Origin of the sequence: Salinicoccus siamensis (assembly GCF_042429615.1) — a bacterium.
Classification (GTDB): Bacteria; Bacillota; Bacilli; order Staphylococcales; family Salinicoccaceae; genus Salinicoccus; species Salinicoccus siamensis.
On the sequence record NZ_JBHMAH010000004.1, the window covers coordinates 320,361 to 376,379 of the forward strand.

The 56,019-nt window shown below is 46.0% G+C and carries 64 protein-coding genes and 1 riboswitch (1 of these 65 cut by a window edge); of the genes, 17 read left to right on the forward strand and 47 right to left on the reverse strand.

The window, feature by feature from the left end; all coding sequences use genetic code 11:
- Positions 1-15: 15 nt before the first annotated feature.
- The 11 genes from gcvPB to comGA form a co-directional block, all read right to left on the reverse strand.
- The gene (gene gcvPB, locus ACFFLE_RS02330) at positions 16-1,497 is read right to left on the reverse strand and encodes an aminomethyl-transferring glycine dehydrogenase subunit GcvPB (RefSeq protein ID WP_380569629.1); all 1,482 of its coding nucleotides are present in this window, start codon (positions 1,495-1,497) and stop codon (positions 16-18) included.
- Positions 1,490-2,833: an aminomethyl-transferring glycine dehydrogenase subunit GcvPA gene (gene gcvPA, locus ACFFLE_RS02335; protein WP_380569558.1), complete on the reverse strand. Its 1,344-nt coding sequence runs from the start codon at positions 2,831-2,833 to the stop codon at positions 1,490-1,492. Before gcvPA ends, gcvPB begins: the two co-directional genes overlap by 8 nt.
- 20 nt (positions 2,834-2,853) lie before the next feature.
- Positions 2,854-3,939, reverse strand: a complete 1,086-nt coding sequence (gene gcvT / locus ACFFLE_RS02340) for a glycine cleavage system aminomethyltransferase GcvT (RefSeq protein ID WP_380569630.1) — start codon at positions 3,937-3,939, stop codon at positions 2,854-2,856.
- A 74-nt stretch (positions 3,940-4,013) separates the two neighbouring features.
- Positions 4,014-4,102: riboswitch (glycine riboswitch) on the reverse strand.
- Positions 4,103-4,192: 90 nt separating this feature from the next.
- Complete coding sequence (locus tag ACFFLE_RS02345; RefSeq protein WP_380569559.1) at positions 4,193-4,669, reverse strand: shikimate kinase; 477 nt, start codon at positions 4,667-4,669, stop codon at positions 4,193-4,195.
- A 4-nt stretch (positions 4,670-4,673) separates the two neighbouring features.
- The gene (locus ACFFLE_RS02350; protein ID WP_344702836.1) at positions 4,674-4,850 is read right to left on the reverse strand and encodes a hypothetical protein; all 177 of its coding nucleotides are present in this window, start codon (positions 4,848-4,850) and stop codon (positions 4,674-4,676) included.
- On the reverse strand, positions 4,822-5,259 hold the full coding sequence (locus ACFFLE_RS02355) for a competence type IV pilus minor pilin ComGF (protein WP_380569560.1): 438 nt from the start codon (positions 5,257-5,259) through the stop codon (positions 4,822-4,824). The genes ACFFLE_RS02350 and ACFFLE_RS02355 overlap by 29 nt, the downstream gene beginning before the upstream one ends.
- Positions 5,219-5,491 (reverse strand): hypothetical protein, encoded by a 273-nt coding sequence (locus tag ACFFLE_RS02360; protein ID WP_380569561.1) that lies wholly within the window; start codon positions 5,489-5,491, stop codon positions 5,219-5,221. The genes ACFFLE_RS02355 and ACFFLE_RS02360 overlap by 41 nt, the downstream gene beginning before the upstream one ends.
- Positions 5,481-5,912: a competence type IV pilus minor pilin ComGD gene (gene comGD, locus ACFFLE_RS02365; protein ID WP_380569631.1), complete on the reverse strand. Its 432-nt coding sequence runs from the start codon at positions 5,910-5,912 to the stop codon at positions 5,481-5,483. Before comGD ends, ACFFLE_RS02360 begins: the two co-directional genes overlap by 11 nt.
- Positions 5,887-6,216: a competence type IV pilus major pilin ComGC gene (gene comGC / locus ACFFLE_RS02370; protein ID WP_380569562.1), complete on the reverse strand. Its 330-nt coding sequence runs from the start codon at positions 6,214-6,216 to the stop codon at positions 5,887-5,889. The genes comGD and comGC overlap by 26 nt, the downstream gene beginning before the upstream one ends.
- Positions 6,217-6,226: 10 nt before the next feature.
- Complete coding sequence (comGB, locus tag ACFFLE_RS02375) at positions 6,227-7,279, reverse strand: competence type IV pilus assembly protein ComGB (protein WP_380569563.1); 1,053 nt, start codon at positions 7,277-7,279, stop codon at positions 6,227-6,229.
- Positions 7,245-8,237 (reverse strand): competence type IV pilus ATPase ComGA, encoded by a 993-nt coding sequence (comGA, locus tag ACFFLE_RS02380; protein ID WP_380569564.1) that lies wholly within the window; start codon positions 8,235-8,237, stop codon positions 7,245-7,247. The genes comGB and comGA overlap by 35 nt, the downstream gene beginning before the upstream one ends.
- Before the next feature lie 215 nt (positions 8,238-8,452).
- On the opposite strand from comGA, the gene ACFFLE_RS02385 reads away from it, so the two are divergent.
- On the forward strand, positions 8,453-8,692 hold the full coding sequence (locus ACFFLE_RS02385; protein ID WP_344702823.1) for a DUF2626 family protein: 240 nt from the start codon (positions 8,453-8,455) through the stop codon (positions 8,690-8,692).
- Positions 8,693-8,739: 47 nt separating this feature from the next.
- Here ACFFLE_RS02385 and ACFFLE_RS02390 read toward each other — a convergent pair whose 3' ends face one another.
- Complete coding sequence (locus ACFFLE_RS02390) at positions 8,740-9,363, reverse strand: MBL fold metallo-hydrolase (RefSeq protein WP_380569565.1); 624 nt, start codon at positions 9,361-9,363, stop codon at positions 8,740-8,742.
- 90 nt (positions 9,364-9,453) lie between these two features.
- Here ACFFLE_RS02390 and ACFFLE_RS02395 point away from each other — a divergent pair, with 90 nt between their 5' ends.
- Complete coding sequence (locus ACFFLE_RS02395; protein ID WP_380569566.1) at positions 9,454-9,693, forward strand: DUF2759 domain-containing protein; 240 nt, start codon at positions 9,454-9,456, stop codon at positions 9,691-9,693.
- 53 nt (positions 9,694-9,746) lie between these two features.
- Here the strand turns inward: ACFFLE_RS02395 and argH are convergent, their stop codons facing one another.
- Together argH and ACFFLE_RS02405 are read right to left on the reverse strand one after the other, a co-directional pair.
- Positions 9,747-11,123, reverse strand: a complete 1,377-nt coding sequence (argH, locus tag ACFFLE_RS02400; RefSeq protein WP_380569567.1) for an argininosuccinate lyase — start codon at positions 11,121-11,123, stop codon at positions 9,747-9,749.
- Entirely contained in the window at positions 11,116-12,321 is a 1,206-nt protein-coding gene (locus ACFFLE_RS02405; protein WP_380569568.1) for an argininosuccinate synthase, read from the reverse strand. Before ACFFLE_RS02405 ends, argH begins: the two co-directional genes overlap by 8 nt.
- A 155-nt stretch (positions 12,322-12,476) precedes the next feature.
- On the opposite strand from ACFFLE_RS02405, the gene ACFFLE_RS02410 reads away from it, so the two are divergent.
- The gene (locus ACFFLE_RS02410) at positions 12,477-13,205 is read left to right on the forward strand and encodes an SDR family NAD(P)-dependent oxidoreductase (RefSeq protein WP_380569569.1); all 729 of its coding nucleotides are present in this window, start codon (positions 12,477-12,479) and stop codon (positions 13,203-13,205) included.
- A gap of 27 nt (positions 13,206-13,232) precedes the next feature.
- On the opposite strand, the gene ACFFLE_RS02415 is transcribed toward ACFFLE_RS02410, so the two are convergent.
- The 6 genes from ACFFLE_RS02415 to ACFFLE_RS02440 form a co-directional block, all read right to left on the reverse strand.
- On the reverse strand, positions 13,233-14,192 hold the full coding sequence (locus tag ACFFLE_RS02415) for an ROK family glucokinase (RefSeq protein ID WP_380569570.1): 960 nt from the start codon (positions 14,190-14,192) through the stop codon (positions 13,233-13,235).
- Positions 14,193-14,194: 2 nt separating this feature from the next.
- On the reverse strand, positions 14,195-14,383 hold the full coding sequence (locus ACFFLE_RS02420) for a YqgQ family protein (RefSeq protein WP_380569571.1): 189 nt from the start codon (positions 14,381-14,383) through the stop codon (positions 14,195-14,197).
- Positions 14,376-15,812, reverse strand: a complete 1,437-nt coding sequence (locus ACFFLE_RS02425) for a rhomboid family intramembrane serine protease (protein ID WP_380569572.1) — start codon at positions 15,810-15,812, stop codon at positions 14,376-14,378. The genes ACFFLE_RS02420 and ACFFLE_RS02425 overlap by 8 nt, the downstream gene beginning before the upstream one ends.
- Positions 15,781-16,353 carry a 5-formyltetrahydrofolate cyclo-ligase gene (locus ACFFLE_RS02430; protein ID WP_380569573.1) on the reverse strand — a complete coding sequence of 191 codons (573 nt, stop codon included), beginning with the start codon at positions 16,351-16,353 and terminating at the stop codon, positions 15,781-15,783. Before ACFFLE_RS02430 ends, ACFFLE_RS02425 begins: the two co-directional genes overlap by 32 nt.
- A 147-nt stretch (positions 16,354-16,500) precedes the next feature.
- Positions 16,501-18,687 (reverse strand): peptidoglycan D,D-transpeptidase FtsI family protein, encoded by a 2,187-nt coding sequence (locus ACFFLE_RS02435; RefSeq protein ID WP_380569574.1) that lies wholly within the window; start codon positions 18,685-18,687, stop codon positions 16,501-16,503.
- Positions 18,688-18,804: 117 nt separating this feature from the next.
- Positions 18,805-19,407: a superoxide dismutase gene (locus tag ACFFLE_RS02440; protein WP_380569575.1), complete on the reverse strand. Its 603-nt coding sequence runs from the start codon at positions 19,405-19,407 to the stop codon at positions 18,805-18,807.
- A gap of 155 nt (positions 19,408-19,562) precedes the next feature.
- Here ACFFLE_RS02440 and ACFFLE_RS02445 point away from each other — a divergent pair, with 155 nt between their 5' ends.
- The 4 genes from ACFFLE_RS02445 to ACFFLE_RS02460 all read left to right on the forward strand — a co-directional run bounded on the left by ACFFLE_RS02445 (position 19,563) and on the right by ACFFLE_RS02460 (position 23,117).
- Entirely contained in the window at positions 19,563-20,291 is a 729-nt protein-coding gene (locus tag ACFFLE_RS02445) for a DUF1189 family protein (protein WP_380569576.1), read from the forward strand.
- An 89-nt stretch (positions 20,292-20,380) separates the two neighbouring features.
- On the forward strand, positions 20,381-21,496 hold the full coding sequence (gene ispG, locus ACFFLE_RS02450; protein ID WP_380569577.1) for a flavodoxin-dependent (E)-4-hydroxy-3-methylbut-2-enyl-diphosphate synthase: 1,116 nt from the start codon (positions 20,381-20,383) through the stop codon (positions 21,494-21,496).
- Positions 21,497-21,579: 83 nt separating this feature from the next.
- A complete protein-coding gene (locus ACFFLE_RS02455; protein WP_115883934.1) occupies positions 21,580-22,311 on the forward strand; it encodes a helix-turn-helix domain-containing protein in 732 nt (243 codons plus the stop codon).
- Positions 22,312-22,325: 14 nt separating this feature from the next.
- On the forward strand, positions 22,326-23,117 hold the full coding sequence (locus tag ACFFLE_RS02460; RefSeq protein ID WP_380569632.1) for an IS3 family transposase: 792 nt from the start codon (positions 22,326-22,328) through the stop codon (positions 23,115-23,117).
- Positions 23,118-23,235: 118 nt separating this feature from the next.
- Here the strand turns inward: ACFFLE_RS02460 and ACFFLE_RS02465 are convergent, their stop codons facing one another.
- From ACFFLE_RS02465 to ACFFLE_RS02485, 5 genes are all read right to left on the reverse strand, one after another.
- Positions 23,236-23,664: a Fur family transcriptional regulator gene (locus ACFFLE_RS02465; protein WP_380569578.1), complete on the reverse strand. Its 429-nt coding sequence runs from the start codon at positions 23,662-23,664 to the stop codon at positions 23,236-23,238.
- A complete protein-coding gene (locus tag ACFFLE_RS02470) occupies positions 23,639-24,490 on the reverse strand; it encodes a metal ABC transporter permease (protein ID WP_380569579.1) in 852 nt (283 codons plus the stop codon). Before ACFFLE_RS02470 ends, ACFFLE_RS02465 begins: the two co-directional genes overlap by 26 nt.
- The gene (locus ACFFLE_RS02475) at positions 24,487-25,269 is read right to left on the reverse strand and encodes a metal ABC transporter ATP-binding protein (protein WP_380569580.1); all 783 of its coding nucleotides are present in this window, start codon (positions 25,267-25,269) and stop codon (positions 24,487-24,489) included. Before ACFFLE_RS02475 ends, ACFFLE_RS02470 begins: the two co-directional genes overlap by 4 nt.
- A 112-nt stretch (positions 25,270-25,381) precedes the next feature.
- The gene (locus ACFFLE_RS02480) at positions 25,382-26,293 is read right to left on the reverse strand and encodes a deoxyribonuclease IV (protein WP_380569581.1); all 912 of its coding nucleotides are present in this window, start codon (positions 26,291-26,293) and stop codon (positions 25,382-25,384) included.
- A 17-nt stretch (positions 26,294-26,310) separates the two neighbouring features.
- Entirely contained in the window at positions 26,311-27,624 is a 1,314-nt protein-coding gene (locus tag ACFFLE_RS02485) for a DEAD/DEAH box helicase (protein WP_380569582.1), read from the reverse strand.
- A 139-nt stretch (positions 27,625-27,763) separates the two neighbouring features.
- On the opposite strand from ACFFLE_RS02485, the gene ACFFLE_RS02490 reads away from it, so the two are divergent.
- Complete coding sequence (locus ACFFLE_RS02490; protein WP_380569583.1) at positions 27,764-28,726, forward strand: 4-hydroxy-3-methylbut-2-enyl diphosphate reductase; 963 nt, start codon at positions 27,764-27,766, stop codon at positions 28,724-28,726.
- A gap of 29 nt (positions 28,727-28,755) precedes the next feature.
- On the opposite strand, the gene ACFFLE_RS02495 is transcribed toward ACFFLE_RS02490, so the two are convergent.
- The 7 genes from ACFFLE_RS02495 to ccpN all read right to left on the reverse strand — a co-directional run bounded on the left by ACFFLE_RS02495 (position 28,756) and on the right by ccpN (position 35,415).
- On the reverse strand, positions 28,756-29,832 hold the full coding sequence (locus ACFFLE_RS02495; protein WP_380569584.1) for a Nif3-like dinuclear metal center hexameric protein: 1,077 nt from the start codon (positions 29,830-29,832) through the stop codon (positions 28,756-28,758).
- Positions 29,829-30,503: a tRNA (adenine(22)-N(1))-methyltransferase gene (locus ACFFLE_RS02500; protein ID WP_380569585.1), complete on the reverse strand. Its 675-nt coding sequence runs from the start codon at positions 30,501-30,503 to the stop codon at positions 29,829-29,831. The genes ACFFLE_RS02495 and ACFFLE_RS02500 overlap by 4 nt, the downstream gene beginning before the upstream one ends.
- A gap of 57 nt (positions 30,504-30,560) precedes the next feature.
- Positions 30,561-30,959, reverse strand: a complete 399-nt coding sequence (locus ACFFLE_RS02505; RefSeq protein ID WP_380569586.1) for a c-type cytochrome — start codon at positions 30,957-30,959, stop codon at positions 30,561-30,563.
- A gap of 112 nt (positions 30,960-31,071) precedes the next feature.
- Positions 31,072-32,181: an RNA polymerase sigma factor RpoD gene (gene rpoD / locus ACFFLE_RS02510; protein WP_344702133.1), complete on the reverse strand. Its 1,110-nt coding sequence runs from the start codon at positions 32,179-32,181 to the stop codon at positions 31,072-31,074.
- Positions 32,182-32,209: 28 nt separating this feature from the next.
- Entirely contained in the window at positions 32,210-33,955 is a 1,746-nt protein-coding gene (gene dnaG, locus ACFFLE_RS02515; RefSeq protein ID WP_380569587.1) for a DNA primase, read from the reverse strand.
- A gap of 5 nt (positions 33,956-33,960) precedes the next feature.
- A complete protein-coding gene (locus ACFFLE_RS02520) occupies positions 33,961-34,785 on the reverse strand; it encodes a pyruvate, water dikinase regulatory protein (protein WP_380569588.1) in 825 nt (274 codons plus the stop codon).
- Positions 34,786-34,797: 12 nt separating this feature from the next.
- Positions 34,798-35,415, reverse strand: a complete 618-nt coding sequence (gene ccpN / locus ACFFLE_RS02525; protein ID WP_380569589.1) for a transcriptional regulator CcpN — start codon at positions 35,413-35,415, stop codon at positions 34,798-34,800.
- Positions 35,416-35,716: 301 nt separating this feature from the next.
- Here ccpN and ACFFLE_RS02530 point away from each other — a divergent pair, with 301 nt between their 5' ends.
- The gene (locus tag ACFFLE_RS02530; protein ID WP_344702124.1) at positions 35,717-37,093 is read left to right on the forward strand and encodes a glycine--tRNA ligase; all 1,377 of its coding nucleotides are present in this window, start codon (positions 35,717-35,719) and stop codon (positions 37,091-37,093) included.
- Positions 37,094-37,194: 101 nt separating this feature from the next.
- Here the strand turns inward: ACFFLE_RS02530 and nadX are convergent, their stop codons facing one another.
- The 12 genes from nadX to ACFFLE_RS02590 all read right to left on the reverse strand — a co-directional run bounded on the left by nadX (position 37,195) and on the right by ACFFLE_RS02590 (position 46,219).
- Complete coding sequence (gene nadX / locus ACFFLE_RS02535) at positions 37,195-37,971, reverse strand: aspartate dehydrogenase (protein ID WP_380569590.1); 777 nt, start codon at positions 37,969-37,971, stop codon at positions 37,195-37,197.
- Between the two features lie 191 nt (positions 37,972-38,162).
- Positions 38,163-38,906, reverse strand: a complete 744-nt coding sequence (gene recO, locus ACFFLE_RS02540) for a DNA repair protein RecO (protein ID WP_380569591.1) — start codon at positions 38,904-38,906, stop codon at positions 38,163-38,165.
- 6 nt (positions 38,907-38,912) lie between these two features.
- Entirely contained in the window at positions 38,913-39,818 is a 906-nt protein-coding gene (gene era, locus ACFFLE_RS02545) for a GTPase Era (protein WP_344702118.1), read from the reverse strand.
- Entirely contained in the window at positions 39,815-40,225 is a 411-nt protein-coding gene (gene cdd / locus ACFFLE_RS02550; RefSeq protein ID WP_380569592.1) for a cytidine deaminase, read from the reverse strand. Before cdd ends, era begins: the two co-directional genes overlap by 4 nt.
- Before the next feature lie 16 nt (positions 40,226-40,241).
- Entirely contained in the window at positions 40,242-40,586 is a 345-nt protein-coding gene (locus ACFFLE_RS02555) for a diacylglycerol kinase family protein (RefSeq protein ID WP_380569593.1), read from the reverse strand.
- A gap of 1 nt (position 40,587) precedes the next feature.
- Positions 40,588-41,052 (reverse strand): rRNA maturation RNase YbeY, encoded by a 465-nt coding sequence (ybeY, locus tag ACFFLE_RS02560; protein ID WP_380569594.1) that lies wholly within the window; start codon positions 41,050-41,052, stop codon positions 40,588-40,590.
- Between the two features lie 5 nt (positions 41,053-41,057).
- Complete coding sequence (locus ACFFLE_RS02565) at positions 41,058-42,002, reverse strand: PhoH family protein (RefSeq protein ID WP_380569595.1); 945 nt, start codon at positions 42,000-42,002, stop codon at positions 41,058-41,060.
- Positions 42,003-42,217: 215 nt separating this feature from the next.
- Entirely contained in the window at positions 42,218-42,565 is a 348-nt protein-coding gene (locus ACFFLE_RS02570; RefSeq protein ID WP_380569596.1) for a carboxymuconolactone decarboxylase family protein, read from the reverse strand.
- A 51-nt stretch (positions 42,566-42,616) separates the two neighbouring features.
- Positions 42,617-43,018 carry a cytidine deaminase family protein gene (locus tag ACFFLE_RS02575; protein ID WP_380569597.1) on the reverse strand — a complete coding sequence of 134 codons (402 nt, stop codon included), beginning with the start codon at positions 43,016-43,018 and terminating at the stop codon, positions 42,617-42,619.
- Between the two features lie 217 nt (positions 43,019-43,235).
- A complete protein-coding gene (locus ACFFLE_RS02580; RefSeq protein ID WP_380569598.1) occupies positions 43,236-43,565 on the reverse strand; it encodes a TIGR04104 family putative zinc finger protein in 330 nt (109 codons plus the stop codon).
- 113 nt (positions 43,566-43,678) lie between these two features.
- Complete coding sequence (locus ACFFLE_RS02585) at positions 43,679-45,859, reverse strand: DNA topoisomerase III (protein WP_380569599.1); 2,181 nt, start codon at positions 45,857-45,859, stop codon at positions 43,679-43,681.
- Between the two features lie 78 nt (positions 45,860-45,937).
- Positions 45,938-46,219 (reverse strand): GNAT family N-acetyltransferase, encoded by a 282-nt coding sequence (locus tag ACFFLE_RS02590; protein WP_380569600.1) that lies wholly within the window; start codon positions 46,217-46,219, stop codon positions 45,938-45,940.
- A 168-nt stretch (positions 46,220-46,387) separates the two neighbouring features.
- Here ACFFLE_RS02590 and ACFFLE_RS02595 point away from each other — a divergent pair, with 168 nt between their 5' ends.
- Positions 46,388-46,876, forward strand: a complete 489-nt coding sequence (locus ACFFLE_RS02595) for a small multi-drug export protein (protein WP_380569601.1) — start codon at positions 46,388-46,390, stop codon at positions 46,874-46,876.
- Between the two features lie 93 nt (positions 46,877-46,969).
- On the opposite strand, the gene fdhA is transcribed toward ACFFLE_RS02595, so the two are convergent.
- Positions 46,970-48,178, reverse strand: a complete 1,209-nt coding sequence (fdhA, locus tag ACFFLE_RS02600) for a formaldehyde dehydrogenase, glutathione-independent (protein WP_380569602.1) — start codon at positions 48,176-48,178, stop codon at positions 46,970-46,972.
- 303 nt (positions 48,179-48,481) lie between these two features.
- Here fdhA and ACFFLE_RS02605 point away from each other — a divergent pair, with 303 nt between their 5' ends.
- The 3 genes from ACFFLE_RS02605 to ACFFLE_RS02615 all read left to right on the forward strand — a co-directional run bounded on the left by ACFFLE_RS02605 (position 48,482) and on the right by ACFFLE_RS02615 (position 50,156).
- A complete protein-coding gene (locus ACFFLE_RS02605; RefSeq protein WP_380569603.1) occupies positions 48,482-48,841 on the forward strand; it encodes a Lin0512 family protein in 360 nt (119 codons plus the stop codon).
- A gap of 63 nt (positions 48,842-48,904) precedes the next feature.
- Complete coding sequence (locus ACFFLE_RS02610; protein ID WP_380569604.1) at positions 48,905-49,102, forward strand: hypothetical protein; 198 nt, start codon at positions 48,905-48,907, stop codon at positions 49,100-49,102.
- Positions 49,095-50,156 carry an amidohydrolase family protein gene (locus ACFFLE_RS02615; protein WP_380569605.1) on the forward strand — a complete coding sequence of 354 codons (1,062 nt, stop codon included), beginning with the start codon at positions 49,095-49,097 and terminating at the stop codon, positions 50,154-50,156. The genes ACFFLE_RS02610 and ACFFLE_RS02615 overlap by 8 nt, the downstream gene beginning before the upstream one ends.
- A gap of 96 nt (positions 50,157-50,252) precedes the next feature.
- On the opposite strand, the gene ACFFLE_RS02620 is transcribed toward ACFFLE_RS02615, so the two are convergent.
- Together ACFFLE_RS02620 and ACFFLE_RS02625 are read right to left on the reverse strand one after the other, a co-directional pair.
- Positions 50,253-51,215, reverse strand: coding sequence for an ABC transporter permease (locus ACFFLE_RS02620; protein WP_380569606.1), 963 nt, complete (start codon positions 51,213-51,215; stop codon positions 50,253-50,255).
- Positions 51,208-52,125 carry an ABC transporter ATP-binding protein gene (locus tag ACFFLE_RS02625; protein ID WP_380569607.1) on the reverse strand — a complete coding sequence of 306 codons (918 nt, stop codon included), beginning with the start codon at positions 52,123-52,125 and terminating at the stop codon, positions 51,208-51,210. Before ACFFLE_RS02625 ends, ACFFLE_RS02620 begins: the two co-directional genes overlap by 8 nt.
- A 170-nt stretch (positions 52,126-52,295) precedes the next feature.
- Between ACFFLE_RS02625 and ACFFLE_RS02630 the strand changes: the two genes are divergently transcribed.
- The 4 genes from ACFFLE_RS02630 to ACFFLE_RS02645 form a co-directional block, all read left to right on the forward strand.
- Entirely contained in the window at positions 52,296-52,799 is a 504-nt protein-coding gene (locus ACFFLE_RS02630) for a ferritin (protein WP_380569608.1), read from the forward strand.
- A gap of 241 nt (positions 52,800-53,040) precedes the next feature.
- Entirely contained in the window at positions 53,041-54,531 is a 1,491-nt protein-coding gene (locus ACFFLE_RS02635) for a phytoene desaturase family protein (protein WP_380569609.1), read from the forward strand.
- An 88-nt stretch (positions 54,532-54,619) separates the two neighbouring features.
- Positions 54,620-55,093: a glycosyl-4,4'-diaponeurosporenoate acyltransferase CrtO family protein gene (locus ACFFLE_RS02640; protein ID WP_380569610.1), complete on the forward strand. Its 474-nt coding sequence runs from the start codon at positions 54,620-54,622 to the stop codon at positions 55,091-55,093.
- A gap of 102 nt (positions 55,094-55,195) precedes the next feature.
- Positions 55,196-56,019, forward strand: partial view of a phytoene desaturase family protein gene (locus tag ACFFLE_RS02645; protein ID WP_380569611.1) — the 5' portion only. It continues 676 nt past the right edge of the window; 824 of the gene's 1,500 nt are visible here — the first part of the coding sequence; its start codon is at positions 55,196-55,198; its stop codon lies off the right edge, out of view.

Sequence of the window (56,019 nt, forward strand, 5' to 3'; positions counted from 1 at the left end):
GCCGGGGCCATTATTTTATTTCTCTTCTACAATGTCATCACGTTGGAACCTCAGTACTGGTTTTCTGGCAGCCTGAGTCTCATCCAAGCGACCGACCACAGTAGTATGAGGGGCTTCAAGGACGATATCTGGATTTTCCTCAGCTTCTTTGGAGATACCGATCAAGGTGTCTACAAATCCATCCAGTGTTTCCTTGGACTCTGTCTCTGTCGGTTCTATCATCATGCACTCTTCAACGTTGAGTGGGAAGTAGATCGTCGGCGGATGATATCCGAAATCAAGCAGACGTTTTGCCATATCGAGTGTACGCACTCCCATTTTCTTCTGCCTGGAACCGCTTATGACAAATTCATGTTTACAATGTTGCTTGTAAGGAAGTTCGAATGTACCTTCAAGCCTTCTCATCATATAGTTGGCATTAAGGACCGCAATTTCCGATACTTCCTTGAGACCGTCCGGCCCCATGGTGCGAATATACGTATATGCCCGCAGGAATATGCCGAAGTTACCGAAAAATGGTTTTACGCGTCCGATGCTCTTAGGTACATCCTGCTCGACTTTGTAGGACTCATCTTCATTCTTGACGACGAGCGGTTTAGGAAGATACTTCGCCAATTCTGATTTGACTCCGATTGGTCCTGAGCCAGGGCCACCACCGCCATGCGGACCTGTAAATGTTTTGTGCAGGTTCAAGTGGACCGCATCGAAGCCCATATCCCCAGGGCGTACTTTTGCCATGATGGCATTCAAGTTGGCGCCATCATAGTAAAGTTTACCGCCCGCCTCATGGACGATATCACGCATTTCCAGAATATCCTCTTCAAACAGTCCAAGGGTATTCGGGTTCGTGAGCATTATTGCAGCTGTATCATCGCCTACCAGACTCTTCAGGTGCTCGATGTCAACGAGCCCTTTGTCATTGGATTTTACAGTCACTGCTTCAAACCCTGCTACTACCGCACTTGCCGGGTTTGTTCCGTGAGCCGAGTCCGGCACGATCACTTTAGTACGGTTGAAGTCTCCATTGTCTTCATGGAAGGCTTTGATCATCATCAATGCCGTCCATTCGCCCTGCGCACCAGCAGCAGGCTGCAATGTGATTTCATCCATTCCAGTAATCTCTTTGAGGTGCTCCTGCATATCGTAGACGATTTCAAGGGAACCTTGTATCGTTTTGTCGCTCTGGAGTGGATGGCTGAGTGCAAAACCTGGCATCCTGGCAACTTTTTCGTTGATTTTCGGATTATATTTCATGGTACAGGAACCAAGCGGATAAAATCCGGAGTCGACGCCGTAGTTCTTATTGGATAGTTCAGTATAGTGACGCATCAGGTCAAGTTCACTGATTTCTGGCAACTCGGCCTTTGTCTTCCGGACGAATTTATCGTCTATAATCGTACTGATATCCACCTTTTCCACTTCCAGATCCGGAAGCGAATAGGCAAAGCGATCTTCTATGCTTCTTTCAAAAATCAAAGGACTGGATCCCTTAAGCATTGTATTCACCCAACCTTTCGATAAATCCATCTATTTCTTCCTTAGTGCGCAATTCTGTAACAGCTACGAGCATATAGCCAGCAAAATCAGCGTCCACCTTCTCCAGGTTATAACCGCCGATATAGCCGTATTCAAGTAGTTCATCATTGATTTCGTCGACATCTTTTGAGAGTTTTACTGCAAACTCATTGAAAGACTGGCCATCCAGGATTGTAAATCCAGCAGACTTCAGCTTATTCTTCATATAGTGGGTCTTTTGGATATTCTGTTCAGCCATTTCTAATGCACCGTTTTTACCCAAGGCGCTCATCGCAACCGAAGATGCGAGCGCGTTCAGTGCCTGGTTGGAACAGATGTTGCTTGTTGCCTTATCCCGCCTTATATGCTGTTCACGGGCTTGAAGCGTGAGTACGAATCCACGGTTGCCTTCGTCATCCTGAGTTTGCCCAATGAGGCGTCCTGGCATTTTACGCATCAGTTTTTTAGTGGCTGCAAAATAACCACAGTGCGGGCCGCCGAATTGTGCCGGTATGCCGAATACTTGTGTGTCACCAGTGACGATGTCCGCGCCAAACTCACCTGGAGGTGTAAGAAGGCTCAGTGCAAGCGGATTACTGTTTACGACGAACAATGCCTTATGCTTGTGGGCGATCTCCTCCATCGCTTCCAGGTCTTCAATGGAACCGAGGAAGTTCGGATATTGCACCATCACCGCTGCCGTATCTTCATCAGACGCTTCAGCGAGTTTTTCAAGATCGGTATAGGACCCATTGAGATCAACTTCCACTACTTCGATGTTTTGGCCTTTACAGTAAGTTTTAAGCACTTCAATCGCCTGATAGTGAACACCCTTCGATACGACTACTTTCTTTTTCTTTGTCTGGCCGGCAGCCATTGTTGCGGCCTCAGCAAAGGCAGTTGGTCCATCGTACATAGAAGAGTTTGCCACGTCCATGCCGGTGAGTTCTGCAATCAAGGTCTGGAATTCAAAGATCGCCTGCAGTTCCCCTTGGGAGATTTCTGGCTGATAAGGTGTATAGGCAGTATAGAATTCCGAACGCGAGATGACATGATCCACCACTGTCGGGATATAATGGTCGTAGACGCCTGCACCCAGGAATGATGTGTGGGTTTCTGTAGTAATGTTCTTTTTGGAGACGTTTGTGAGCTCCCTCAAAAGCGAAGTCTCACTCTTCTTTTCTTTGATGTTCAATTCACCTTTGAACCGGACACTCTCAGGGATGTCTTCAAACAATTCGGAAATATCTTTTATGCCAATCGTTTCGAGCATTGCATTCTTATCTTTTTCAGTTAATGGCAAATAGCGGTGACTCACTTGATACACTCCTTCTGTTTTTAATTTTTATGGAACGGGGGTTTCACGAATTTAGCCGGCACATCTTTGCTGCGGACTTTGACGTTGAACGTCTTGTCGAGTTCAAAGAAGTCAGTATCCACAAGAGCAAAGCCGATGGATTTTTTGGTAACTGGAGATTGCGTTCCACTCGTTACATATCCCACCTTGTTTCCTTCTTCATCCGTCACCTCATAGTCGGTTCTCGCAATTCCCCTCTCAAGCAGTTCAAAACCGGCGAGCCTTCTTGGAGCCCCTTGATCTTTTTGTTGCTTGAGCACTTCTTTTCCAATGAAGTCCTCTTTGTCGGTTTTCACGGCAAAGCCTGCTTTAGCTTCAATCGGTGAAATATCCTCAGTGAGGTCTTGACCATGAAGTGGCAATCCTGCCTCCAGTCTGAGGGTATCCCTAGACCCGAGTCCACATTCGGTAACGCCTTCATCGACGAAAAGTTTCCAGAGTTTCTCCGTATCTGAGCTGTCGCAGTATATCTCGAAGCCATCCTCTCCTGTGTAGCCACTTTGTGAAAGGATTACATTACAGCCACCGATCTCAACATCCTTTTTAAAACGGAACATCTTCATTTCGCTGATATCTTCATCGGTATGCTTCTGCACGATTTCACGTGCATCAGGCCCCTGGATGGCGATCTGTCCATAGTCGGAAGTGACATTTTTGACAGTCGCATCATATCCTTTTATGGAGGTCAGCCATTCATAATCTTTATCAGTATTTCCGGCATTGACTACCAGAAGATATTTCTCATCTTCCAATTTATAGATGACGAGGTCGTCTATGACGCCACCTGACTCGTTGCATAGCATGGTGTACTGGGCTTTTGTGTCGGTAAGTTTTTCGACATTGTTCGTCAGTGCATAATTGAGGAAAGCTTCAGACTCCTTTCCCTCTACAAGAATCTCGCCCATGTGGCTCACCTCGAAAAGGCCTGCACTCTCCCTTACTGCCTTATGTTCTTCTTTTATACTGCTGAATTGGACCGGCAGAGCCCAACCCGAAAAGTCGATGACTTTTGCCCCGGCCTCCTTATAATAGTTATACAGCGGCGTCTTTTTAAGTTCAGACATGATATTTCTATTCCTCCTTTGGATAATAAAAAAACAGGACAGCCAATAGCTGCCCTGTTGATATGCCTTCAGGAATGCGTCCCAATGCTGTTCTTTTGCCTGAGAGATTCACCTTTACGGTTTGCTCCTTCGGCGACGATAACTCGTTCTCTCGAGCATTGTTCATTCGCAAATTTTTAATTGTCTTTACGACTACATTATAACCCCAATTTTTAGAAAATAGCAAGCGCTTTAATTCATTGTCTAGGAAAGTGCATTAAAGGCTCTGCATTATCTGATCGACGATGGTTTTTGGGGTTGAAGTGGCATCGACCTCAATTGTTGAAGTGCTGCGGTATAGATCAAGACGTTCTTCGTATAGTTTCTTCACCGATTCCTTATCTTTTACTAAAGGTCTGTTCATATCCTCACGGATCCTATTATAAAGCGTTGGAAAATCTGCATGAAGATAGATGATCGGCTGATCCATCTCCATAAGAAGCCTTCTTGAGGCTGCATAGGTTACCACGCCTCCGCCTGTCGCAAGAATGTGCTGGTTAGGCAGTGCTTTTAGGACATCATATTCACGTAGCCTGAAACCTGTCTCACCTTCAGCTGCAAATATTTCGGGGATGGCCATCCCTGAGGATTTTACGATTTCTTCATCAAGGTCGAGGATTTCCCTCCCCATATGTGCACCAAGCAATTTTGCGATCGTAGTCTTCCCACTCCCCATAAAACCTATAAGGATCATATCCTCACCCCAGTATATCTTGTATCCGCGTATTATAGATTTCGATGAAATTGGATTGTATTTCAATGATCATCATGAAGCGGTTATGATAATGATAGTACACGCCTGCCATATATATCAATACAATATACATCGAGAAGCTGAAGAAACCTTCATTTGATAAATGTAATCTGTTCTTCATTTTCCATTCCCTTTCCGAGAAATGAGAGAATGACGGACTCATCCGTCTCTTCAACTTTAAATTCGGTGACATTGAACATTACCGTAACGTAACCTTTGTCCCCCACTGTCTTAATGATTCTCGAGCCATGTCTTCTATAGCGTACTTTATTTGTCTTATCCATAAAAACAATGGATTCCTGGCTCGGCTCATAATCAGTGGCTGTACTATCCTTATATGACTGGCTGATATCGATTATGAAAAAATCATGTTCGAACTCCATTTCCTCTTCTTCATAATTGAATAGCGCGAGTAATGAAGGCAATAGAGCCATTATAAAAGCAGCGATGCCTAAGCTGACAAGTACTTCCAGGTAAGTGAATCCTGAATCATTTTTTGATTTTGATGCATTCTCCGCTCGCTTTGCCACATATTCTACCTCCTTCGACAACCCAGTTCTCGGTCTGACTGATGAAAGCCTCCCGATCATCGTAGGAGAGTAATTCAATGTACAACGTCCGATGTAATTCCAGTTGGATCTGCGCTTCTTCGGCTGCAGTTTGAATTGTAGTGACTGCCGGCACCAGAGTGACGGCAATGATGCTGAGGCACAGCATCGCAAGCAGTCCATCAATCAGCATGAACCCTTTTTCATTCGACACGGAACCGCCCCCTCTCAATCTGGAAAATGAATCTTACAGAAGAATCCGGACAGTCTAAACTTATGGTGCCGAACTTGTTCGCATCACCATCTGGCTTAAAGATGATGCGCTCGAGCCCGCCTGAATTGAGCTGGCACCGCTCAGGTATATAGGAGTTAAGTATATTGCCATCCCGGCTACGTAGATGAAAAGTATTGCCGGCACGGTCGATATCGACAATATTATAAGATTTTGAAGCCATCGCCTCCGTCTGGGCGTTATAGAAGAAATGGCTTATCCGTTCTATGTCCCCTTGTGTCCCGCCTGCTTCGTAATCAGGTATACTGACTACGCCAATAAGCAATATGACGCTGACGATGAATAATGTCAGCATCATTTCAAGAAGCGTAAAACCATCATGGCGTGCGTGCTGCTTTGCCATTGGTGACAACAATGGTGTCTCCATTCGCACATGTAACTTGATCGTCGGTCAAATACTCAGGTACGAGTGCATTGATTGAAGCAGGCGGCGCGCCCTCGTTCAATGTATAGGATTCCACTTGACTCTGGACCATTCTTACTTGCGCTTCACACCCTGTGTCCTGGACGTTTGCACTTTGGGCCGCTATGTTTGGAATGATCAGTATGATCAGCACTGATATGACCAATAGCACCAACAGCATTTCAATCAGAGTAAATCCTTCTTCACCGTTTGCCTTCATTTTATCTTTAAAATGTTTTCTCATCTGTTTCCTCCTAGTTTATCGCAGACATCATCTGGAATATCGGTAATATTATAATCAGATATAAACAGATGATGAGGACTCCGAGTATTGCGAAGATTACGGGTTGTATCTTCTTAGTTATATTTTCCACATACATGATAAGACGTTCCAACGTGTATTCGCTGAACATGATGAGTTCCTTGCCGACGCTGCTGTTCTGTTCGCCGTGACTGACGAACACAGACAATTTGGCATCAAGCAAATCTACCTCTCCCAAGACAAGTGACAGGCTTTCACCATTCATCAAGCCGTCCTTTATGGACTCTGACATATATCTTAGATAGCCATTTATTTCCTGATGAATGAAAAGGTCAAGAATCTCTTTCACTTCAAGTCCATTATTCAGAAAATAGCCGAACTCCCGTGAAAACCTATATGTCTGATAGCCGGTAAAAAAATAATTCACTAAAGGTATCTTGGTAAATATACGAGATTTCAATGCCACGTCCTTGATGGAAAAGATAGCTGATATAACGGTACAAGCCACAACTCCGGTTATAAAGCACAGCAGGAGTGCTATAGGCAACACATCAAGCGCTTTGATGAGCAGTGCCACAATCCCTTCGGATTGTGTGCCCATAGCACTGTAAAGGCTTTTGAATTGGGGGATGACTGTAAAATTGAGGGTTAATAGGAGTCCTACAAAGATCGTTATCAGCAACAAAGGATACTGCAACGCCTTAAGCAGTTTCGAACGCGTATTCCTCACGTATTCGATATACCTTGCAGATTCCCGCAACGTCTCCAATACTTTCCCATGTATTTCAGAAAATGCAATTTGGATAATGACTGAATTGCCATACCCCATATCCTTAAGTAATTTTCCAAGACTTTTGCCTTCTCGTACGGCCTCTATCATCTGCAGTCGATCTTTTGGTTTCAGCACATCATATTGTTCCAACAGAAAAAGCAGTGACTGCTGCATGGTAAAGCCTGTTTCAAGCAAATCAGCGAGTTTGATCAGAAAGTGGGCATCATATTTCCCGAGTTTATTTGAATTTATCCTCGTAAAACCTAAACTCATCCGCATTCAGTCCCCCTTCATCAAGCATATGGATCAGACGGTCGTGCAGTGTCCCATAAACAACGGAACCGGTCTTCAAAAACTCTTGTATCTCTGAGTTCCCAAGCGTTTCATAAATGATATAAGATCCTTTTTGAGTATGGATGAGACGCTGGTTTATGATTAATGAGATACTTTGTATCATCTCTTCATCATAGAGTCCAAAATCTTTAAGGCGACTGAGTGCGGCTACAGCAGATTTGCTGTGGAATGTACTGAATACAAGGTGTCCCGATAAACTTGCTCTAAGTAGGTTGGACGCTATATTTGCATCCCTTATCTCCCCGAACATTATGACATCCGGATCACACCTCAACACACCTTTTAGCAGAGGCTCGTAGTCGATTTGGGCTTTTTCATTGATCTCAACCTGTACAATTCCTTCCTGCTCATATTCAATCGGGTCTTCAATGCTGATTATTTGCCGTTCCCCTCTTGCTGCGACATCCCTGACCAACCGATACATCAGTGTCGATTTCCCGGAACCGGTGGGCCCGGTAAACAGAATCAGACCTTGCTGCCGGTTGATGTAGTCCTGGAAGAAATCATATTCAGAAGTGGTGCTGAATAATTCATTCGACGCCTTATCTTCCATCAGGTTGAGGATCCGTATGACGACCACTTCGTCCATAAGTGAGACTGGCAGTGTACTGACCCTTAAGTTGACGACTTCTTCATCAATCAGAATTGCGGTGCGGCCACTCTGAGGGACACGATGTTCGTTGATGTCGAGATCTGCAATGAATTTCAGATAGTTGATGGCTCGCCTATAGACTTCAATGTCGATCACTTCGAGCAGCTGCATCTTTCCTAGGCAACGGATCCTCACATGCGCCTTTTCACCTTCAGATGTCAAGTGGACATCCGTGGCCTCCTCAAGTATTGCATCTTTTAAAATCGTTTCTATAAGCTTTTTCATTCTTCACCTCCACCTTATATATGGGGAAAAGTGAAGGAATTGATCTTTTCTGAAATAAATTGATGAATTTCTCCTTATTGGCACAGTTTTTGTTGTATAATAGGGAATAATGGAAATGGATTCCAAACCATTTGATTTATTTAGTATTTACTTTAATATCTTCTTTATTTATAATTGACTATGATATGTAAAGTAAGGATGAAAGGACTGTTCTTATGGATAAAGTATTCAAGACACTCGGCTTTTGGACTGGTGTATTTGCAATCCTCTTCTATGTCGGTGACATGATGGCGATGACATTGCTGTTTCTCGCGCAAACCGGATTCTTCATTCTCCTCGGTTACATGAAATTGACAGAAAGGATGTACATGTACGTTTTTGCTGCATACCTCGTCCTTTTCTTTGTAGGTTTTACGTACTTCACTACATTTTTACTCGAGCCGAGATTTGGTTGATCATGTTTAAAAGGACCGTACAGATTGAAATCTGTACGGTCCTTTTTCTATTTCCTCACAAAAGGATTTGTCTTCTTTTCATACCCGATGGTGGTTTCCGGGCCGTGCCCTGGGTATACAACGATCTCATCATCGAGCATATACATCTTGTTGCGGATGCTGTCGATCAATGTGCTATGGTCTGCTTGATATAGATCTGTCCTTCCTATCCCACCGTTGAACAGAACATCACCTGAAACGATGAAGTCGTTAAAAAGATAACTCAAGCTTCCAGGTGAATGGCCCGGTGTATAAAGGACCTCGAACTCAAATTTGCCAATCGAGTGGCGACCCTCTTCTAGGGGTGCGGGTTGTATATCGGCTGTTATAATGGGCAAGCCCATGTCCGTATACTTAGCCGACCCATTCTTTGCCGGGTCGGCAAGCCATTCAAGCTCTGGGCGCCCCATCCAGGTTTTAGCATCATAATAATCGGCGATATCTTCTAGTGCTCCGATATGATCGAAATGGGCATGGGTCAGCAAGATCCCTTTGACGGTCAGATCCGAACCGATAGCCTCCCTGATCTTTTCAGGCTCTCCAGATGGGTCGACGATCAGTACATCTTCTCCTTCACACAGCAGATAGCAATTCGTTTCCAATGGCCCAAGGGGTAAAGTTCTTATTTCCATAAATGATCCTCCTTAAAATCTCCTCGACAAAGTACATTTTTAATTATACAATATATATGAGAATAAAGAGATTATGGGAGGTTGAGCATCATGCCATTCATTGATACGGGTAAGCTTTTTGAAATTGGCGGCGTGTCGATCCATATCGGGATCAACACTTTTTCCCTGCTGATGCTGATGATTTCAATCGTCGGTGTTTGGGGATTGGTGGCGGCAGTCAAAAATAAAAATCTGTTGGCGGTACTTTTCAGTCTAGCAACAGTTGCCACTTTTGGTTTCTTCGCAATCGCGACTATATTTACATACGGTTATCCAGACCTCGGACACTAGGCTGGACCGTTTATATAAAAAAGGCAAATCCTCTAGAGGATTTGCCTTTTTTGTCATTTCAGTAGTTTTTCGGCACGTTTCATCTGTTCGATTACTGCCTCTGTGCCGGTGCCACCCCGGCTGTTCCTTCTGTCAACTGATGTGCGGGTGGAGAGTTGATCATAGATGTCGTCCTCTATTGAACGGTGATGTTGCCTGAATTCCTCTAGGCTAAGATTTTTGAGATACTTGCCGGAATGGATGCACTTTAAAACAAGTTTCCCTACCACTTCATGGGCCTTTCTGAAAGACACTCCCTTCTGCACCAGATAATCAGCCAGTTCTGTAGCATTTGAAAAATCTTCTGATACCGTCTCCTCCAGCACTTCTTCATTTATGGACAGAGTCTCCAACATGCCGTTCATTATCTCGAGGGACCCCAAAACAGTTGTCACCGCATCGAATATTCCTTCTTTATCTTCCTGGAGGTCTTTATTATAGGTTAAGGGGAGACCTTTGACCAACATCAACATGCCCATCAGGGCACCGGTCGTCCGTCCGCTTTTTCCGCGGATCAGTTCTGCCATGTCAGGATTTTTCTTTTGCGGCATCATGGAGCTCCCGGTAGTGAATTGGTCGGATAGCTGAATGAAATTCGCTTCTTCGCTCATCCAGAAGATGATTTCTTCTGATAACCTCGACAGATGCATCATCACGAGGCTGATATTTGAAAGGGTTTCAATAATATAGTCACGATCACTTACGGCATCCATACTGTTTTGGTATATATCGGAAAAGCCAAGGAGATCGGCGGACATCTCGCGATCAATATCGAATGTCGTGCCGCTGATCGCCCCAGCTCCAAGAGGCGATAGATCGATGCGCTTCAATGATTCGCTGAAGCGCTCCCCATCCCTTTGCAACATCCAGAAATACGCCATGATATGATGCGAAAAGAGGACTGGCTGTGCCCTCTGAAGATGGGTGTAGCCAGGCATGATGACATGAATGTTTTCCTCGGCAAGCGTGAGTATGGTTTTTTTTAGACTATTGATGCTTTCTATAATATGTTCTACTTGTTCTTTGATGTATAGATGCATATCTGTCGCCACCTGATCATTACGGCTTCTCCCTGTGTGCAGTTTGCCGCCTACTTCCCCGATTTTATTGATCAGTGCGCGTTCGACATTCATATGGATGTCTTCGTGCTGTACGGACAGTTCCATCCGCCCCGCATTGAAGTCCTCCAGCACCGCCTTTAATCCGGAGATGATCTGTTCTGCTTCAACTTCGCTTAAAATCCCCTTCTTCTCCAGCATGGTTGCATGTGCAATACTACCTTCTATATCTTTCTCGATGAGTATCTTGTCAAAATGGATGGAAGCATTGAATGCTTCCACATAGTCGAGTGGCTCGCCTTGAAATCTTCCGCCCCATGCCTTTTTAGTCATAAAGCTTCACACCGTTATCAAGCATCGCCTTTACTTTGGTCGGCAATCCAAAAATTTCAATGAATCCTACAGAAGCATCCTGATTGAAAGCATCTTCATTGGTATAGGTTGCAAGTTTTTCATCATACAAGCTGTTGTCGGAACGCCTACCGGTGACCGTCACATTGCCTTTGTACAATTCAAGGCGCACTTCTCCGTTAACTGGCTGCTGCATATCCTTCAGCATTTTCCTAAGCGAATCGGATAGAGGGGAGAACCATAGTCCGTTATAGATTTGTTCAGTGAACTTTTGTTCGATGAATGGTTTGAAATGCGCGATGTCTTTTGTCAATGTGATCGTTTCAAGATCATGTTTTGCTGTAAGAATTACTTTCGCGCCCGGTGTTTCATAAACTTCACGCGACTTGATGCCGACTAGCCTGTTTTCGACGTGGTCTATCCTCCCGATTCCGTGGACTCCGGCAATCTCATTCAATTTAATGATCAGTTCATCCAGTTCATAGAACACACCATTGAGGGCTTTTGGCAGTCCATTTTCAAAATGCAACACAAGTTCTTCCGTTTCGTCAGGGGCTTCTTTGATGTTTCTGGTCAGAGCATATGCATCTTCCGGTGGCTTGGCCCACGGATCTTCAAGTACACCGCATTCATTGCTCCTGCCCCACAGATTCTGGTCTATCGAATAAGGTGAGTCTAGGTTGACCGGAATCGGGATATTCTTTTCTTTTGCATAATCGATTTCCTCTTCCCTACTCCATGTCCATTCACGTACTGGTGCAAGGACCTTAAGTGCAGGATCAAGGCTTTTGATGGCCACTTCAAAGCGGACTTGATCGTTGCCCTTGCCTGTACAGCCATGGGCGACATAGTCTGCATTGGATTGATGTGCGACTTCCACAAGTTTCTTGGAGATTAAAGGACGACTCAATGCAGATACTAACGGATACTTTCCTTCATACATAGAATTTGCATAAATTGCATAAGAAACGAAGTCGTCTGCAAACTCTTTTGTAGTATCGATCACATATGATTCAATTGCTCCCATATCCAATGCTTTTTGTTGGACCTTATCTAAGTCTTTTCCTTCTCCAACATCTAGGCACAGCGCCACAACATCGTATCCCTTATCTATAAACCACTGGATTGTCACACTTGTATCCAAACCGCCTGAATAGGCCAACACTACTTTTTCATTCATCTTCATACATCTCCTCACCATTAGAATAATTTAAATAATATCATTATAAACATTCGTAATCAAGTATATTTATTCATATATCTGCATTTCAGCATTTTACAAATATTTCAGTTGACTCTATAATCATCAGTAACTGAATAAAAGGAGCGTTTACTATGAGATATGTATTTATAACCGGAACAAGCCGTGGCCTCGGTCATGCAATGCTTGACATCTTCAGGGAAGATCGGATCATCAGCATCTCCCGTTCCAAGGTCGAAACGGATGTAGAGCTTTATAAAGAATTTCATGTAGATTTCCTGGATGAACAGAAGTTGGAAGAGATGTTGCCTGAAATATTCAATTCCATCTCGCCGGAAAAAGGGGACGAGATATATTTGATCAACAATGCCGGCATCGTAGGACCGGTCCATTCCATTGCGAATATGGATGCTCAAGGGTTCATGAAAAACTATAAAATCAATGTCCTGGCGCCAGCATTGTTGATGAAGGGCTATGTAAACGCTTTTAGTGACATTCAAGCTGCGAAACGCATCCTTACGGTTTCCAGTGGTGCTGCTCTGAATCCGATGGAAGGATGGTCAGCATATTGCAGTTCTAAAGCTGCAGTAAATATGGTGAGTGATGTTCTGCGCCAAGAGATGGATCGGTTGGACTACCCGATATTCACCGCCACCTATAGGCCTGGAGTTGTCGATACGGATATGCAGGGGGAAATCCGTTCTGCGGACCCTGAAGAGTTTCCGGACCTTGAAACCTTCAAAAAGCATAAATCTTCCAATCGCCTATATCCACCGAAAGTCGCAGCCTACGTCGCAAAACGCATCATCACATCAGACAATTTCGGTTTTTCCGAAAGCTACAGCATCAGTGATTTCCTCTAATAAAAAAAGCAGCCTTGGCTGCTTTTTTCATGTTAAATATTGTTTTACGAGACGTGCGGCTCCGTGTATTCCTGCATCGTTACCGAGTTCAGCAAAGACAATCTCAGTATTTTCATGGGCCGGCGGGAAAGTAAGCCGCTTATAATGCTTTCGTATCCTGTCCATAAGAATGTCGCCAGCCCGGCTGACACCGCCACCGATTATGAAGTAATTCGGGTTGGTGAGGACGGATATATCACTCAATGCAAGGCCAATGAACCCGGCGACTTCATCAAGCACCTTAATGCCGAGCGCGTCCCCGGACTTTGCCGCGTCAACAACAGCCTTGGATGTTACCGTGCCTTCTTCCAAGGTTTTTGAGAGTCTGGTTTCCACACCATTGTGAAAATGATGTCTGGCAAGGTTCACAATACCTGTGGCAGAGGCCACCGTCTCAAGGCACCCTTTCTTGCCACAGTTGCATTGGAACCTTCTCTTTGTATCGACATGGATGTGGCCTATCTCGCCTGCGGCGCCTCCATGACCATGAGCAAGCAGCCCGTTGACGACGATGCCGCCTCCAACTCCTGTACCGAGCGTCATCATGACCACATCGTCATAACCGCTTCCAGCTCCTTTATACTGCTCACCGAGCGCTGCGATATTGGCATCGTTATCCACGATCGTTCGAATGCCGCTCATCTTCTCAAATTCATATGAAATTGGCTTTTTGCCATTCCAATTCAAGTTGATTGCACCATTTATAATGCCATTTTTAAAATCAACCGGCCCTGGGACTCCGAGACCGACACCAATAATATCCGTCAGGTCCAAGCCATGGTTCGCTGTCTCTTTTACGAAAACCTCATGGATATCTTCCAGTATCTTGCCCCCGTCTGGAAATGTTTCTGTTGGAATCTCCCATTTGTGGAGTAATTCCAGGTCATCCGAAAATAATCCTAGTTTGCAGGTCGTACCCCCTATATCTGCCGCCAATATATTAGCCATTCTCAGCCTTCCTTTCTGTCTCTTAGAATCAACAGGGCTTCGGCATATTCTTTCTTATCGAGCAGCCCGGCCTTGTATAATTCCTTGATTTCCATTTCCATCATGAGGAGCATATTGCTCCTATCCCTATCATATACATATATGCCAAAACGCCTCAGCAGTTGATTGATGTGGCTTAGATCCTTATTCATTTCCATAATACTCCTTGGCGATGAGCCTCAATTCTTCGTCTTTAATTCTCTTAATGTTCAAGTCGTCCAGAATTTGGCCCATGGCTTCATAGTCTTTATCCTTTCTGAGTTTAATCAGCTTATGCTTCACTGCCCACTCATGTTTCGGATTCATTTCAAAGCTTTTCTCATGGTACTGTTCAGCAAGGTCATAGTCTCCCGTGTACTCGGCAATAAGTCCGAGTACGTGGTAGGTGCCGGCTGTGTCATCGCCTTCATTAACCGCTTCAGTGACGATCCCAAGTGCTGCACTATATTCCCCGGATTGGAGCTTGGACATTGCTTCCTGGTTGTATGCCGGTTCAGCGTTGGAACCCATCACCATAAAATATGAGATTGCTGCAATTAACACCAGAAGAGAAATGGATACTATGGTCCACACCCGTTTGAAACTTTGACGGTTAAACAGTACGCCGAGTAGTCCTCCAAACAGAAGTCCCCCGAAATGCGCATAATGATTGATGTTTGCCATGATTTGGGAGATGAATGATAATACCACAAATAATATGGCGATCTGCAGAAGCAGCTTCAAGTCGATTTTCCCTCTTATCAACAGATGTACTATCAGAATGCCGATCAGGCCGTATACTGCCCCACTTGCGCCGAGGGAAGCCCCTTCAGTGATGAACACCAGTGAAAAGAGGCTTGATAGTATGCCTGTCAGTACATAGGCGATGGCCAAGCGCCACTTTCCATAGAGCACCTCTATGAATTTCCCGGCTATGAATAAAGCAAAGATGTTAAACAGGAAATGCTCGACGGTGACATGGAGGAAGCTGCTGCTCAAAAGTCTGTATAAATCCCCGGAAACCACTGCAGAGTGGCTGACAGCAAGCTGCTCTGTAAGTTGGAAGGAACCGACTATATGGATAAGGATGAGATTGAGCAGAAACACAACCAGATTGATCGCAGTCAATAAATAAGTCATCGGAGTGAAGCGGACCATGTAGCGTTCAAAAGGATGCCGGCTCAACAATCGTTTCTGGTAATGCGCAGCAGGCTTGGATTGTTTATATTTCAAGTCTAATCTATAGAAAGGATTATCGATCAGAGTGCCGTAGTCTTTGACCCCTTCGTGGATGATCTCCACTCCATCCGCTTCGAATCGTTCGGACGCCCCGTCCGCATCAGGATAATAACTTTCAACATGACGCACCACCCCATGCTGACCTTGTATAAATAAGCGGTGTAATATATAGTCGACGGCGTCCTCAGATGATGTGTCTACATTTGTGGCATGCAGGCACATCATACTCGCTTTTTTATCGTTTTTAAGCCATATCACTTCACGACTCTGGTCGAAATCGTAAAACGTATAATCTGTGTAACGGGTCACTTCGTAGGCGGTGCGCCATATATCAGGCATCTTCATTTCTCTTCTCTGCTGCATCTATCGTACGCTCTGGGGTAATCAATATATCTACAGGGATATCATGGGGTTCAACAATGACTTCGCCAAGCTGCTCTTCAAAAAGTAATGATACCTTCAAGCCGGTATAGTTTGCCAGAAACTTGTCATAATATCCACCCCCATATCCGATCCGGTAGCCGGATTGGGAATAGATGAGGCCCGGGACCAGGATGAGGTCAGGTGCATTGTTGACGCGCTCGGCATCCTTTGGCACCCTTAATCCCTTTTCATCTTTTACAACTGCGTCAAAAGAAGAGAACTCACAGAAATTCATCACTTTCTGGTCGTAGTTGCATACGGGCGTATAGATTTCTATCCCTCGCGATTTCAATTGACTGATGATGCCATCGGTATCCATTTCATGCGGCATCGACAGCACGATGCCGACTGAAGTGATGTTCAATTGACTGATATATTCAAGCAGTTTGGTTTTTAAAATTTCCTCCTTGCGCTTCTTGTCAGAAGGACCGAGCGAAGCCAGCCTGTCCATCATCTCTTTTCGCATATCTTTCTTATTCATTTCAAAAGCCTCTCTTTCCGCATTTCATTTCTATCTTTCATTATAATCATTCCACCGTCAAATCAAAAGCCGTCAGTTGCAATAACTGTTATACACCATCATCTCAAGCACTATAAATCCAAAAAATAAGGCACCCTTATAGGTGCCTTACTGTCCGTATACGAGCTTCGGATAAAAAGTATCCGTATTATATTGATAATTCGGCTTAGGTGACTGCTCATAATAGAGTTCATAATACTTATTGACGACATCGCGGCCTAAGTACTGTCCAGGGAAGAAAGGCACCGTATAAGGCATGTTCGGGAAGATGACGGCGAACGCCATATCCGGCTCATCATACGGCGCGTAGCCTGTATAAGTCTGGTTCAGGACGTCTACTCCTTCAAACTTAGCCTCAGCTGTTCCGGTCTTGCCTGCAGCCTTCGGTTCGAGCTCATGATAGGCATCCCAGCCGGTGCCGTATCGATTTGTTGCGGTGTCATGCGTGTTGAACACATCATAGAACCCTTTATGGATCTGCTCCAGCTCTTCTGGAGAATACAGTACAGTATTCAGCACTTCACCATCGAAGGATTGCAGCAGTGTCCCTTCCCCGTTGGCATCTCCACTGCGCACCTCTTTTGCCATATGAAGCCCTACCCTGTTTCCGCCGTTGGCGATGGTGGACATGTATTGGGACAGTTGCAGTGCAGAATACGTGTCATACTGTCCGATTGCCAAATTCAAAAAGCTTGAAGGGTTGTTTGCCAGATCCGGACTGAGTCCGGTGGCTTCGTTCGGCAGATCGATGCCTGTCGACACCCCAAGGCCGAATTGATTCAAGCCATTCCTCAATTTGTTCGCGCCACCTGTAATATCGGTCGGCAATGACATTCCCGGTGTATAGCTGAAATCAGCCAGTCCCATCGCAATCTTCATCATGTAGACGTTGGAAGATACCATCAACGCTTCCTGGTCATCTATCGCAACCTTGCTGTCGCGGTTGAAGAATGACGATTTCGTACCCTGGTCCCCTGCAAAGTTAAGTGGCTCATCGATCAGCACTTCCCCCGGCTCGATGATGTCATTTTGATAGCCGGTTGTAACAGTGGCACCTTTTATGGAGGAACCCACCGGATAGGTTGAAGTAAGCGCACCATAATGGTAATCGACGATTTCACCATTTTCATCGAGCTGTTTTCCGACCATGGCCAGCACATCACCATTATTCGGGTCCTGCACGACCAGAACGACTGTGTTCAAATATTCAGGGATGATCGTGTAATCAAGTTCCCCGGTCCTATTATTGCGTGCCGCCACTTCCTCAGCCATCTTTCTGAGTGATGTCAGGTGATGTTCGGCAATCGCTTCAAGTTCAAGTTGAAGTTCGATATCGATGGTGAGATACAGGTCATCGCCCGGCTCCCCCTTCTTGACCGTTTCCTGCTTAAGTATTTTCCCTGATTTGTCGGTGGAATATTTAACTTGTGCCTTTTCACCGCGCAGGACATTTTCATATTGATATTCAAGGTAAGTTTTACCGACTCTGTCATTACGTGAATACCCTCTTGCCATATAGTAATCGAGCAGTTCTTTTGGCAATCCCTCTTCTGATGAGGATACTTCTCCGAGAACGGTCTTAAGGGTGGAGTCATATGGGTATTCGCGTTCCCAGTCCATCCCGGTGGAAATGCCTTCCAATGAATCAAGCGATTCATTTACAGCCGCGAACTCTGCCTCGGTCACATCTTCACTCTTAACGACTACAGGATTGAGTTCACGGGCGTTGACCATCTCGACAAAGACGGCGATCGTGTTGAGATCTTCTTCTGATAGAATGTCTGATAGTTGTTGGTCATCGATTTGCCTATATAACTCTTCATTGAACTGCTTTTGTGAAATATTGCCATTATCGAGTAAGGTCTGCTCTTTTTTCATTATCTTTTCTACTTCTTCCGGATAACGGTTGATCAGATAATCTTGCTTATCCCTAAGGGAGATGTTTTCAGTATCCATCTCGATGTAATCCGATAACTTCAGGGCGACATCCATTATTTCACCGGAGGACATATTCCTGTGACGGGTGAAATAGATGGCTTTCTTGGAAGCATTGCCGACAAGCAAGTTGCCATTCCGGTCGTATATTTCGCCGCGCGGCACATTTTGGTTGATCTCTACATACTGGGCATTCTCCACCTCTTCCTGGTACATATCCCCTTTGACGATCTGCAGATAACCTATGCGGAATATGAGTGCCAGGCAAAGAAGAAAGACAACCAGCATGATTATGTTTATCCTGGATTTCATCACTTGATTATTTATGGTTTCAAGACTCTTGGTTTTGGCTCTTTTCAATAAAACTCATCCTCTTTTACCTGAAAAATATGTAATGTCATTCTATCATATTATGGAGTCTTTAGTTCTGGAAATTAAAAAAGGGACGGTTGCCCGTCCCTTTACTATTGCTTGGAATTATTTAGCATTGCTGTACAATTCGCTTACTTTATCCCAATTGACGACGTTCCAGAAAGCTTTCAAGTATTCTGGACGTTTGTTTTGGTATTTCAGATAGTAAGCATGTTCCCAAACGTCAACACCGAGGATAGGTGTCTTGCCGTCTGTCATTGGGTTGTCCTGGTTAGGTGTAGATACGATTTCAAGCTCACCGTTGTTTACAACGAGCCAAGCCCAACCGGAACCGAAGCGTCCAGCACCTGCTGCTTCAAATTCTTCTTTGAATTTGTCTACAGAACCGAATTTAGATTCGATTGCTTCTTTGAGTTCACCAGAGAGTTCTTTTGTTTCTGGAGTGAGGAGCTCCCAGAATAGTGAGTGGTTAAGGTGTCCGCCACCGTTGTTTCTCACTGCTGTTTTCTTGTCTTCAGGAACGGAATCCAGATTTTTAATGATGTCTTCAATGGATTTGCTCTCAAGGTCTGTGCCTTTGACAGCGTCATTGAGTTTAGTTACATAGGTGTTATGATGCTTTGTGTGGTGGATTTCCATCGTTTCTTTATCGATGTGTGGTTCCAACGCATCATATGCATAAGGTAGTTCTGGTAGTTCAAAAGCCATAGTAAATTCCCCTCCATAGTGATTTGTTTACATACCAAATATATCAATTCAATGATAAAATGACAAATGTATTGCACATTGGTATGGATTATTCAGCCTAAGGGCTGAGTGACGCCTGCACTACAATACATTAGTACAAAAGGAAGCGTTACACGATGAAACTTTTCACTTTTTACAAGCGTCTGCTTACATTTAAGAAATACCCTCTTTTTAGAACGGCAAACTTCAAACACATGCTGTTGAATATATTCGTTATCTCATTACTTATTTCATTACCAAACATCATTGCGCTTTTTCAAAGTGCCAATGCTGCAGCTGGACTTGCAGACATCGAATCGGAAATCCCGGAATTCTCCATTATAGATGACCAATACGTCGGTGAGGATGAAACAGTTTCAATAAATGGAAATGACATCCTCTTCAGCAGTGAAGTCGCAACCGATTCAATAGAAGAACGCAATGTTCTGATCGGTTTCGTAAAAGACGGTATATACATCCGCGATGTACAAAACACTGGATTCGATTATTCCTATCTCGGTGACGTAAAGGATGACGAAGGGCTCAAGACATTTATATCCCAGCAATCTTCAAGCCTTTATTTCTATGTATCGGTATATGTAGTCATCTTTCTACTTGTTATCATGTTCTTTAGCGTCATTTTCATGTCGGTCATCGCCTATCTCTTCCATACATCATCAGTATTGCTGAAGAGAAAGTCGCGTTTTATGAACTGGTACAAGTTCATATCCTTTGCAACAGCGTTCATCCTACTGCCGATGGCTCTGATTGAACTGCTTTCGGGGAGCATGTTCTGGTCCCTATATCTTTTGACGCTACCGTTCTATATCCATTACTTCAGGAAACTGCCGGTAATGAAAACGTAATCAGCAGGCATTACATTTACATTTCTGCCTGCTTTCTAGTATAATTACTAGTGATTTAGAGTATCATCATATACATGAGGAGCTTGATTATGTCCCAAATAACACACCGTACTAATACAAGACCTGTAAAGGTTGGCGATTTGACGATCGGCGGTTCCGATCAGATCATCATCCAAAGCATGACGACGACAAAGACACATGACGTCGAAGCAACAGTTGCAGAAATCAATCGTCTTGAAGAAGCAGGATGCCAAATAGTACGTGTTGCATGTCCCAAAGAGGAAGATGCACTTGCCATTCCAGAAATTAAAAAGCAGATCAATATTCCACTCGTTGTGGACATCCATTTTGATTATAAGCTTGCCCTTCTCGCTGTAGAAGGCGGCGCAGATAAAATCCGCATCAATCCAGGCAATATCGGACGCCGGGAGAGAGTCGAAGAAGTGGTGAAGGCGTGTAAAGAAAAAGGCATTCCAATCCGCATCGGCGTCAATGCCGGAAGCCTTGAGAAACACATCATCCAAAAATACGGTTATCCGACAGCTGACGGTATGGTGGAAAGTGCCCTGCACCACATCAAGATCTTGGAAGACCTTGATTTCCACGATATCATCGTCTCCATGAAGGCATCGGATGTCAACCTGGCGATAGAAGCGTATGAGAAAGCGGCAGCAGCCTTTGACTATCCGCTGCATCTAGGCATCACTGAGAGTGGTACCCTATTTGCCGGTACTGTGAAGAGTTCCGCAGGTCTCGGTGCCATCATTTCACGTGGCATCGGCAATACGATGCGCATATCCCTATCTGCCGACCCGGTTGAAGAGATCAAAGTCGGAAGAGAACTGCTGAAAAGTTACGGTCTCGCAAGTAACGCAGCCACTCTCATTGCGTGTCCGACATGCGGCCGTATTGAAATCGACTTGATCTCAATCGCGAATGAAGTGGAAGAATATATTTCATCCATCAAGGCACCGCTTAAAGTGGCCGTACTTGGTTGTGCTGTAAACGGGCCGGGCGAAGCTCGTGAAGCGGATATCGGCATAGCAGGTGCGCGCGGAGAAGGACTTCTTTTCATGCACGGTAAGACAGTCAGAAAAGTGCCGGAAGAAACGATGGTCGATGAGCTCAAGAAGGAAATCGACATACTGGCTGAAGAACATTACGAAAAAGAACGTAAAGCCAAAGAAGAAGCGGCAAATAAATAAAAACAACGCCCCCCCTGCATCATGATATGCTCCCCCTAAAGTAGACACTTAAAAAAGTAAACTACTTTAGGGGGAGTTTTCTCTTGAAATCAAACATAAGGTATTCAACGAATGAACTGATTGAATACATCGAGTTATATTTAGATGGCACTTCATTTCGAGCACTCCGTGAAGATTATGAGCTAGATTTAAACGAATCAACCTTCCGACTCTATCTAGATAAATACTTGAAGCATGGGACGACTGGATTACTGAGACCACAAAAGAATCGCAACTATTCAAAAGCATTCAAACATCAAGTGGTTCAAGAATACTTCAATAGTAATTTGTCCTACAAAGGTCTCTCTGTTAAATATAATATTCCGAGTGATCATACGATTAGAAACTGGGCGATGCGATATACTGAAGGCAAAGAGAATCGAACGTATTCTCCAAAACCGGAGGTCTATCAAATGAAAAGTAGAAAGACAACATACGAAGAACGGATCGAGATTGTGGAGTATGTCATCAATCACCAACTATCTTATAAAGACGCTGCAGAAAAATTTAAGGTCAGCTACACTAACGTCTATTCATGGACGAGAAAGTATAAACAATTTGGACCGAAAGCACTCGAAGACAATCGAGGTAAGAAGAAGACGACGGAAGCTCAGACGGGTGAAGAACAGTTGAAAGCTGAGATTGAAGCGCTCAGAATCCGAAATCAGTGGTTAGAAATGGAAGTTGAGACGCTAAAAAAGCAGGAACAAATGGAAAGAGAGTTGATCAAACAAGAATCCGCCAAAAAGCGTCGTACCAAACGGTCGAAGCGTTAAAACATAAATATCCGATTGTTCATCTTTGCCAGGTGCTGGGGATTTCCAGAGCGAGCTATTATAAATGGCTGCATCGAAAACCTGCACAGTATGAAAATAGAGATCAATCATTGATGACCATGATGTTAGAGACATATAATGCGTTAGATGGCATTTATGGCTATCGTCGAATGACGATATACCTGAATCATTTCAGACAGGCTAAGGTGAATCACAAACATGTGTATCGACTGATGAAGATGATGAATTTGAAATCGGTGATTCGACGAAAGAAACGCAGATATAAAACAGTCAAACCCGACTATATCGCTGCGAATATACTCAATCGTGAATTTCACGCAGCCAAACCCATGCAGAAACTGGTGACAGATATTACTGAATTCAGTACGACCGATGGGCGTAAAGTCTATTTAAGTGCTGTGTTGGATTTATGCACGAATAAAATCATTGCGCATCACATGGACACACACAGCGAACAATCTCTGGTGACTCAAACATTCAAACAAATAGAGCCTCAGATTATTGAAGGCCAAACGATTATTCACACAGACCGTGGTTCCCAATACACTTCTCATGCATTTCATCATTTTATTAAACACACCCAATCCATTCATAGTATGTCGCGTCCTGGAAAATGCATTGATAACGGACCGATTGAAAATGTTTGGGGCATTATTAAATCTGAGAAGTATTACTTAAATTCATACGACACCGTTGAAGCGCTTAAACAGGATATCAGTGCGTACATTAAATTTTACAATACGCAGCGTGTCACATTGAAGATGGGCTTAAAGATACCCGCATAAAAAAACGCACACGACAATCGTCGTGTGCGACCAAAATACTATTTTGTTTTTTTACCTGTCTACTTGACAGGGAGCAGTTCATCATGCAGCGGGGGCGTTGTTTTTATATTCCAAGTTTTCAGGAAACCTTGGTCTCCTTACATGCTCCACACAAACCGTAGAGCTCTATTTTATGATTTTTTATTTCAACATCCTCCAACTCGCTCTGCCATGTTTCCACTGGGCAATAGCGGATGACTTTCGTCTCACCGCATTCATCACAGATGAAATGGTGATGGTGATATGTCGTGCAGGCTATCTTATAGTGCATCTCCCCGGATAATGTCGTCTGCTCAAGGACTTCAATATCTTTTAGTGTATATAAATTTCGATAGATGGTGTCGTAGCTCATGCCAGGGTACTCTGGCTTAAGCATCTCCTGGATGTCTTTTGCACTCATGTAGCGGTCCGCTTCAAGAAGCGTTTCAATCATGCGCATCCTTTTCTCAGTTACTTTAAGCTTATTCCTTCTTAATTTATCTTTATATTGATTCAGCTTGTTCCCCATCTTTTTTCACTCCTATGTGATCCAGTATAATGGCACCCATTAGGATAGCTAATGATACAAGTACGATGGTGCCACCTGGCGAAATATCCAGATGAAAACTTATAAAAAGTCCGATGATGACGGCGATTTCACCAAATATGACGCTCATTGCCATAAGCTGCTTAAAGCTTGACGTGACACGCATGGCAGAGGCGACGGGCAGGGTCATCAAAGCACTGACAAGCAGTATGCCGACAATCCTCATTGAAGCGCTGATGACGAGTGCAACGACCACGATGAACAGGAAATGGATCCATTTGCTGATGTTCATCACATCTGCATATTCTTCATCGAAGGACACTAGAAACATCTCTTTGTATAGGAAGAATATGAAGACCAATACTATGACCCCGATTGAAGCGATTAATGTAAGGTCGAACAAGTTGACGGCACTGATGCTCCCGAATAGATAGCCGAAGAGATCCTGATTGAAGCCGTCCGCCAGTGACAGGAACAACACGCTCAATGCCACACCAAAGCTCATGATGATTGGGATGGCAAGCTCCTGATAATGCTTGTAGACTGTACGGAGCCGTTCAATGCCTAGGGCACCGAGTATCGAAAATAGTATACCGGTAACCAGGGGATTTATGGCCGTGCCGATAAGGGAAGACAGATAGACTCCGAATGTGATGCCACCAAGCGTCACATGGCTGAGTGCGTCTGCAATCAGTGAAAGGCGCCTGATGACGATGAACGTACCGATAAGCGGCGCAATCAATCCGGCAATGAGGCCACTGATGACTGAGTATCTTATAAAGTCATATTCAAAGAACGCCTGAATCATTCACAGCAGCTCCTCTCATGATCGTGGGAGACCAACTGTAGCGGAAAGCCGTAAATCTTCGAAAGTTCCGCTTCCCCAAGATTTTTGAACTCATGATTGCTGCCATGGAAGTGAAGGTGTTCATTTAGGCACGCCACTTCGTTGGCATGGTCCACCACTACACCGATGTCATGGGTGACCAGAAGTATCGTCACGGCTTGTTCCTTAAGGCGGAGCAACACGTCATAGAATTCCTTCACATGCTTGGCATCTATACCGACAGTCGGTTCATCAAGCACGAGTATGCTTGGCCTATTGATCAGTGCACGCGCGATGAAGACACGCTGGGTCTGGCCGCCCGACAATTGGGAAATGTTCTTATTCTTCAGCTCTACTATGTTCAAAAGCGCAAGCACTTCATCCAGTTTGTCGTAGTCTGCTTTTTTGAAACGGTTGAACAGTCCCTTGGACTTCGTCAGGCCACTCAGTATGACTTCGCTGACAGTCGCTGGGAATCCTTTTGCGAAACTGTTGGATTTCTGCGATACATAGCCGACTTCCTGCCATGCCTGAAAGTGGCGCAGGCTTTTACCGTTGATGTAAATTTCCCCAGTCTGAAGCTTCAATACTCCAAGGATTAATTTGATGAGGGTCGTCTTACCCGACCCATTTGGTCCTACGAGTGCTACGAAGTCCCCTTTGTGTACTTTCAGATTGATGTCTTTTAAAGCTTGGGTCGTTTCCATCTTGTCCTTATATTCATATGAAATATTTTTCAGTTCGAAAATGGGATGCTCCATGGTGGTTGCTCCTTCGATTTATGATCATCATAATATTATAAAAGAATCATTACGGTTTGTAAATAGGAATGATTACGAAATAAAATAAAGAGGAAGGCCCAGGCCTTCCTCTTTATTTTACTTCTGCATCTGCGATCATAGGATTTATTTCTTCTTTAAGGGATGGATTGAATGTGCCCTCTTTAAGCATTTCAATTTCATGTTTGTAGGGCGCTACCCTATTCTTTTTATCCGGACCAACGAATGGGGTTTCAAGTATTTTAGGGATATCCTTGAAATCAGGGTGATGCACGATATGGTGCAGGGCGTCAAAACCGATATATCCAAAACCGATATTCTCATGGCGGTCCTTATGCGCACCGCGCTCGTTCTTAGAGTCGTTGATATGAAGGACTTTAATCCTATCCTTGCCGATGATGCGGTCGAATTCCTCCATCACGCCTTCGAAATCATTGACGATATCATAGCCGGCATCGTGGACGTGGCATGTGTCGAAACAGACGCTCAACCGTTCATCATGTTCCACACCATCGATGATCTGAGCCAATTCTTCAAATGTACGGCCGACTTCCGTTCCTTTTCCGGCCATCGTCTCAAGAGCTATCTGTACATCATGGTCATTCTCGAGCACCTGGTTCAATCCATCGATGATCGACTGGATGCCGCGCTCGGCCCCTGTTCCAACATGGCTCCCGGGATGCAGGACAATCTGTCTGCTACCCAGATGTTCTGTTCTGACGATTTCTTCCTGAAGGAATTCTACACCGTGTTCAAAGACCCCTTCCCGTTCGGAATTTGCGATATTGATGATGTAGGGCGCGTGGACGACGATGTTCGAAATGCCGTTATCCGCCATGTGCCGTTTGCCGGCTTCGATATTCAGGTCTTCTATCTTCTTTCTTCTTGTGTTCTGGGGCGCACCGGTATAGATCATAAAAGTACTCGCTCCAAAACTTGCAGCTGAGATGCTGGCTGCTTCCAGCATCTTTTTTCCGCTCATCGAGACATGTGATCCTATAAGCATTGTATCACCTTTCTAATCTATCTTTTTTTCTTATTGCGTTTGGCATGTTTCATGCGCTCTTCCCTTTTCAGCGCATCAAGTTCGGACTTCATCTTCTTTTTATAGCCTGGTTTGACTTTCTTACGTTTCCTGACTTTATTTACGAGCTGATTTTCGAGATGGGACTCGCGCCTTTTACGTCTGGCACGCTCTGTTCTGGATTTGATTTCGGTCAGTTCACCATTTTTGATGTCTTCATGCACAAATGCATAGCCTTTGGACTCGAGTAGGTTGATGAGATGCTCATCCTCCGGTGTGTAGATGGTGATTCCAGTACCTGTATAGTTGCCACGTCCCACACGTCCAATGCGATGCGTAAAGAATTCTATATCTTTTGGAATATCGTAGTTGATGACGTGGGAGGCACCATCTATATCAAGGCCCCTGGCAGCCAAATCACTCGCCACAATCCATTCATATTCAAGACTCCGTATTTTCCTGATTTCTTTCGTCCGTTCACGAGGCTTTAGGCCACCGTGGAACAAACCGACATTCACCCCGTTGCTGTTTAGGTAACCAAACAGTTCATCTGCACGTTCTTTGGAATTCGCAAAGATGAGACCAATGTAGGGCGTGATGTTTTCGGTGAGCTCCAACACTTTCTTGGCTTTATCATCCCCTTTGACAGGCACAAGGCTGTAGTGGATGGAAGCCTTATTCCTCGGCTGGTCTATGACAATCACTTCTGTGTCGCCAATATATTTTCTGAGGAAATTCCTTAATGCCTCGGGTATTGTTGCGGAGAATACGAGGAACTGGGACTTTTCATCGACTGTAGAAGAAATGCTGTCTATCTGTTCCAGGAAACCGAGATCGATCATCAAGTCCGCTTCATCTATGACGAGGCGCATCACATGACGCAAGTTCAACCCCCCGTTATCCCGCAGGTCCTTGACTCTTGTCGGAGTACCGATTACGATATGGGGCGCGTGAGTTGCTTTTTGTGTGTCCCGTTCTATGTCTGTCCCGCCTATAAACGCCTTGGCGGTAATTTCCGGATAGCTTTCCAATATGCCGAGTGTCATTTGATGGAGCTGTTTCGCCAGCTCTCTGGTCGGTGCCAGGATCACAGCTTGTGTGCGGGGACTTTCGAGGTTGATTTCATGTATGATCGGTAGCAGGAAGGCATGGGATTTCCCACTTCCCGTTTCGGACTGGACAACCACATTGTCCTTTTTCAGCACTTTCGGGATAACGCGTTCCTGCACCAGTGTCGGGTGCGTGAAATTTATACGATCGATTGCATCCAGCATCTTGTCGCTGAAATTGAATCTTTTGAATGCATTACTCATTGCTTCACCTGATTTCTTAAATAAACTCAACATTTATTATAACTGAAACATTTCCCTTAATCTACACCATTCATACTACGTGTTGATTTCAAATTCAGTTGGTTTCAGTTATAATGCCTGTAAGGGAGGAATAAACTTCATGGATATAATTAAAATAAGCCCGCGTGGCTACTGTTACGGTGTTGTGGATGCAATGGTGATCGCCAAGAATGCTTCCATGGACAAGACTCTGCCTCGCCCGATATATATACTGGGAATGATAGTGCACAATAAACACGTGACGGATGCGTTTGAAGAAGAAGGTATCGTCACATTGGACGGTGCCAACCGTCTGGAAATTCTGGAGGGCATAGATGAAGGCACTGTAATATTTACAGCACATGGTGTCTCGCCTCAGGTCAAGGCACGGGCCAAGGAAAAAGGGCTGACGTGCATTGATGCAACATGCCCAGACGTCGAAGTCACCCACCAACTCATCCGGGAACGCACTGCTGATGGTTATGACGTTGTCTACATCGGTAAGAAAAATCACCCTGAACCGGAGGGGGCCATCGGCGTCGCGCCGGATAACGTACATCTCGTGGAAACAATAGAAGATGTCAAAACATTGCCGGAATCCCTCAAGGACAAGAAGCTCATCGTGACCAATCAGACTACGATGAGCACGTGGGACGTCAGTCATCTGATGGATCAGCTCAAGCTTCAGTTCCCGCACATCGAGGTGCATAAGGAGATATGCATGGCGACCCAGGTCCGTCAGGAGGCAGTTGCCGAGCAGGCACAGGAGGCTGATCTGCTCATAGTCGTCGGGGACCCGAAAAGTAACAACTCGAACAGATTGGCCCAGGTTTCCAAAGAAATCGCCCATACTAATGCCTACCGCATCAGTTCACTTGATGAATTGAAGAATGAGTGGCTTGAAAATATAGATAGCGTGGCAGTCACTGCAGGCGCCTCGACGCCAACTCCAATCGTTAAAGAAGTGATCGACTACATCAAAGAATATGATAAGGCGAATGCAACAGCACCGCAATCCACGGTGCCGACTTCCAAAATACTGCCTAAGATCAAAAAAGCAAAACCAGTAAAAATTATGGACTAAAAAACGGGGCATACGATGTGCCCCGTTTTTTAGTCTGCAAAAGGATTGGTGGATACTTCAGTGGCTTGCACTTCAACTGTCATGCGGTCTTCTATCAGTGCCTTTAGCCCTTCGGCCATAACGCTTTCCATATAGTGGCCGCCATCTATTATGTTGCGGCCGGCAAGCTTTGCATCATAGGCTTCGTGATATTTGACATCTCCAGTCACAAGAACATCTATCCCCTGTCCAAAAGCTTCTTCTACATACGACATGCCTGACCCGCCGATGATCCCGACTTTGCTTATTTGATTTTGGTCGGCAGCCACCATGTTTATGATTGGAGTGCCGGTCTTCTCCTCTATCAGCGACGCCAGTTGCATAAGCGAACCGTTGAAATCGAATGAAACGCCAAGGCCTTTGTCACTCGGAAGCTTCAACGACAGCACATCATAGGCAGGTTCTTCATAAGGGTGTGACTGAAGCAGGGCCTGGATCACCTTATTCTCATCCTGCACTTCGAATATGGCCTCAATCATGTATTCTTCGACATGCTCAAGCCGACCTGATGCACCAATGTGTGGATCTGCCCCTTCGCTTGGTCTGAATTGACCTGTTATAGGATGCTCGAAGAAGCATTCGGAGTACTCTCCCTGGTTGCCTGCTCCGGCAGCGGCAAGATCTTTCTTCAGCTGTTCGGCAGACGATTTCGGTACGGTCACACGCAGTTTCTTATAGTCCCGCTCATTACTGATCAGGACTTCTGTGTCCGTGTACCCCAATTTTTCTGCAATCATATGACTGACACCATCAGGCTGATGATCCAGGTTGGTGTGCATGGCAATCAGATTGATGTCATTTCTGATCAACTGACGTACGATACGACCTATGCCCGATTCGACAACCGCGCCCATTTTGGCAAAAATCAGGGGATGGTGGGCGATGATGACATTCGCACCCTTTGAAATCGCCTCATCGACCGTCTCCTTGGCACAATCTAGTGTCGTCAGGATACCTGTCACCTCATCCTGCATGTCCCCGACAAGCAATCCTGTATTATCCCATGATTCACTTTCGGCAAATGGCGCTATCTGATCGAGTTCTTCCATGAGTTCTTTAACTTTCATTTTATAAGCACCTCTTTCAGCTGTTCCACTTTAAGTGAGACTTCCTTTATCTTCTTGGCATCATTGGAATTTTCAAGAAGGTTTTTTAATATCTTCTCTTGATGACTTAATTCCCGTTGTAATTTTTCTATAAACGCAGCTTCACGTTTTTCTAGAAGGACAGGACCAAATGTAAGTGACTGCTCATCATATTCGACTTCACCCGCTTCGGCGACTATGATCTCATAAAAATGATGGCCATCCTGGATTACGGTTTCATCTATGATTCTGTAGCCTGATCCAGCGAGCACCTTTCTGATCGGATAAGTATGGATGTTTGCCTGAAGGACCAGGCGCGGTTTATTAGCCAAGCGGTGAAGTCCCTCTTTTAATATCTCTGCAATCAGGGGGCCACCCATGCCGCAGATAGATACCGTATCCACTATCTCCCCTTCTGAAACAACTTGAAGACCAGACCCGAATCTCGCTTCAATCTGTCCTGTCATGCCTTCAGCGGCGATATTCCTCGTTGTGGATTTGAACGGCCCTTCGACCACTTCGCCACATATTGCTGATGAAACTTTCCCTTGACGGACTGCTTCTATCGGAAGGTGTGCATGGTCCGAACCGACATCAAGCAAAACCTCTCCCTCGACATACCCGAGTACTGCACCAAGACGTGCATCAAGCATCAAAATTCCTCCATTCAAAATAAAAACTTCCACACTCTGTGTGGAAGTTCCGTTTAATTATTGCTCTGAGAAGAACTTGTGGAGAGAAGACAGGTCTTCATCACCAATCTGGTCTTCGCTGAATGCTGGCATGGATCCTGGCCCTTCCCTTACTGTACCAGAAAATTCCTCTTCAGAAAGGCTTGTACCTGCTAGTGCAGGGCCCATGCCACCTGAGAAGTCCTGGCCGTGACAAGAAGCACAGTTATCCTTTGCAAAACCTTCAGCGTCAAAGTCTCCAGAAGATGCTTCGCCACCTTCTTCGCCGCCTTCACTACTTCCATTTTCTTCACTGGCCGTCTCTTCGCCTTCACCTTCGCCACCATCGCTGTTGGCGCCCTGGGAAGAAAGCAGGAAAATCAAGCCGATGCCGAGGAAAATGATAAGTATAAAAGGCACGATCGGATTACGATTCATAAAACAACCTCCCTAATGTCATTCCATATACATATTCACATATATAATTGTATATTAAATATGCGTAAAGTCAAAAGCTTTTTTCTAAAATATTACACTCTTGACAGTTTTCCTAGTCCATGAAATCTTTCAGGCGCTTGCTTCTGCTTGGATGCCTTAATTTCCTCAACGCTTTCGCCTCAATCTGTCTGATCCGCTCGCGGGTCACGCCAAACACCTTCCCGACTTCTTCCAGTGTACGTGTCCTACCGTCATCTAGGCCGAACCTCAAACGCAACACATTTTCTTCACGGTCGGTAAGTGTATCCAGTACATCTTCCAACTGTTCCTTCAACAGTTCATATGCCGCGTGGTCTGAAGGGCTCTGGGCCTCCTGGTCTTCGATGAAGTCTCCAAGATGGCTGTCGTCCTCTTCCCCAATCGGCGTTTCAAGGGAAACGGGCTCTTGTGAAATCTTCAGGATTTCCCTGACTTTTTCTGCTGGAAGATCCATTTCTTCACCAATTTCCTCAGGCAGCGGTTCGCGACCCAAGTCCTGGAGCAGCTGACGTTGTACACGGATCAGCTTGTTGATCGTTTCGACCATATGGACTGGGATACGTATCGTCCTCGCCTGGTCGGCGATGGCGCGCGTAATTGCCTGGCGGATCCACCAAGTCGCATAAGTGGAGAATTTGAATCCTTTGGAGAAGTCGAATTTTTCCACTGCTTTGATGAGCCCCATATTACCTTCCTGGATGAGGTCGAGGAAGAGCATGCCACGGCCGACATAACGCTTCGCTATACTGACCACAAGACGCAGGTTGGCTTCTGCCAGACGGCTTTTCGCAACTTCATCACCCGTTTCGATGCGTTTGGCCAGTTCAATTTCCTCCTGCGCACTGAGAAGATCCACACGTCCGATTTCTTTGAGGTACATCCGGACCGGGTCATTTATTTTGACGCCTGGCGGCGCACTCATATCATGGAGGTTGAGTTTCTCGTCGGAATCCGTTGAATCCTTCTCATTGATGAGCTGGATATCATTTTCGTTTATCTCGTCAAAGAACTCATCCATCGCATCCGCATCCAACTCGAAACTGGACAGTTTGTCAGCGATCTCCTCATGCGACAGATGGCCCTGGGTCTTCCCTTTTTCAACAAGATGATTCTTGACCTGCTCTACGGTCGTGAGCAGTTCAACTTCTTTTGTATCGGTCGTTTGTACATTTTTATCTGCCATTTAAAGCCCTCCTATTCAGACTTCACAATCATCTTTTATAGCGACTGTTCAATTCATTCAATTGCTGCACTAGTTTTACCTGAAGCTCTATATCATTGCTGTTTTCTGCTTCCTGGAGCTGCAGATAGAGAGAGCGCTTCTCTTTCTCACTATTTCTAATACCACTTAGATCTTCAATGTAATCATTGATTTCATCACCCGTGATATCGTCATGGATCAGCAGGCCATCAATTTCGAGGGCATCACTGAAATAATCGCCATCAATATACTGGCTGAATGATGATATATCAAAGGCCTCATGTTTGTCAAAGTAAGTGCACAACCCTTTAAATATACCATAATAAGAAGGACTGGTTAACACTTCCGCATCAATTGATTCCTGAAAACGTTTAAACAAGCCGACGTCCTGCATCAATGCTCTGAGAAGATATCGCTCTTTACGCTCGCGCAATGGAATCTGCCTACTTTGGATGCGGGCTGGACCATTGCTTTTTTTCGCCGGTGCGGGAATGTTCTGTCCAAGTGATTTGGCATCTATTTTATAGAGTTGACTTATGTGCTGGATGAGCCTTTCACGGATGACTTCATCTTTGACGAATTTCATATGGCCAGTGAGTGTCTTCAAGTTGGTTGAAAATGCCATGTCATTATTCATGCTCTCTTCCAACAGATGCTCCGCTTTGAAATGGATATAGTGGCGCTTTTCACTGCGCACCAGATCTTCGAAGGCCTCGCAACCTTTCTGTTCAATATATTCATCAGGGTCCATACCTTTTGGCAGCGAAATGATGAATACATCGAGACCTGCTTCCAACAACGTTTCACCCAAACTCAACTGGGCATTTTGCCCAGCCCCATCCCCATCGAACATAAGCGTCACGTTCGAGGCGAGCCGATGCAGCATCCGGATATGCTCATCGCTGAGCGCAGTACCCATCAGCCCGACTACATTCTGCACAGCCGTCATCTTGACTTTGACGATGTCCAGGTGTCCCTCCATCAAAATGACTTCATCATGACTTCTGATCGCCTTGCGCGCATCATTCAGGTTGTATAGCAACCTTCTTTTTTGGAAGATTGCTGTTTCTGGGGTGTTGAGGTATTTCGGTTCGCGTCCATCGAGGCTCCGTGCGGTATAGCCGACATTATAGCCCTGATGATTCAGGATGGGAATCATTATCCTGCTGCTGAAGCGGTCGTAGTAGGTGAATGCTTCCTCATTCCTTGAAATGAGGCCTGCCTGATAAGCCATTTCGAGGCTGAAGCCCTTTTCAGTCAATGCGTTTTTAGTGAAATCCTTCATGCTTGGCGCGATGCCGATTTTTTCCCTGCGGATGATTTCCGGCGTAAAGCCCCGGTCCTCCAGGTATTCGAGTGCGGTCTCGCCCTCTTTTGTGTGCATCAGGACATGATGATACAAGTCAGTCAGATATTCATGCATTTTGATGAACTGCATTTCATTATCGTCGACATTGCTTTCCTGCTTCTCTATTTCGATGCCGAGCGGTTTCCCAAGACGGCGGACTGCTTCAGAAAAAGCGACATTTTCGGCTTCCATAAAGAATTGGAATACATTACCGCCCTTCTTACAGCCGAAGCAGTGACATATCTGCTTATCCGGACTTACTGTAAAGGATGGGGTGTTCTCATTATGGAACGGACAGAGACCGACATAGTTCCGCCCCCGCTTCTCCAGTTTGATGTAACTGGAGACGAGATCGGTGATGTCGGTCCCCTGCTTTACTGCTTCCACTGTCTCTTCAGGTATCCTCACTTGCATCAATCCTTATATTCAAGTCTTTTTTCGACGTAATCCAAAATTTCATTCGCCGTTTCCTCAATCGCCTTGTCCGAGACATCTATTACGGGACATCCTATTTTGCCGATCACTTCATTGAAGTAATCGAGTTCTTCCTGGATGCGCTGGTCATCTGCATAATTGGCCGTATCCTTCAGGCCGAGCTGGGTAAGCCGTTCTTTTCGGATTTTATTGAGTGCGGGCGCATTTATTTTAAGGCCGACACATTTGCCAGGGTCGATATTGTAGATTTCACGGGGAGGTGTCACCTCAGGGACGAGTGGCACATTCATCACTTTATATTTTTTATGAGCCAAGTATTGAGAAAGTGGCGTCTTTGAGGTGCGTGATACGCCTATCAATACGATATCAGCCTTGTCAAGGCCACGGGCATCCTTCCCATCATCGTATTTGACTGCAAACTCGATGGCTTCTATCTTCTTGAAGTAATCTTCATCGAGGCGGTGCACCCTTCCCGGTTCGTAATATGGCTTATCCTCAGTCTCTTCTTTAAGGATATTCATAAGCGGTCCCATGACATCGACATTGGAGATGTTTTCAGCCTCAAGCTCCTTCTTCAAGTATGCCCGTATCTCCGGTGTGATGATCGTAAAGACTACGATGGCCTCTTTACTCTTGGCCAGGTCTATCACTTCATCCACATTTTCTTCTGACTCTATATAAGGGTACCTGATCAGTACCTCTTCTGATTCATCGACTTCAAATTGGGACAGACAGGCTTTGGCGACAAGTTCGGCCGTCTCCCCCACCGAATCGGATGCGATGATCACTTTGATTTTATTCATTGAAACACTTCCTTATTCCATTAGATTGACGAATGCCCGTGTTATGGTGGTCTTTGTGACGCGGCCGATGACTTTATCGACACCATCATGTTCTTCGACTACGGGCAGTGAATCAATCTGTTTTTCGATCAGTTGATTGGCTGCGTAGATCAACAGATCATTCGGATAACAGATTGTGATATTCGGCTTGCGTGTCATGATGACGCTGACGGGTACCTTTTCGATATCGTTCGACCCCATCGTCCCACGCAGAAGATCTTTTCTCGAAATTACGCCGACCAACGACTGCTCTTCATCGATTGCATATAATGTACCGACATCTTCAAGGAACATCTTGACGATCGCTTCATAGATGGAAGTATCCTGTTTGATCAGGATCGGTACGCTCTGCACCTCGCTGACAAGGATGTTGCGCACTTTCGAAGTCATTACTTCCTCGGATTCTTTACCGGTATAGAAATAGCCGACACGCGGCCTGGCATCTAAATAGCCGCTCATGGTCAGTATCGCCAGGTCGGGCCTCAAAGTCGCCCTAGTCAAGGACAGCTGTTCGGCAATTTTACTGCCGGTTATGGGCCCATGCTGCTTTACGATTTTAAGTATCTTTTCCTGTCTCTCATTAAGTTCCATGCGCTCACTCCCAACAGGATAATTATAATACATTCGGGCAAATAAAGAAATACAGGCAAATCGTTGCACAAAAGTGGATGACTGGCTATAATGATAGTGAAGCGAGTTAAGGATGGTGCGAGCTTAACACCCGAAATTGGCATATGATGATCAGAAAATATATAAAAGCGGAGTGTTTACACTAATTGGGGTGGAACCGCGGGCTTGGCTCGTCCCCGGATAACAATACTGTTATCCGGGGACGTTTATATTTTTCACCATCTTTCGCTATGACAAAAGATAAAGTAAGGAGTCGAATCAAATGGAAATGGAAACAATCGTAAATTTGGCGAAGTCCAGAGGATTTGTGTTCCCAGGCAGTGAGATTTATGGCGGTCTGGCCAACACTTGGGACTATGGACCGCTTGGCATCGAACTGAAGAACAACGTAAAGCAGGCTTGGTGGAAGAAATTCATTCAGGAATCCCCGTACAACGTCGGGCTTGATGCTGCAATCCTGATGAACCCGAAAACTTGGGAAGCTTCAGGGCACCTCAACAACTTCAACGATCCGATGATCGACTGTAAGGAATGCAATACTCGCCACCGCGCAGATAAGCTCATTGAAGACGTACTCCAAGAGGAAGACGATTCATTCGTTGCAGATGGCCTAAGCTTTGATGAAATGAAGAAAATCATCGACGACCGCGATATCAGATGCCCGAACTGTGGCGCGCACAATTATACCGATATCAGACAATTCAGCTTGATGTTCAAGACGTTCCAGGGTGTGACGGAGTCTTCGACCAACGAGATCTTCCTGAGACCTGAAACGGCACAAGGTATATTCGTCAACTACAAAAATGTCCAGCGCTCGATGCGCAAGAAATTGCCGTTTGGCATCGGACAGATCGGTAAATCATTCCGTAACGAGATTACGCCAGGTAACTTTACATTCAGGACACGTGAATTCGATCAGATGGAACTCGAATTCTTCTGTAAGCCGGGCACTGAAATGGAGTGGCAGGATTACTGGAAAAATTTCGCAACAGACTGGTTGAAAAACCTTTCTTTGAAGGAAGAGAATACAAGACTCCGCGATCACGATGAGGATGAACTCAGTCACTACTCCAACGCCACCACCGACATCGAATACAAATTTCCGTTCGGCTGGGGAGAGCTTTGGGGCATTGCAAGCCGTACGGACTTTGACCTGCGTCAGCACATGGAGCATTCGAACGAAGACTTGACCTATCATGACCAGGAGACGAATGAGAAATATATCCCTTATTGCATCGAGCCTTCCCTTGGACTCGACCGCGTCACGCTTGCGTTCCTGTGTGATGCGTACAATGAAGAGGAATTGGATAATGGCGAGAAACGCACGGTGCTCAAATTCCACCACCAGCTTGCGCCTTATAAAGCAGCAGTGTTGCCGCTATCCAAGAAGTTGAGTGGCGAGGCAATCAAAGTCTATGAGAAGCTCGCAGGCGACTTCAACATAGAATTCGATGAGTCCCAGTCAATCGGCAAAAGATATAGACGCCAAGATGAAATCGGTACACCTTACTGCATCACTTTTGATTTCGATTCACTGGAAGACCAGAAAGTGACGGTAAGGGACCGTGACACTATGGAACAGCAGCGGGTCAGCATAGACGATCTGAACGCTTTCCTTGCAGACAAAATGAAATATTAGAATAACCAACGGCCAAAATGGCAAGCCGCGCCAGCATATAAAGAAATCGCACTTGATTCCTCCAGGGGAATCAAGTGCGATTTCTTTATATCCTAGGATGATCATCCAATCCTGAAATGTCTGTTTAGGCGTTCTAGGGTACCAAGTATACTGATGGCTGCAAGGTGGCTCGTTTTCGGATTTTCGGGCAGGGCAAGATTTTCTATTTTGAATTCCGCTCTGCCGAATGTCCCCTCGATTTCAATCTGGTGAATGTTCCGGTCGACGTCCGGATCTGCGATTAATGTCACTTCCGTCTCTTCAATACCCATGCCGGCCATCCCGAGGATGACGGAGACGTTCATATTCTTCGGAAAGTGGGTGATGGCATCTGCCGCCTTGCCCTCGAACACCACCTTCTCCGACTCGACAACTTCATAGCTGAGTGAAGCGGCTGGTTTGCGTGTGGTCAACCGCACACGTTCGAGTTCGCCATGTGACTGGACATTCTGCAATAAATCCAGGCCACCGATGGCGCCGGACGGCAGATGTAGGGTGTGGTCATATTTTTTCGCGGTCTGCATGAGGTCAGCTACAAGCCCACCATCAGCCAATGCACCGACGCTGACCAGCATGGCGTCTTTGTGCTTGAGCACTTCCGGCAGGCGTGCCTTGACAGCCGCCACATCGGCCGCCTCGACTACAATATCGATGTCCGATGCCAGAAACGCTTCAAAATCGGTGTACAGCTGCACACTAAATTCATCTTCCAGATGGTTGTACTTCTCTTCATTCCTGACAAATACACTTTTGATCTTGAGGTTTTCATGCTGGTCGCCATTGATTCGCTTGAGCATTACGTTTGCGATTGCGCCAGCGCCAATGATTCCAATATCCATTATAACCCTCCTTTATTCTCTTCCTTACCTCTACCCTGCCAAGCGGTCTTCATGCATGAAATTCATATCGCCAACATGTACTGTCATCCATAATGTGCGGCCACAGCCATGAACTGATTGTAGATAAAAAGCCTGAATGGCAGAAGGTCTGTTAATCTCCCCCATTCAGGCTGCTACTGTAGGATTTTTTTCTATAATGTCTCAATGAGTTTTCGTGATTTGAAGAATACCCCAGTATATTCATCGTAAATCATTTCCACGAATTTCAGCAGCGCCTTGCCGTTCTCATCAGTAATATTGATGGACTCAACATTGTGGAGGGCGACATGCTTCATATAGCCTGCAAGATACAAGACCTGGCTTTTGACTGGGACCGAACGCACACCCGTGTCTTCGTTGAAGCAACCCGCACATATCACGCCATGATAGCTGAATGAGTAATGCGAGAAGCGTGAGCGGTCACGACTGCCGCAGATGGCACATTCATCCACATTCATCTGCCCCCCGTAGTACGGCAGCATTTTAATTGCTGCAAAAGCCGTTACTGCAGCTGGTGTACTTTTATCTTCCAGAAGGGAGGCGCTTTTGATGAGCAGCCGGTAGAAACTTTCCTGTTGCTGATCTTCTTCAAGGGCACGGATGATCAGCTCAACGATATAGGAGGCATAGGTATAGACTGAAAATGTATTGTTGATGTACTTGAAGGGCTGGACGACATCGGTTTCGTTCAGCGTGCCGATGCCTTTGAATCGGTTGTATGTGAATAGGACTTCCTTGAGCCCCTGCCTGAGTACTATAAAGGGGCTTTTTGGCTTATTGAACCCCCTTGCCATCATCGGCACTTGGGTCCCGTCTTCGGTCAATACAGTAATGATCCGGCTGGACTCACTATAGTTCGTCTGCCGGATCATGATGCCTTTTTGCTGAAAAATCATTTCTTTCTAATACTCCTCATCGCGGTATCCGAGCGAACGGATGAACTGGCTTTTGTTGCGCCAGTCCTTTTGGACTTTAACCCACAACTCAAGGAAGACTTTGCTGCCGAGCAGATTCTCGATATCATAGCGGGCAAGCTGTCCGACTTCTTTCAACATCTTACCGCCCTTGCCGATTACCATGCCCTTTTGCGAGTCGCGTTCGACATAGATTGTCGCAGTCACATGGACGGTGCCATTGTCATCTGCTTTCATCTTATCGACTTCAACGCCGATTGCATGCGGAATTTCCTGGCTGGTCAAGTGCAGAACCTTTTCACGTATAAGTTCGCTGACGATGAAGTGTTCGGGGTGGTCTGTTATCCGGTCTTCAGGATAGTACATCGGGCCTTCAGGAAGATAACTTTCGATGACCGACAACAAATGGTCGACATTGTTGCCCTGTAAGGCGGAAATCGGCACGACTTCGCTGAAGTTCAATTTATCCTTATAGACTGTAATCTGTTCCATTAATTTATCAGGGTGGACCAGGTCGATTTTATTGAGGACGAGGATGATTGGGGTGTCATTGTTTTTCAGCATGTCGATGATGTACTCATCCCCCCGACCGATTTCTTCGGCTGCGTTGATGATGAAGAGGATGACTTCCGTCTCCCTTAATGTATTACGGGCAACTTTCATCATGTGTTCACCGAGCTGGTGCTTTGGTTTATGGATCCCTGGGGTATCGATGAAGATCATCTGGCTGTCTTCGGTCGTGTGGACCCCTTGGATTTTGTTGCGCGTTGTCTGCGGCTTATCCGACATGATGGCGACTTTTTGCCCCAGTACTTTGTTCATGAAAGTCGATTTACCGACATTCGGCCGTCCGATGATGCTTATAAAACCTGATTTAAACCCTTTTTCACTCATAGATCCATATCCTTTCCTGAGAAACCAAGCGGCAGCAGTTCATCGACCGTACGCTTGATCACTTCCCCTGCCTTATTCGTCATATAGACTGGCATGTCATCATCACACAGTTCCTTCATCACCTGGCGGCATGTCCCGCAAGGGCTTGCTGGCTCATCTGCATCTGTAATGATGACGATCGCCTTGAATTTTTTGATGTTGTTGGAATACGCACTGACTAAGGCACTGCGTTCGGCGCATATCGTCGCGGGATACGCGGCATTTTCGATATTGGCACCATAAATATATTCATCATCTTGTGTAACCAGCAATGCACCTACATTAAATTTTGAATACGGCGTATAGGCACGACTTTGCGCCACTTTGACCTCTTCCAGCCACTCTTCTCTATAAATTCCATCATTCATCGCAATCTCTCCCTGTTTAGATCAAATAAGGTATGAAGACAATCAATCCGACGCTTGCAGCGTATATGCTTGAGAGCAACACACCGCCTGCTGCCATATCCTTGGCGGCACCCGCCAGAGGATGATGGGCCGGTTCAGCAAGATCCACTGCGGTCTCAAGCGCAGTATTAAAGGCTTCAGCCACCAATACAAAAAACACCGCACTGAGTATGAACAGCCATTCCACCCTGTCTATACCAATGATTGCCCCGGCCGCAATGGCAATCAAGCCGAAGCCTGTATGCAGTGCGAAATGGCTATCCTTCTCAAGTAGCTGCCGTATGCCGCTTACAGCATACTTGAAGCGGTCCAACCATTTCATATCAGCTTTCACGGGGGATGCCGAAAGCATCCAATATCCTATCTTGGGTCTCGTTCATCTCTTTTTCTTCTTCCGCTTCCATATGATCATATTTCAGCAGATGCAGAAAGCCGTGGAGGCTCAGGAACATCAACTCGCGTTTGTAGCTGTGGCCGTAATCTTCCGCTTGCTCCTTTGCACGGTCAGTACAGATGATGATGTCGCCAAGCATTCTTGGCGCATCTTCATGGATGAGGCTGTCATCCTCATCCTCCATCGCAAAACTGATGACATCCGTGACCCTGTCCTTGCCGCGGTATTCATTATTGAGCGCCCTGATTTCCTCCTGGTCGACAAACGATATGCTGATCTCAGCTGAATCGGTTTCATCGAGATGTTCGTATGCAAAGTTAAGAAGTGAATCTATTTCTTTCTTTTCTGTGTCGTCCGTGAAATTCTGTTCATCGAGAAAATCTATATTGACCATTCCGTTCACTCCTTCTCATATGCTTTGATGATTTTGGAAACGAGTGGGTGTCTGACGACGTCCGTTTCGTCCATTCTATTGACCGCAACCCCTTTGACGTCGCCTAAAATTCTGACGGCTTCAACCAATCCACTTTTAGTGGATCCAGGGAGGTCAATCTGCGTTTCATCACCTGTGACAATCATTTTGGAACCAAAGCCAAGACGGGTTAAAAACATCTTCATCTGCATTTGAGTCGTATTCTGCGCTTCATCAAGGATGACGAATGCCTCGTTGAGCGTTCTGCCGCGCATGTATGCAAGCGGCGCTACTTCTATAACCCCACGGTCTATTAGACGGTCCGTCTGTTCCACTCCAAGTACGGCATGTAGACCATCGTAGAGCGGACGCAAATATGGATCCACCTTCTCTTTGAGGTCCCCCGGCAGGAAGCCGAGGTTCTCTCCAGCCTCAACCGCCGGCCTTGTGAGCACTATGCGCTTTACATTGTTGTCACGGAGCATTTGGCAAGCAAGCACAACGGCAAGGAACGTTTTGCCTGTACCCGCTGGGCCGATACCCAATGTAAGGTCATGTCGTTTGATATTTTCAACATAGAGTCGTTGCCCCGTTGTTTTGGCACGGATGCTCTTGCCTTTTTGATCGCGTGCAATTTCTTCATTATAAAGATCAGCAAGGTATTCGATTGTCCCTTTTTGGGCCATAAGAGCGGCCGACTGGACATCCCGGAGATTAACCGCCATACCCCGCTGGATGATTTTCAATAGATTGCTCAGCACATCTTCAGCCATTCCAACATTGTTTTCTGAGCTGCCTTCGACAGTGATTTCATTGCCCAGTGTATGGATGGTGACGCCGAACTCCTCTTCCAGGAATGAGATGTGCTGATCATTTGCACCTAACAGTGCCTGCGCCTCTTCAAGGCTGTCTATATTTATGGTGTTAGACATTCATAAACCCCTTTTTGTGAAAGTTTCTCCCATTTAATTTACCACTAAGTCCCCTTGACTGCAATTGATTCACAAGCATACAAATTCGCTTAAAATACACTGATCAATCCCTATGTTGCAAATATATGGGTAATTGATATCGCGATCAGGATCGTCATCATGCGCCGAAAAAATAAACACAGACCAAGGTATATACCCTGGTCTGTTTTGTTTCATTACTCTTGATTTTCCATGGAGTCATCATAGGCCTGTAACGCTTTACCACCATATACACTGCCCGGGCCGCCGCCCATGACAATGGCGACACCTGCAATCTCAGCAATTTCATCGCGGGTCGCGCCAAGTTTGATCAATTTGTTGACGTGGGCACCGATGCAGCCTTCGCATTTGTCTGCTATGGCATAGGATAAAGCAGCGAACTCTTTAGTCTTCGTATCAAGTGCTGCGTCCTTGTAGGCTGCCTCCTGCAGATCTTTGAAGCTTTTCATCACCTCCGGCACGCTCTTCACCAGACGTTTGGTGTTCCCTTGCGCCGTTGTATTTATGTCATTGAAATTGGCCATCATTCTCCCCCTTTCGCTCAATTCCCCTCAAATTTTAGCATAGTCCACCCTTCAATTCAGGTATCGCGCATCCCAGCGTTCCGGCAATAACTGCCGGAGGGATGCACTGCGCCCGTCAGGAAGATGGATTGTGCAGTCATAATTATCTTCCCCTACCTGGTTGATCAATTCACGGCACCTACCGCAAGGGGGCATGACATCACCATTCTCGTAGACGGCGATGATGCTTGCGATATCATACTCCCCAGCCGTCACCATGGCAGACACTGCAGCATGTTCTGCACAGAAGCCGATTGATGAAGGCAGATCCATGGCCACTCCCGTATAGATATTGCCCGTGCGGGTTAAAATGGCACACGCGACATGGCCTAGTTTACCGTTGCGGGTGGTCCTTTTAGTATTGAGCCTTTCTCTAGCCGATTCGTACAAGGTGTCCCGTTCCATCTTTGTCATTCCAATCTTCTTCATATTCATGATTAATTATATCAGAATGAATAACGATAGATGAAGCTTCATTTTCTCCTAATATATATACGCGTTATTTGATTTCAGGAGAGTAACCTTCTTCTGTCCCGATCATATCAGCCCTATAATGAGCCGGAACAAATCGAAGACGGTATTTTTATGAATAAAAAAACAAGGAAGGGGGCCTTCCTTGTCTTCATTTATTTCATCTGTCTGCCATGCGGTCGTATAGACGATCTGGCCATCTTTCATCTTCGCACATCAATTCAATCGTGAACAGATGGACGGAAACTATGGCGACCAGGGCAATCGTAAACATGATTGCCATCGCCACGACGGATATATCAAAAAAAGCGGGCAGCAGCATGAGGATGGGCAGCATCAACGTGGCGGCCACACATCTTTTGGCATACTTGCTGGACAAGTACTGCCTTTCACCGCATGACGGACAGTCCATTGATGGATTGAATGCCAGATATTGTGTCATGACATGTTTAAAATTCCAGTTCTCTCCACAATTGTTACACTGTGTCAAGGTACCTCTCCTTTATACATTCGTCATATGGAGGCTCGTGAATGAGTCCATGGTCTTCCATGCATGCACGACATTATGCCATAGACATCACGATAACGCAAACCACCACTTATCTAGTCATCAAGCTTCAAGCCTTTCAACTGCTCTGCCAAAGCATTATTGATCGGTGCTTCGTCATCTTGTTTCTGCATATACTTCTTCACAGTCTTTTTGTCCACTTTCCCCCGATCCTGCTTCTTTTTGCGTGCTTCGAATGCTGATAATTTTTCCCTGTAGCCGCAGGTGCATGTGAATATCTGCCCCTCACCTTCACCGCTTAGGGTCATCTTCTTTTTGCATCTTGGACAACGGGCATTGGTAATGCGTGCCACATTTTTGCGGTAGCCACATTCACGATCTTGGCACACGAGCATCTTGCCTTTTTTGCCATTGACTTCAAGCATCGGTTTTCCGCAGTCAGGGCATGATCTGCTTGAAATGTTGTCATGCCTGTACGTCTTGTCGCTTGCTCTTATCTCCTGGATGATCGTTTTGGTGTGGACCTTCATTTCTTTGATGAAGGCTTCCCTATTCAACTGACCTTTTTCGATTTGCTCAAGTTTCTCTTCCCATATGGCTGTAGTGGCTGGTGAGCGCAGCGAATCCGGCACCAATTCCAGCAGCTGGCGCCCTTTTGAAGTCGTGCGAATTTCCTGACCTTGTTTTTCAATCATAAAGGCGTTCAATAATTTTTCAATGATGTCCGCACGTGTTGCGACCGTGCCAAGCCCACCCGTTGCGTCCAATACATTCTTAAGCTTCTTATCATCCATCTCCATGTACTTGGATGGATTTTCCATCGCCGACAGCAAGGTGGCTTCTGTGAACCGTGAAGGTGCTTTAGTTTGTCCTGATGTCTGATTGATGCGGTCCGTTTCAAGGATATCGCCTTCACTCAATTCAGGGAGCTGCTGATGCTTCTGCTCGACTCCTGGATCTTCACGATGGTTCTTATAGGCCGCTTTCCATCCTTCTTTCTTGACGGTATTGCCTTGGGCCGTGAAGCGTTCGTTCCCGGCCCTCACCTTCACCGTCACCTGATCGTATTCATATGGCGGAAGCAGCACAGCCATGAACCTTTTTATGATCATATCATAGAGGCGCCTTTCCCTTTCATTGAAGTCTGTAGGATGCACATGATTTTCGGTCGGTATGATCGCATGGTGATCACTGACTTTGCTGTCATCGACAAATGATTTATTAGCCTTTATGCCACTGCGCAATATTTTGGTTGCGATGGACCGGTATTCACCGATGCCTGCCGCTTTGAGCCTTTCAGAAAGTGTGGGAATGATGTCTTCAGAAATATATCTAGAGTCGGTACGTGGATAGGTGACGACCTTATGACGCTCATATAGGCTCTGCAGTACATTCAATGTTTCCTTTGCCGAAAAACCCAATTGCTTGTTGGCATCGCGCTGCAGTTCCGTCAAGTCATACAAACCAGGTGCAGAAGATTTCTTCGTTTTATGTGTGATGGCGTCCACTTTAAATGTTTCATCTTCAACCTCCCGCATAATACGGTCCACAGCATCTTTATTGAAGCTGCGCGTCTGGCCTTTATCATCCTGCCATGTCAACTTCAAGCCTTGTGCATGTGCTTCTATGCCGTAGTATGTCTTAGGATTGAAATGTTTGATTGCCTGTTCGCGGCGTTCAATGATCGCAAGCGTCGGCGTTTGGACGCGGCCGCAATTCAACTGCGCGTTGAATTTTGTCGTTAAAGCCCGGGAGGCATTGAGTCCGATGTACCAATCCGCTTCAGAACGCGCTACAGCCGCTTCATAGAGATCTTCATAATTTTTGCCGGGTTTCAAGTTGTTGAATCCTTCCTTGATGGCCTTATCCGTCACAGAAGAGATCCACAACCGTTCAATCGGCTTTTGTACTTTTGCTTTTTTGATGATCCAGCGGGCCACAAGCTCCCCTTCACGGCCAGCATCCGTTGCGATGATGATTTTATCTACGTCTTTACGCATCAGTTGCGACTTAACAGCATTGAATTGTCTGCCGGCTTTCTTGATGACGGTCAACTTGAGTGGATCCGGAAGCATCGGAAGGTCATCGAGGTTCCATGTTTTATATTTCTGGTCGTAGCTTTCCGGGTCGGCCAGTGTCACAAGATGGCCGAGCGCCCATGTCACAATATATTTATCCCCTTCCAAAAATCCATTGCCTTTTTTATGACAGTTCAATACTTTCCCTATATCCCGCGCTACGGATGGTTTCTCGGCGAGTACGACACTTTTTGCCACTATCCTTCATCCTTTCATTTTTTCACTGCCCTCCATTATACATAAAATGCCGGGGAATATTCATCCCCGGCGTACATTTTAATCTTTGATCATTTTTCTCATCTTATCATCATTCTCCATGACACTCCTGGTAAAGGAGCAGAGCGGTGTGATTTTGCGTTTTTCCCCGGCTGCCAAATCAACCATGGTCTCTACCAGCCGGGTGCCGATGCCTTCTCCGCCCAGGTCGCCTGAAACTTCTGTGTGTGTCACGACATAGTCTCCGTCGTCGTCCTTTTCGAAGACCATTTTAGCTTTGGGGTTGAGTTCATCCTCCTCGACGAACAGCATATCTTCACCTTTTTTTATATCCACTGCCATAATCCATCCTCCTTATCCGAATGATACTCTCTCCATTCCCTTTTATAGAATTCGTTAAGCATGGCAGCAGAGCGGCTTCTTTTGATAGCCGGTATGTTTTCTTGTATAATTTCAGCAATACACATACCGATGCCATCTGTAAGGTGGTGCATGGTTTGGAGGAAAGTCATGAATCCATCTCTACTGATTGCCTACTTTTTCATATTTGTACTCTCTGCAGTGCCACTCTTCGAGTCATTTATCATCGTACCACTCGGCATATTGAGCGGCATGAATTTCACGATGACGCTGCTCATCGGCATAATAGGAAATCTGGTCACATTGCTGCTGCTCATCATAGTAATCGAACGGGTCAAAAATTGGTACTTGAGACGACGGGAAGCCAAAGGTAAAAACACCTCAGGTAAATCACATCGTGCCGAGAAGATCTGGCATAAATATGGTCTGCCGGGCCTCGCGTTCATTGGGCCCTTCTTTGTCGGCAGTCACTTCACCGCTTTGATGGCGGTCATTCTCGGAGGCAGCAGGAAAGCGACCTTCTGGTGGGTGACAGCCAGCGTCATCCTGTGGACGGCGGGCATTTCCGTCCTCGTGTTGTTTGGCGTCGACTTCCTCGCGCTTGAAGACAAGCAGTTCCTAAAAAAAATCATCGAATAACGATTACGGCTGCTTCATATCCTCCCGGAAGAAGCAGAAAGACCTGGGTGAAGGTACCTTCACCCAGGTCTTTTTAATGGGAGCCAATATAATCTATTTGAGTGATCCATGCGGATCGATGACGAACTTCTTGGCCGCCCCTTTGTCGAAGTCCTCATAACCGCCTGGTGCATCATCAAGGCTGATGACGGTTGCGTTGACGGCTTTCGCGATTTCCGCCCGTCCTGATAGTATCGCCTTCATCAGATCGCGGTTATATTTCATTGCTGGCGTTTGTCCGGTGACGAATGTATGTGCCTTCGCCCAGCCCAGACCGAAACGGACCTTCAGGCTGCCCTGTTGTGCATCTTTGTCTTTTGCGCCCGGGTCTTCTGTAACGTACAATCCTGGAATACCCAGGCTGCCCCCGGCTGAGGTGACATCCATTATGCTGTTTAATACCGCTGCGGGTTTATCTTCACCTTCATGACCGTAAGCTTCGAACCCGACCGCATCCACAGCGGAGTCGACTTGATCGGTACCGAGGATGTTTTCGATCTGTTCACCAAGGCGGTCATGCTTGGATACGTTGATTGTCTCACAGCCGAAGCTCTCTGCCTGTTTGAGGCGATCGTCCTGCAGGTCACCGACAATTACCCGGGATGCTCCGAGCAATTGTGCTGAATGGGCTGCTGCCAGTCCGACAGGGCCAGCCCCGGCGATATAGACGGTCGAGCCTGTCCTGACGCCTGCAGAGTATGCCCCATGATAGCCTGTCGGGAATATATCCGACAGCATCGTCAGATCCAGCACCTTCTCCATTGCGACTTCCCGATCTGGGAAGACCAGCAGCTGGAAGTCGGCATATGGCACCATCACGTATTCGGATTGGCCGCCGACCCATCCGCCCATGTCGACATAGCCATATGCGGCACCTGGCCGTTCGGGGTTTGTATTCAGGCATATATGCGTCTTCTGCTCACGGCACATTACACAACGGCCGCACGCTATATTGAACGGTACGGATGCAATATCGCCTTTTTTGACGAATTCGACATCACGGCCGACCTCAATCACTTCCCCCAATATTTCATGGCCGAGCACCATTCCTTCCGGTGCAGTGGTCCGCCCCCTCACCATATGCTGGTCACTGCCGCATATGTTTGTTGTAATCACTTTCAGGATGACGCCGTGTTCACATTTTCTGCCGACGTTTTCCTTGGGTACACCCGGTCCATCCCTCAATACGAGATCGGGATACTTGATGTCCTGAACTTCCACTTTACCATTTCCTGTATAGACTACACCACGGTTTCCTTGCATGATACCCCTCCTGACAGTGCACATGCACTGCGTAATATGTTTTGTTGAACAGCTGGATGCAAGAGCGACAAGGTGCTTGAACTCTTCTCCTTTCCAAGGTTTCTATATGATAAGCCCAATGGCTTTATCCGCTTTATAGAAGTCCAAAATATGGAACATACATCCATCATATACACTTCTGAATATTCAGTCAAATGATAGAGCGGTTGTTTGGGACTGACGCTTGCTGAAATAGTTGTCCAAGCCGTAGCATAAAAGGTATAGTGATGGTGGATACAAAAAATGATTCAAGGAGTGTTGACTATGGAACAACTTGTTTTCATCGAAACGGGCACCGGCACCGACGTGCATGGGCAGGATATCAATGTGGCCACCCGCCGCGCGGTCGAGAATGCCCTTCATTATAATTCGATGCCGGGCATCAGAAACATCCTGCCTGAGAACAACCTGTCCAACATGAAGGTGAATGTGAAGCTCGGCCTGCCAATGGATCATGAACGCCTGGATGTTGAAGCGGTCAAGGACATGATTCCATATGGGACGGTAACAGTTGAACTGCTCGACGGCGGCCTTGCCACTTCAAGCGGCATCTATCTTGAAGATCAGAATGATAAAAATGATCTGATGTATATCGTCAATGCCGTCGTAGAAGTCGGATATTGATCGGTGATTAATACGTCCATCAGATGAATACAATCGAGCAATACAGAAATGAGGTAAATCGCAATGAAGAAATTCATCAACGCCAATATTTACAAAACAGAGGGGCTCCAGCAAATCCTGATCGACGACGGGAAGTTCAAATCAATCGCGCCGGATGTTGGGGAAGCCGACAGCGTCATCGATCTTGAAGGTAAACTCGTACTGCCCCCCCTACGTCGATCCCCACCTGCATCTGGATTACATTTTCTCTGGATTGGGTGAAGGCAATGCGAACCGGTCAGGCACCTTATTCGAGGGAATACAGAGGTGGAGCGACAACAAGAAATCATTGACCGAGGAGATGGTGCGTGAGCGTGCACTGGAAGGGATCCGCAAAGAAGTGGCCCACGGCGTACAATACATCCGGACGCATGTCGATGTGACCGCCCCCGACCTCACCGGCATGAAAGCACTGCTGAAGCTCAAAGAAGAGTTGAAAGATGTTGTCACGCTCCAGCTTGTCGCGTTTCCCCAGGAAGGATTCTTCCGCTACGAAGGCGCAGAACAACTGGTCGAGAAAGCATTGACCATGGGCGCAGATGTCGTCGGTGGCATCCCCCACTTTGAAATCTCCTATGAATATGGCGTCGAATCATTGAGGCGTATTGTGGATCTGGCAGTCAAGTATGACGTCATGATAGACATCCACTGCGATGAAAATGATGATCCCAACAGCCGCTTCCTGGAGGTGTTGAATGCACTTGTCATGGAACGGGAGTACGGCCCTAAAACGACTGCGAGCCACACATGCAGCTTCGGCTCGGTCGATGGGTCATATGCGTCGAAGATGATGGGGCTGTTCAAGGCTTCCCAGATCAACTTCATCTCTTGTCCGACCGAGAACGCCCACCTCCAGGGCCGTGCGGACTCCTATCCGAAGCGCCGGGGACTGACGCGTGTCAAAGAGCTCCTGGAAAACGGCAACACGGTCGCATTCGCCCAAGACTCCATAGCCGACTACTGGTATCCGCTCGGCAATGGGAACATGATGAATATACTCGATAATGGCATCCACCTCGCCCACTACACCCACATCGATGAAATCAACCAGGCATTCGATCTCATCACCTATAATGGCGCGAAAGTGATGAACATTGAAGCGTACGGGTTGGAAGCGGATAATCCGGCCAATTTCATCGTACTCGATGCGCGAGACCCATACGAAGCCATACGTGAAAGGGCAGAAGTACTGTGTTCTGTACGTGATGGCGAATACCTTTTCAAAAGAGCACCGCGCAAGAATGAAGTAGCGCATGATTTGCTGAAAGACCTGTAATCACCAAAAGGGCACCTGCCGATCGGCAGGTGCCCTTTTCTGGTAGATGCAATAAAAATACCGGGTGGGAAATAGATCCCGCCCGGTGCCAGCTCATCATGTGACATCGCGTTTAGTGAAGACACTCCACGCTGCAACGATGAAGATGAGCATATAGACGGCAATGACCGCCACTGAGAATCCTATGGTCATCTCTTCCCTTATCGGCCCCATACTGTTGAAGTAGACCGCCAGGTCGGTATTGGCAAACAGTACAAATTTAGACCAGGCATACTCGGATAAAGCCACTGAGGCCGTCGTGCCGGCGAACATCAGGAACATTGAAACGCCGATCGCCAAGGCGCTGCTTCTGAATATGCTTGATATCATAAATGCAAAAGTTGCAAGCACGATTATGTTTATCAGCTTGAACCCGTATTGAAGCATTATTTCGGACAGCACGCCGTTATGGGACAGCCCCTCAGGTCGGTTCACCAACGCTTCCGAACCAGCTGATGGCAATCCGTACGTGATTGCACCGATGATAAAGGTCGTCAAGAGCAAGCTCAGCATGGTCAACAGTGCAAATAATAATACAGCTATATATTTAGATAACAATATCGTTGGTCTTGAGATAGGCCTGATGAGTAACTGCTTGATGGTGCCCCATCTGAATTCGTTGGCTACAATCCCCCCTGCAACGATGATGGTGAACAAGTTGATCAGCGAAGAGCCGAATAGATTATCCAGAACGAAATTGCCGGCATGATAGCCAAACGGCCGGACATCATTATCGATTCTATAGGTGTTCTCCTCTATCTGCTGCGTATTCACCTGTTCGATAAATGGATCTTCTTCCTTTTTTTCCTCTATCTCCTGCATCAGTGCCTCATTCTCTTCCTGAAGTTCGGTCTTCCAGTCATCTGAATAGGATGTTTCAGTGTCGACCGAATCGGTGACCGTATTCATCACCAGGCTGAAGATGACCACTGCAAGCAGGAAACCATACATGATCCAAGTCGATTTCATGATATAGACTTTAGCCAGTTCGTTTCTGATCAGACTCATTATTCTATTCAATGACATTCTCTCCAATCATCTCGAGGAATTGTTCTTCCAATGTTGATTTGACCGCATCTACCCCATATACTTCGATGTCTTCGGCCACGAGCCGGGTGATTAATTGCGGGATATCAGACTTATCCATTTCCACCCGGATCTGATCGGATGTATCCACTATTTTAACCTTCTCTTCATGTTGGAGGAGTTCGACCGCCTGGTCCTTTGGTTCGAGGATGAGATTGACGGTATGCACCTTTGCATCATCCGCTTCATTCAAGTCTTTGATGGCGATGATTTCGCCATTTTTAATGACCCCGATGCGGTCGCACATCAGATCGATTTCGCTCAATAGGTGGCTGGAGACGATGACAGAAACACCATCCTCCACTGCCAGCTTGCGTATGTACCTGCGGATTTCCCGTATCCCTGAAGGATCAAGGCCGTTCGTCGGTTCATCCAGTATCAGGACCGATGGATTGTGCAGCAGAGCCTGGGCGATGCCGAGACGCTGACGCATCCCCAAAGAATATTTCCCGACTTTTGTTTTGATTGCATTTTCAAGCCCCACCAGACGGATCACTTCCTTGATGCGCTCCTGGGTCACACCATCTGACATGCGGGCAAAGTGCTTCAAATTCTGCCAACCCGTCATGAACGGGTACATTTCAGGGTTTTCAACGATGGCTCCGACCTCACTGATCGCCTCCTTGTAGTTCTTTTTGATGCTGTTGCCCTGGATGACCACATCCCCACTTGTGATGCCCATGAGCCCGACCATCATACGGATGCTTGTCGTCTTACCTGCTCCATTTGGCCCGATGAAACCGAATACTTCCCCTGGACGAACGGTAAAATCGAGGTCTTTGATGATGTTTTTACGCCCGATCTTTTTGTTCAGTCCCGTAATGGTTAACGTAGATTCCGGCATGCATGACACTCCTTCCATTCGATTGATAAACGATTTAGAATTTATATAATTGACAGACCAATGATACCACATGAGATTCTATTCTTCAGTGATTTTTTCAGATTTAAAATGATATTTTTTGTCATGATAGGGTACATATAACTAAATCACCTAAAGGGAGTGTCTATAGTATGTTGTCAGAAAAACTTAAAGAAAAATTGAATGACCAGATGAATAATGAATTTGCCGCAGCCCATGAATATATGGCAATGGCTGCCTATTGCGAGCATAGAAGTTACGATGGCTTTGCAAACTTCTATATCCAACAAGCCAAAGAGGAACGTTTCCATGCCATGAAGCTCTATAATTATTTGAATGACCGTAGTGTGCATGCCACATTTAAAGAAATCCCCGCACCACGGGTCGATTATGATTCCATACTCGATACTTTCAAGGCAGGATTGGCACAAGAGCGGGAAGTGACTAAATCCTTCTACAATATTTCTGATATCGCCACTGAAGAAAAGGAATATGCGACGTTATCCTTCGTCAGATGGTTCCTCGATGAACAGGTTGAGGAAGAGGCAACATTTGAACGCCACATTGACTATATCGAACGCATCAAAGATGACAATAATGCACTATTCATCTACGAACGTGAACTCGGAAAACGTGACTTTGACGGTGAAGATTAATAATTGATCACCAATAACAAAAGGACGATTCATGTGAACAACTGCATGAATCGTCTTTTTGTACCATTTTAAATTATCGATTTCATCAATTCTCTACGCTATATAAATTAAGGCGGATATTTAAAATCATGTAGATGATTATAATAATTCTGTACAATCAACCACTGTGATATCATTGTTGTAAACGTAAAGTGCATAATATAGCGCAATACTTGTTTTCTACTATAAGGAGATGTGACGAATGCCACAAAAAAGCGTATTGGTAATCGGCGGTGGGCTCGGGGGGCTGTCTGCAGCGATTTCCCTGGCCCAAAATGGATATAATGTATCTCTGTATGAAAAGAATGATCATCTGGGAGGGAAAGTGAACCGCCTGGAACAGGATGGTTTTGGGTTTGACCTTGGCCCCTCCATACTGACCATGCCCAAAGTATTTGAAACGCTATTCACTAGAAGCGGCAAAAAGATGGCGGACTATGTGCCTACCATCAAGATCGACCACCAGTGGCGCTCCTTTTTCCCGGACGGCAATATCATCGATCTATATGAGGATCTAAAAGATATGCAGGATAAGAACCCTTCATTGAGTGACAAGGATATTGAGCAATATAAGAATCTTCTTGCGTATTCCAGGAGGCTTTACGATACGACCGAGAACAGCTACTTCAAAGGGGTCGACGATAAAAAAGACATTATGCAGTATCAAGGGCTGATGAGCACCTTGAAGGGCTTCGATCTATTTTCGACGATATATCAGGGCATCGACAGGCGCATCGGTAATGATCAACTGAAAGACATGCTTTCCTACTTCATCAAATATGTCGGATCCTCCCCCTACGATGCGCCCGCTGTGTTGAATATGATGATATACATGCAGCATGACCAGGGTGTTTGGTATGTGCCGGGGGGTCTGGGCAACCTCGCCAAGGGGCTTGTAAAGCTTGCCGAAGAGATTGGCGTGACGTTCCACACCGGCAGTCAAATCACGATGCTTCGTCATCAGGACGGTAAAATCATCGGTGCTGCTTTGGAGGATGGCACTGACTTGCAGGCAGACTACTACGTCTCGAATATGGAAGTCATCCCGACTTACGAGAAACTAATCGGGGGCAATCAAGATTATGTAAAGAAGATAAAAAAGAAATTCGAACCGGCCAGTTCGGGCCTCATCATGCATTTGGGTGTAAAGAAGAGCTATCCGCAGCTTGCGCATCATAACTTCTTCTTTGCAGAAGATATGAAGAAACAGATGAACAAGATATTCCAATGCCATGAACTGCCGGATGACCCGGTCATCTATCTCGTCAACGTCAATAAGACCGATCCAAACCAGGCGCCGCCAGGCCATGAAAATCTGAAGGTCCTCCCCCATATTCCCTATATCCAGGATAAGCCTTTTACCGCTGAAGACTATGAACGGTTTGCGGAACAGACCTTGATCAAGCTTGAGCGGATGGGACTTAAGGATCTGCGGCAGAATATCGTCACGAAAGATGTATGGACACCAGAGGACATCGAGCGCGTATATGGCTCAGACCGGGGTGCCATCTACGGTACATTGTCCGACCGTAAAAAGAATAAAGGGTTCAAACATCCGAAACAGAGCCCACACTATGACAACCTCTACTTTGTCGGTGGCACAGTAAACCCTGGAGGCGGTATGCCGATGGTGACGTTAAGCGGCCAGCACGTCTCCGATAAGATTGTCGCAAGGGATTCAGAGGCAGAGTGATGCACGACTCCCCTGGTATCATCCCTGGTTTAAAAACGGCGTTACAGAACCCTTTTGCGCATAATGAAATCGATTAGGAGGCCAAGCCATGCAAGTGATCTCGCTCCCCCTATTATGGACCATTGCCATAGACATCATCGCATGGTTATTTTTCCATCTGGTCATTTCATACTTATGCTTTAGGCTGCCTCTTAGCGCATTCCAGAATAATGCTTTCTGGTCGCGCATCTACCGCTGGGAAGATTCAGGGCACCTTTGGCATCGTCTATTCCGTGTAAAATCATGGAAAGGCAGATTGATCGATGGTGCCTCCCTATTCAAAAAAGGGTATCAAAAAAAGACGTTGCACGGTACGGATAGATCAGAGCTTAAGACTTTTGCCGAAGAGACGAAGCGGGCGGAGCTGACACATTGGGCGTCAATATTGCCCGCCCCACTCTTCTTTTTATGGAACCCACCGCTGGCAGGCTTCCTGATGATCGTCTACGCAGTCGTCTTCAACCTGCCCTTCATCATCACCCAGCGGTACAACCGCGGCCGCATCAAAAAGATGTTGTCGTGAGCCGACAACTTCAAATATCGGCCTGCATACCCAAAAGATGCTGTACACAGCACATCACTAATACAAACGGGACCAAATATGCTTTAAGAACGGAGAATAATGATGAGCAAAAAAGTGATCGTCATCGGCGCCGGGGTTGCCGGACTGGCAAGCGCCATCAGACTGCAGCACGCCGGTTATCATGTAGAGATCTATGAAAAGGAATCCACACCGGGCGGGAAAATGAACCGGCTAGAGATGGATGGGTATCAATTTGACCTTGGTCCGAGTATCGTCATGATGCCGGAATTATACCGGGAAGTCTTCGAGTTGTGCGGACGTTACGCTGATGACTATATCCCGATGGAGAAATTGGATCCCATGTACCGGGTCTACTTCAGTGATGCGCCAGATGAACCGATCGACATCTCCGCCGACCTGACTGAATTGACCAAAACCATCGGTGCGATCAATGAAGCGGACGTTGAAGGTTTCTTTACTTATATGAGTGATATATATAAAGGGTATACGTTTGCCATGGAGAATATCCTCAATCGGCCATTTCATAAAAGAAGTGACGTCTATAACTTGTCCATGATCAAAAAAGCACCAAAGGTGAAGCTGATCGGCACGGCTGATAATTTCATCGGAAGATATATTGAAAGCGAGCGCCTGAAGCAGATATTCGGCTTCCAGACATTGTACATAGGGGTCTCCCCATTCAATGGGCCCTCCTTCTATTCGATGATACCCATGATCCAATTCGTCTACGGGATATGGTTCATCAAAGGTGGCATGTATACAATGGCTGCCGCCATGGAAAGGCTCTTCAAGGAGATTGGCGGTACGGTGCACTACGGAAGTGCGGTGCAGGAAATAGCCATTGATGATAAGCAGGCGAATGGCATTATTGTTGATGACAGGAAAATAGAAGCGGATTTTGTCGT

What these genes read in the sequence shown, in the direction of transcription:
- ACFFLE_RS02390 (WP_380569565.1), bottom strand. Translation starts at nt 9,363, where the DNA reads ATGGAAATAAGAACTTTACCCCTTGGGCCATTGGAAACGAATTGCTAT.
- ACFFLE_RS02590 (WP_380569600.1), bottom strand. Translation starts at nt 46,219, where the DNA reads ATGGCAGTGGATATAAAAAAAGGTGAAGATATGCTGTTCGTCGAGGAG.
- ACFFLE_RS02610 (WP_380569604.1), top strand. Translation starts at nt 48,905, where the DNA reads ATGAAGAAATTCATCAACGCCAATATTTACAAAACAGAGGGGCTCCAG.
- nadX (WP_380569590.1), bottom strand. Translation starts at nt 37,971, where the DNA reads ATGGATATTGGAATCATTGGCGCTGGCGCAATCGCAAACGTAATGCTC.
- ccpN (WP_380569589.1), bottom strand. Translation starts at nt 35,415, where the DNA reads ATGGAACTTAATGAGAGACAGGAAAAGATACTTAAAATCGTAAAGCAG.
- ACFFLE_RS02520 (WP_380569588.1), bottom strand. Translation starts at nt 34,785, where the DNA reads ATGAATAAAATCAAAGTGATCATCGCATCCGATTCGGTGGGGGAGACG.
- argH (WP_380569567.1), bottom strand. Translation starts at nt 11,123, where the DNA reads ATGACTAAAAAGGCATGGGGCGGAAGATTTCAAGGCGAGCCACTCGAC.
- era (WP_344702118.1), bottom strand. Translation starts at nt 39,818, where the DNA reads ATGAGTGAAAAAGGGTTTAAATCAGGTTTTATAAGCATCATCGGACGG.
- ACFFLE_RS02575 (WP_380569597.1), bottom strand. Translation starts at nt 43,018, where the DNA reads ATGACAAAGATGGAACGGGACACCTTGTACGAATCGGCTAGAGAAAGG.
- recO (WP_380569591.1), bottom strand. Translation starts at nt 38,906, where the DNA reads ATGATTTTTCAGCAAAAAGGCATCATGATCCGGCAGACGAACTATAGT.
- ACFFLE_RS02485 (WP_380569582.1), bottom strand. Translation starts at nt 27,624, where the DNA reads ATGAGTAATGCATTCAAAAGATTCAATTTCAGCGACAAGATGCTGGAT.
- fdhA (WP_380569602.1), bottom strand. Translation starts at nt 48,178, where the DNA reads ATGCAAGGAAACCGTGGTGTAGTCTATACAGGAAATGGTAAAGTGGAA.
- ACFFLE_RS02555 (WP_380569593.1), bottom strand. Translation starts at nt 40,586, where the DNA reads ATGAAATGGTTGGACCGCTTCAAGTATGCTGTAAGCGGCATACGGCAG.
- ACFFLE_RS02480 (WP_380569581.1), bottom strand. Translation starts at nt 26,293, where the DNA reads ATGCTTATAGGATCACATGTCTCGATGAGCGGAAAAAAGATGCTGGAA.
- ACFFLE_RS02430 (WP_380569573.1), bottom strand. Translation starts at nt 16,353, where the DNA reads ATGAATAAGAAAGATATGCGAAAAGAGATGATGGACAGGCTGGCTTCG.
- ACFFLE_RS02500 (WP_380569585.1), bottom strand. Translation starts at nt 30,503, where the DNA reads ATGCTTGATGCACGTCTTGGTGCAGTACTCGGGTATGTCGAGGGAGAG.
- ACFFLE_RS02475 (WP_380569580.1), bottom strand. Translation starts at nt 25,269, where the DNA reads ATGGAGCATCCCATTTTCGAACTGAAAAATATTTCATATGAATATAAG.
- ACFFLE_RS02385 (WP_344702823.1), top strand. Translation starts at nt 8,453, where the DNA reads ATGGATAAAGTATTCAAGACACTCGGCTTTTGGACTGGTGTATTTGCA.
- ACFFLE_RS02565 (WP_380569595.1), bottom strand. Translation starts at nt 42,002, where the DNA reads ATGTCTAACACCATAAATATAGACAGCCTTGAAGAGGCGCAGGCACTG.
- ACFFLE_RS02570 (WP_380569596.1), bottom strand. Translation starts at nt 42,565, where the DNA reads ATGGCCAATTTCAATGACATAAATACAACGGCGCAAGGGAACACCAAA.
- ACFFLE_RS02345 (WP_380569559.1), bottom strand. Translation starts at nt 4,669, where the DNA reads ATGATCCTTATAGGTTTTATGGGGAGTGGGAAGACTACGATCGCAAAA.
- ACFFLE_RS02350 (WP_344702836.1), bottom strand. Translation starts at nt 4,850, where the DNA reads ATGAAGAACAGATTACATTTATCAAATGAAGGTTTCTTCAGCTTCTCG.
- ACFFLE_RS02405 (WP_380569568.1), bottom strand. Translation starts at nt 12,321, where the DNA reads ATGAATGAAAAAGTAGTGTTGGCCTATTCAGGCGGTTTGGATACAAGT.
- ACFFLE_RS02595 (WP_380569601.1), top strand. Translation starts at nt 46,388, where the DNA reads ATGAATCCATCTCTACTGATTGCCTACTTTTTCATATTTGTACTCTCT.
- ACFFLE_RS02605 (WP_380569603.1), top strand. Translation starts at nt 48,482, where the DNA reads ATGGAACAACTTGTTTTCATCGAAACGGGCACCGGCACCGACGTGCAT.
- ACFFLE_RS02625 (WP_380569607.1), bottom strand. Translation starts at nt 52,125, where the DNA reads ATGCCGGAATCTACGTTAACCATTACGGGACTGAACAAAAAGATCGGG.
- rpoD (WP_344702133.1), bottom strand. Translation starts at nt 32,181, where the DNA reads ATGGCAGATAAAAATGTACAAACGACCGATACAAAAGAAGTTGAACTG.
- ACFFLE_RS02630 (WP_380569608.1), top strand. Translation starts at nt 52,296, where the DNA reads ATGTTGTCAGAAAAACTTAAAGAAAAATTGAATGACCAGATGAATAAT.
- ACFFLE_RS02395 (WP_380569566.1), top strand. Translation starts at nt 9,454, where the DNA reads ATGCCATTCATTGATACGGGTAAGCTTTTTGAAATTGGCGGCGTGTCG.
- ACFFLE_RS02505 (WP_380569586.1), bottom strand. Translation starts at nt 30,959, where the DNA reads ATGAATCGTAATCCGATCGTGCCTTTTATACTTATCATTTTCCTCGGC.
- comGB (WP_380569563.1), bottom strand. Translation starts at nt 7,279, where the DNA reads ATGAGTTTAGGTTTTACGAGGATAAATTCAAATAAACTCGGGAAATAT.
- ACFFLE_RS02410 (WP_380569569.1), top strand. Translation starts at nt 12,477, where the DNA reads ATGAGATATGTATTTATAACCGGAACAAGCCGTGGCCTCGGTCATGCA.
- ACFFLE_RS02470 (WP_380569579.1), bottom strand. Translation starts at nt 24,490, where the DNA reads ATGATTCAGGCGTTCTTTGAATATGACTTTATAAGATACTCAGTCATC.
- comGD (WP_380569631.1), bottom strand. Translation starts at nt 5,912, where the DNA reads ATGGCAAAGCAGCACGCACGCCATGATGGTTTTACGCTTCTTGAAATG.
- ispG (WP_380569577.1), top strand. Translation starts at nt 20,381, where the DNA reads ATGTCCCAAATAACACACCGTACTAATACAAGACCTGTAAAGGTTGGC.
- ACFFLE_RS02420 (WP_380569571.1), bottom strand. Translation starts at nt 14,383, where the DNA reads ATGAATAAGGATCTAAGCCACATCAATCAACTGCTGAGGCGTTTTGGC.
- gcvPB (WP_380569629.1), bottom strand. Translation starts at nt 1,497, where the DNA reads ATGCTTAAGGGATCCAGTCCTTTGATTTTTGAAAGAAGCATAGAAGAT.
- ACFFLE_RS02445 (WP_380569576.1), top strand. Translation starts at nt 19,563, where the DNA reads ATGAAACTTTTCACTTTTTACAAGCGTCTGCTTACATTTAAGAAATAC.
- ACFFLE_RS02495 (WP_380569584.1), bottom strand. Translation starts at nt 29,832, where the DNA reads ATGAAAGTTAAAGAACTCATGGAAGAACTCGATCAGATAGCGCCATTT.
- ACFFLE_RS02640 (WP_380569610.1), top strand. Translation starts at nt 54,620, where the DNA reads ATGCAAGTGATCTCGCTCCCCCTATTATGGACCATTGCCATAGACATC.
- ACFFLE_RS02490 (WP_380569583.1), top strand. Translation starts at nt 27,764, where the DNA reads ATGGATATAATTAAAATAAGCCCGCGTGGCTACTGTTACGGTGTTGTG.
- ACFFLE_RS02635 (WP_380569609.1), top strand. Translation starts at nt 53,041, where the DNA reads ATGCCACAAAAAAGCGTATTGGTAATCGGCGGTGGGCTCGGGGGGCTG.
- ACFFLE_RS02425 (WP_380569572.1), bottom strand. Translation starts at nt 15,812, where the DNA reads ATGCAGCAGAGAAGAGAAATGAAGATGCCTGATATATGGCGCACCGCC.
- comGA (WP_380569564.1), bottom strand. Translation starts at nt 8,237, where the DNA reads ATGAAAAAGCTTATAGAAACGATTTTAAAAGATGCAATACTTGAGGAG.
- ACFFLE_RS02415 (WP_380569570.1), bottom strand. Translation starts at nt 14,192, where the DNA reads ATGGCTAATATATTGGCGGCAGATATAGGGGGTACGACCTGCAAACTA.
- ybeY (WP_380569594.1), bottom strand. Translation starts at nt 41,052, where the DNA reads ATGGTCAATATAGATTTTCTCGATGAACAGAATTTCACGGACGACACA.
- ACFFLE_RS02530 (WP_344702124.1), top strand. Translation starts at nt 35,717, where the DNA reads ATGGAAATGGAAACAATCGTAAATTTGGCGAAGTCCAGAGGATTTGTG.
- cdd (WP_380569592.1), bottom strand. Translation starts at nt 40,225, where the DNA reads ATGAATGATGGAATTTATAGAGAAGAGTGGCTGGAAGAGGTCAAAGTG.
- ACFFLE_RS02465 (WP_380569578.1), bottom strand. Translation starts at nt 23,664, where the DNA reads ATGGGGAACAAGCTGAATCAATATAAAGATAAATTAAGAAGGAATAAG.
- ACFFLE_RS02440 (WP_380569575.1), bottom strand. Translation starts at nt 19,407, where the DNA reads ATGGCTTTTGAACTACCAGAACTACCTTATGCATATGATGCGTTGGAA.
- comGC (WP_380569562.1), bottom strand. Translation starts at nt 6,216, where the DNA reads ATGAGAAAACATTTTAAAGATAAAATGAAGGCAAACGGTGAAGAAGGA.